Origin of the sequence: Paenibacillus cellulosilyticus (assembly GCF_003182255.1) — a bacterium.
GTDB lineage: Bacteria > Bacillota > Bacilli > Paenibacillales > Paenibacillaceae > Paenibacillus_T > Paenibacillus_T cellulosilyticus.
In genome coordinates, this window is record NZ_QGTQ01000002.1 from 412,110 (window position 1) to 469,780 (window position 57,671).

General features: G+C 52.5%; 40 protein-coding genes (2 of these 40 cut by a window edge). 5 read left to right on the plus strand and 35 right to left on the minus strand.

Annotated features, from left to right (window positions below; translation table 11 throughout):
* The 4 genes from DFQ01_RS04400 to DFQ01_RS04415 all read right to left on the minus strand — a co-directional run.
* Positions 1-581: the start of an MFS transporter gene (locus DFQ01_RS04400; RefSeq protein ID WP_245946522.1), read on the minus strand. 793 nt of this gene lie to the left of the window's left edge; 581 of the gene's 1,374 nt are visible here — the first part of the coding sequence; the start codon lies at positions 579-581; its stop codon lies off the left edge, out of view.
* Between the two features lie 91 nt (positions 582-672).
* A complete protein-coding gene (locus tag DFQ01_RS04405) occupies positions 673-1,245 on the minus strand; it encodes a hypothetical protein (RefSeq protein ID WP_110042657.1) in 573 nt (190 codons plus the stop codon).
* Positions 1,246-1,358: 113 nt separating this feature from the next.
* Positions 1,359-1,778 (minus strand): DUF350 domain-containing protein, encoded by a 420-nt coding sequence (locus DFQ01_RS04410; protein ID WP_110042658.1) that lies wholly within the window; start codon positions 1,776-1,778, stop codon positions 1,359-1,361.
* A gap of 13 nt (positions 1,779-1,791) precedes the next feature.
* Positions 1,792-4,161, minus strand: coding sequence for an endonuclease MutS2 (locus DFQ01_RS04415; protein ID WP_110042659.1), 2,370 nt, complete (start codon positions 4,159-4,161; stop codon positions 1,792-1,794).
* Between the two features lie 164 nt (positions 4,162-4,325).
* Between DFQ01_RS04415 and DFQ01_RS04420 the strand changes: the two genes are divergently transcribed.
* Together DFQ01_RS04420 and DFQ01_RS04425 are read left to right on the plus strand one after the other, a co-directional pair.
* On the plus strand, positions 4,326-4,691 hold the full coding sequence (locus DFQ01_RS04420; RefSeq protein WP_110042660.1) for a phage holin family protein: 366 nt from the start codon (positions 4,326-4,328) through the stop codon (positions 4,689-4,691).
* A 223-nt stretch (positions 4,692-4,914) separates the two neighbouring features.
* Positions 4,915-5,295, plus strand: a complete 381-nt coding sequence (locus DFQ01_RS04425) for a cupredoxin domain-containing protein (protein WP_110042661.1) — start codon at positions 4,915-4,917, stop codon at positions 5,293-5,295.
* Positions 5,296-5,663: 368 nt separating this feature from the next.
* Here DFQ01_RS04425 and DFQ01_RS04435 read toward each other — a convergent pair whose 3' ends face one another.
* The 12 genes from DFQ01_RS04435 to DFQ01_RS04490 form a co-directional block, all read right to left on the minus strand.
* On the minus strand, positions 5,664-8,483 hold the full coding sequence (locus tag DFQ01_RS04435; RefSeq protein WP_146216834.1) for a cell division protein ZapA: 2,820 nt from the start codon (positions 8,481-8,483) through the stop codon (positions 5,664-5,666).
* Between the two features lie 247 nt (positions 8,484-8,730).
* Positions 8,731-11,172, minus strand: a complete 2,442-nt coding sequence (gene pheT, locus DFQ01_RS04440) for a phenylalanine--tRNA ligase subunit beta (protein WP_110042664.1) — start codon at positions 11,170-11,172, stop codon at positions 8,731-8,733.
* Between the two features lie 59 nt (positions 11,173-11,231).
* Positions 11,232-12,266 (minus strand): phenylalanine--tRNA ligase subunit alpha, encoded by a 1,035-nt coding sequence (gene pheS, locus DFQ01_RS04445; RefSeq protein ID WP_110042665.1) that lies wholly within the window; start codon positions 12,264-12,266, stop codon positions 11,232-11,234.
* Between the two features lie 581 nt (positions 12,267-12,847).
* On the minus strand, positions 12,848-13,495 hold the full coding sequence (locus tag DFQ01_RS04450; protein WP_342769979.1) for a YcnI family copper-binding membrane protein: 648 nt from the start codon (positions 13,493-13,495) through the stop codon (positions 12,848-12,850).
* A 921-nt stretch (positions 13,496-14,416) separates the two neighbouring features.
* Positions 14,417-15,145, minus strand: coding sequence for a response regulator (locus DFQ01_RS04455; RefSeq protein WP_110042666.1), 729 nt, complete (start codon positions 15,143-15,145; stop codon positions 14,417-14,419).
* Positions 15,135-15,983: a sensor histidine kinase gene (locus tag DFQ01_RS04460; RefSeq protein ID WP_110042667.1), complete on the minus strand. Its 849-nt coding sequence runs from the start codon at positions 15,981-15,983 to the stop codon at positions 15,135-15,137. Before DFQ01_RS04460 ends, DFQ01_RS04455 begins: the two co-directional genes overlap by 11 nt.
* Positions 15,984-16,033: 50 nt before the next feature.
* Positions 16,034-17,695, minus strand: a complete 1,662-nt coding sequence (locus DFQ01_RS04465) for a copper resistance CopC/CopD family protein (RefSeq protein WP_245946523.1) — start codon at positions 17,693-17,695, stop codon at positions 16,034-16,036.
* Between the two features lie 654 nt (positions 17,696-18,349).
* On the minus strand, positions 18,350-18,766 hold the full coding sequence (locus DFQ01_RS04470) for a gamma-glutamylcyclotransferase family protein (protein WP_110042668.1): 417 nt from the start codon (positions 18,764-18,766) through the stop codon (positions 18,350-18,352).
* Between the two features lie 91 nt (positions 18,767-18,857).
* Positions 18,858-19,625, minus strand: coding sequence for a LamB/YcsF family protein (locus tag DFQ01_RS04475; RefSeq protein ID WP_110042669.1), 768 nt, complete (start codon positions 19,623-19,625; stop codon positions 18,858-18,860).
* Between the two features lie 608 nt (positions 19,626-20,233).
* Complete coding sequence (locus tag DFQ01_RS04480; RefSeq protein WP_110042670.1) at positions 20,234-21,295, minus strand: 5-oxoprolinase subunit C family protein; 1,062 nt, start codon at positions 21,293-21,295, stop codon at positions 20,234-20,236.
* Between the two features lie 138 nt (positions 21,296-21,433).
* Positions 21,434-22,171: a 5-oxoprolinase subunit PxpB gene (gene pxpB, locus DFQ01_RS04485; RefSeq protein WP_110042671.1), complete on the minus strand. Its 738-nt coding sequence runs from the start codon at positions 22,169-22,171 to the stop codon at positions 21,434-21,436.
* Between the two features lie 332 nt (positions 22,172-22,503).
* Complete coding sequence (locus DFQ01_RS04490) at positions 22,504-23,829, minus strand: VWA domain-containing protein (RefSeq protein WP_174812555.1); 1,326 nt, start codon at positions 23,827-23,829, stop codon at positions 22,504-22,506.
* Between the two features lie 116 nt (positions 23,830-23,945).
* Here DFQ01_RS04490 and DFQ01_RS04495 point away from each other — a divergent pair, with 116 nt between their 5' ends.
* On the plus strand, positions 23,946-24,254 hold the full coding sequence (locus tag DFQ01_RS04495) for a hypothetical protein (RefSeq protein ID WP_110042673.1): 309 nt from the start codon (positions 23,946-23,948) through the stop codon (positions 24,252-24,254).
* Positions 24,255-24,323: 69 nt separating this feature from the next.
* Here DFQ01_RS04495 and DFQ01_RS04500 read toward each other — a convergent pair whose 3' ends face one another.
* A complete protein-coding gene (locus tag DFQ01_RS04500; RefSeq protein ID WP_110042674.1) occupies positions 24,324-24,686 on the minus strand; it encodes a winged helix-turn-helix transcriptional regulator in 363 nt (120 codons plus the stop codon).
* Positions 24,687-24,932: 246 nt separating this feature from the next.
* Between DFQ01_RS04500 and DFQ01_RS04505 the strand changes: the two genes are divergently transcribed.
* Positions 24,933-26,381, plus strand: coding sequence for a hypothetical protein (locus tag DFQ01_RS04505; protein WP_110042675.1), 1,449 nt, complete (start codon positions 24,933-24,935; stop codon positions 26,379-26,381).
* 52 nt (positions 26,382-26,433) lie between these two features.
* Here DFQ01_RS04505 and DFQ01_RS04510 read toward each other — a convergent pair whose 3' ends face one another.
* Together DFQ01_RS04510 and DFQ01_RS04515 are read right to left on the minus strand one after the other, a co-directional pair.
* Positions 26,434-28,548, minus strand: coding sequence for an ABC transporter ATP-binding protein (locus DFQ01_RS04510; RefSeq protein WP_245946524.1), 2,115 nt, complete (start codon positions 28,546-28,548; stop codon positions 26,434-26,436).
* Positions 28,549-28,585: 37 nt separating this feature from the next.
* A complete protein-coding gene (locus DFQ01_RS04515) occupies positions 28,586-30,331 on the minus strand; it encodes an ABC transporter ATP-binding protein (RefSeq protein WP_110042676.1) in 1,746 nt (581 codons plus the stop codon).
* 597 nt (positions 30,332-30,928) lie between these two features.
* On the opposite strand from DFQ01_RS04515, the gene DFQ01_RS04520 reads away from it, so the two are divergent.
* Positions 30,929-32,779, plus strand: a complete 1,851-nt coding sequence (locus tag DFQ01_RS04520) for an ABC transporter ATP-binding protein (RefSeq protein ID WP_110042677.1) — start codon at positions 30,929-30,931, stop codon at positions 32,777-32,779.
* A 404-nt stretch (positions 32,780-33,183) separates the two neighbouring features.
* On the opposite strand, the gene DFQ01_RS04525 is transcribed toward DFQ01_RS04520, so the two are convergent.
* The 16 genes from DFQ01_RS04525 to DFQ01_RS04600 all read right to left on the minus strand — a co-directional run.
* On the minus strand, positions 33,184-34,149 hold the full coding sequence (locus DFQ01_RS04525) for an aldolase catalytic domain-containing protein (RefSeq protein ID WP_110042678.1): 966 nt from the start codon (positions 34,147-34,149) through the stop codon (positions 33,184-33,186).
* A gap of 390 nt (positions 34,150-34,539) precedes the next feature.
* Positions 34,540-36,978: a beta-mannosidase gene (locus tag DFQ01_RS04530; RefSeq protein ID WP_174812554.1), complete on the minus strand. Its 2,439-nt coding sequence runs from the start codon at positions 36,976-36,978 to the stop codon at positions 34,540-34,542.
* A gap of 86 nt (positions 36,979-37,064) precedes the next feature.
* Complete coding sequence (locus DFQ01_RS04535; protein ID WP_110042680.1) at positions 37,065-38,162, minus strand: SGNH/GDSL hydrolase family protein; 1,098 nt, start codon at positions 38,160-38,162, stop codon at positions 37,065-37,067.
* A 53-nt stretch (positions 38,163-38,215) separates the two neighbouring features.
* On the minus strand, positions 38,216-40,477 hold the full coding sequence (locus tag DFQ01_RS04540; RefSeq protein ID WP_110042681.1) for a DUF5060 domain-containing protein: 2,262 nt from the start codon (positions 40,475-40,477) through the stop codon (positions 38,216-38,218).
* A 39-nt stretch (positions 40,478-40,516) separates the two neighbouring features.
* Positions 40,517-41,545 (minus strand): carbohydrate ABC transporter permease, encoded by a 1,029-nt coding sequence (locus DFQ01_RS04545; RefSeq protein WP_110042682.1) that lies wholly within the window; start codon positions 41,543-41,545, stop codon positions 40,517-40,519.
* A 29-nt stretch (positions 41,546-41,574) separates the two neighbouring features.
* The gene (locus tag DFQ01_RS04550) at positions 41,575-42,477 is read right to left on the minus strand and encodes a carbohydrate ABC transporter permease (RefSeq protein ID WP_110042683.1); all 903 of its coding nucleotides are present in this window, start codon (positions 42,475-42,477) and stop codon (positions 41,575-41,577) included.
* Positions 42,474-45,047 (minus strand): DUF5696 domain-containing protein, encoded by a 2,574-nt coding sequence (locus DFQ01_RS04555; RefSeq protein WP_110042684.1) that lies wholly within the window; start codon positions 45,045-45,047, stop codon positions 42,474-42,476. Before DFQ01_RS04555 ends, DFQ01_RS04550 begins: the two co-directional genes overlap by 4 nt.
* Before the next feature lie 21 nt (positions 45,048-45,068).
* Positions 45,069-45,689, minus strand: coding sequence for a Yip1 family protein (locus DFQ01_RS04560; RefSeq protein ID WP_110042685.1), 621 nt, complete (start codon positions 45,687-45,689; stop codon positions 45,069-45,071).
* On the minus strand, positions 45,679-47,139 hold the full coding sequence (locus tag DFQ01_RS04565; protein WP_110042686.1) for an NHL repeat-containing protein: 1,461 nt from the start codon (positions 47,137-47,139) through the stop codon (positions 45,679-45,681). Before DFQ01_RS04565 ends, DFQ01_RS04560 begins: the two co-directional genes overlap by 11 nt.
* Before the next feature lie 17 nt (positions 47,140-47,156).
* A complete protein-coding gene (locus DFQ01_RS04570; protein ID WP_110042687.1) occupies positions 47,157-48,029 on the minus strand; it encodes a carbohydrate ABC transporter permease in 873 nt (290 codons plus the stop codon).
* Between the two features lie 4 nt (positions 48,030-48,033).
* Positions 48,034-48,906, minus strand: a complete 873-nt coding sequence (locus DFQ01_RS04575) for a carbohydrate ABC transporter permease (protein WP_245946541.1) — start codon at positions 48,904-48,906, stop codon at positions 48,034-48,036.
* Positions 48,907-49,023: 117 nt separating this feature from the next.
* On the minus strand, positions 49,024-51,960 hold the full coding sequence (locus DFQ01_RS04580) for an extracellular solute-binding protein (RefSeq protein ID WP_110042689.1): 2,937 nt from the start codon (positions 51,958-51,960) through the stop codon (positions 49,024-49,026).
* Positions 51,961-52,054: 94 nt separating this feature from the next.
* Positions 52,055-53,449, minus strand: coding sequence for an extracellular solute-binding protein (locus DFQ01_RS04585; protein WP_110042690.1), 1,395 nt, complete (start codon positions 53,447-53,449; stop codon positions 52,055-52,057).
* A gap of 506 nt (positions 53,450-53,955) precedes the next feature.
* The gene (locus DFQ01_RS04590) at positions 53,956-54,957 is read right to left on the minus strand and encodes a LacI family DNA-binding transcriptional regulator (protein ID WP_110042691.1); all 1,002 of its coding nucleotides are present in this window, start codon (positions 54,955-54,957) and stop codon (positions 53,956-53,958) included.
* 99 nt (positions 54,958-55,056) lie between these two features.
* Entirely contained in the window at positions 55,057-56,385 is a 1,329-nt protein-coding gene (locus DFQ01_RS04595; protein WP_110042692.1) for an MFS transporter, read from the minus strand.
* 132 nt (positions 56,386-56,517) lie between these two features.
* Positions 56,518-57,671 carry the 3' portion of a leucyl aminopeptidase gene (locus DFQ01_RS04600; protein ID WP_110042693.1) on the minus strand. The gene runs 358 nt beyond the window's last position, so only the last 1,154 of its 1,512 coding nucleotides appear in the window; its start codon lies beyond the right edge, outside the window; it ends in the stop codon at positions 56,518-56,520.

Sequence of the window (57,671 nt, forward strand, 5' to 3'; positions counted from 1 at the left end):
AGAGAAACGATGACCGCCCCAGCAAGTACGATCAGCGACGCCGTAAAAATAATTCGATAACCAATCTGATTTCGAGATGTCGTAATAATGAAACCAGACAGCCACGGCGCCACAATTCCGGCAGCCGCTCCAAGCAGACCAGCAATCCCGTTATAGCGGTCGCGGTTGTCCGCCTCCGTCACTTCGAAGTAAATAATATTGTACGAGAGCCAGAATAGCCCTAGAGCTAGTCCATCCAATATGCCGATCGGCACAACCCAGCGGTAGGCAGAAGGACCAAGCAATAACACCGTAAAATAAAAGCAGCCCGACAGCGCAATGCCGAGCCGAAATACGATCATTTTGTTATGTTCCTTCACCCATTTACCGGCGATCCAGAACAACAGTCCGCTCACGATATATTGGCTCATGCAGAACCAGCCGATGCTTGCGAAAGACTCTTGGGCCTTCCACAAATATACCGGTATGAACGTACCTGATAACGCACTGGCAGCCGCGTACATGCCGTGAACGGCCATCAATCGGCGGGATTGTCCATCCAACCGCCCTGACATACGCTTCCCCGCAGCTTCTTCAGCCATTTGCATAACCTCCCGATTCGAGACAACCGAACTTTTTTGAACACGCAATTTAAGGTGTCCCAAACCGGATAGGAGCATGCTGTTTAGGGTGTTATTTGGATGACTTCTCCAGCAGCTCAGTCAATTGCTGACGTGCGGCAAATGAAAGCTTCGTTGACGTCTCGAAGCAGGAAGGACATACATACAGTACCGTCTCGAATGGTGCGGCCAACAACGGTTGTCCAAGTGCTGGCGGAACAGCAGGCTTAAAGTTATCGCGCGTTACTTGATTGGCGCCAAGCTCCAGCATGTACCCTCTGCACGAAGGGCATTCAGGTACTTCAAGCTGATCGTCCAACACACGCTCGATTTTCTCTTCGATTGCAAAACCCGAACGGCGTGCCTGACGGAAGCCGTCCCCTGCCTTAGCCGATTCCATCCATTCGCTCGAATCGTTATCTGACCATTCATCTTCTTCATTGTCATGATTGTGGTTGTGTTCAAGTTCTTCCTCATCGGAATCATCCGACGACTGATCAATGCCGATCTGCATGGTCCGATAGCCTGACAACTCGTTGTCGCAATGTGGACAGAATTCCTCTGGACCGATCTCTTCGTCCCATACGATTTCGGAATGGCACCATGGACAAATCGTACCATTGTGCTGATGTTCGCTGCCGCTCATCTTACTTCACCTCTAGTTATTGGATAAATAATATACGCCCAGCGCTACAAAAACGAACGCGAGGGCAAACAGCGTTCCCCACAAATACTTCACGTTATAATCGTCTCCCGTGATTAGTTGATGGTCGCGCCAATGACATAAGACAGCGCTACAGAAATAACCATAGCAATAAGGCCGACAGCGCGATTGTCCTGCTCAATCTCGTGGTCAATTCGGAATACAGGCGTAACGAATTCGAACAGGATGTAAGCGGCAAGCAGAATGGCGCAGCCAAATGCCGCCCAGCCGATACATTCGTAGATCGATTGATCTGCCGCAATGGCGAAGCGGAAAATGTTGCAGATGCCAAGCATTTTACCGCCGGTCGCCATTGCAACGGACAAGTTGCCCTTCTTGATTTCTTCCCAGCATGAATAAGAGGTAACCAGCTCAAACAAGTATAACACGACTATGAGCGCGAGCACGGCAACCGATACATAAGCCATCGAGGCGACAAGCGAGTTGTCAAGAAATCGATCGAGTTCGCGTTCCATCTGCTTCCTCCCGTCAGTTGAGCTCGGCTACCGTCACCCCGGCTCCGCCTTCCCCATACTGTCCAAGCCGATAAGACTTCACATGCTTATGCCGACGCAGAAAATCTTGAATGCCCGTACGCAGAACGCCGGTCCCTTTGCCGTGAATCAGGTGTACACGTCCGAAGCCCGCCAGGAATGCTTCGTCGAGGAATCGGTCCGCTTCGATCAATGCTTCATCAAGCGATGCACCACGCAGATCCAGCTCCATCGTTGCACTCTCATCGCGCGTACGCTTCAAGCTGGCAGCTTGCTTCGGCTGCTGCTGCTTCGCTGCAGCTTCGCTCGATTTCAATAGCTCCAGATCGTCGAGGGCAACCTTCATCTTCATAATGCCAAGCTGAACCAACGCTTCTGAACCAGCAAGCTCAATGACGCTGCCCTTCTGATTCAGGCTGTAAACGCGAACTTCATCGCCTGGGCCGATACGAGCTGATTTCGATCCGCGTTTACCGCCTGCTGGCTTCGGCCGATGCAGCTCCGGCGTCGCTTCATCCAGCTTGCGTCGCGCTTCGATCAACTTGTGCTCCTTGACGGACGCACCTTCCTCCATCGCCAGCTTGCGCAGATCGGCAATGATCTGCTCAGCTTCTGCCTTCGCCTTCCGAACCGCTTCGCGCGCGTCATCCTGCGCTTTGCGCAGCAGCTTGTCGCGTTGTTCTTCAAACCGCTCACGTTCCGCTTCATGCTTCGCACGCAGCTCTTCAAGCTCGCGGCGCAGCGCCTCCGCAGTGTTGCGCTCATTCTCGGCGCTAAGACGATCCTCTTCGAGCGAAGCGATCATGTTCTCGACGCGCGCATCTTCTTCGCTTACTTCACCGCGCGCATGGTCAATAATCGCCTTCGGCAGTCCAAGCCGCTCTGCAATTGCGAATGCATTGCTTCGGCCCGGTACGCCAACGAGCAGTCGGTAGGTCGGGCTGAGCGTTGCGACATCGAACTCCATGCTGGCGTTAATGACGCCTTTGCGATTGTAAGCATAAGCCTTCAGCTCGCTGTAGTGCGTCGTTGCAATAATACGCGAATCAAGCTTATGAATGTGCTCCAGTATCGCAATGGCGAGCGCCGAGCCTTCCGCCGGGTCCGTACCGGCACCAAGCTCATCAAGCAGCACAAGGCTCTTAGGCGTCATTGCTTTCAAGATGCGAATAATATTCGTCAAATGGCTGGAGAATGTACTCAGGTTCTGTTCGATGCTCTGCTCATCACCAATATCGGCATAGATTGCATCGAATACACACATCTGACTGCCTTCTTCGGCTGGGATGAACAAGCCTGACATCGCCATTAGACTAAGCAGACCAACCGTCTTCAGTGATACCGTCTTACCGCCCGTATTCGGACCGGTGACGATGATGGCCGAGAACGAGTTGCCGAGCTCTACATCAGTCGGCACAACCGCTTCCGCAGCAAGCAGCGGATGACGTCCGCGCTTCAGCTTCAAGAAGCCGCGATCATTCATCCGTGGCAGTGACGCACGCATCTCATGCGCGAGGCGTGCCTTCGCGAAAGCAAAGTCAAGCGCACCCAGTCCTTCAGCATCCGCCAGCAGATCTTCGCTAACATCAGCTGTCAGTGCCGTCAGCTTCTGAAGCACTTTCTCAACCTCACGCTCTTCATTCGCACGAAGCTCGCGCAGCTTGTTATTCATGGAGACAATTACTTCCGGCTCGATGAACATGGTCGCACCCGAGCTTGACTGGTCATGCACGATGCCACCGAAATTAGAACGGTATTCCGACTTAACCGGAATAACATAGCGATCATTGCGCAACGTAATAATTGCGTCCTGGAGCATTTTCTGAACCGAACTCGAACGTATCATCTGCTCCAGCTTCTCACGAATGCGGGACTCGCCGTTGCGAAGCTCTCGTCTTACGGCTGCCAGCTCCGGACTCGCTTGATCCATAACTTCCGCATTCTCGTCAATGCACGCCAGAATCGCGTCCTCTGTCGGCTTATGTTCCGACAGCGGCTCCGCGATCTCGGCCAGCAATGGAATCGGATCAGCATCATGCAGCTGAAGCACATGCTTCTTCACTCTGCGGCCCGCGCGAATGGTCTCTGCAATTTCAAGCAGCTCCGCCGGATTCAGCGTTCCGCCGATACGAGCGCGCTTGAGCGACATCGACAAATCTGCGATTCCGCGAAAAGGCGGCGAACCCTTCAATCGGTCCGCCTTGTATCCCTCATCCGTCGCCTGCAGCGAGTGCTTGACGATCGAAAGATCGGGGCTCGGCTTCAATTGTTCAATAACTGCTTTGCCAAGCGGCGTTGCAGCATGAGCCGAAAGTTTATGAATGATTTTATAATAATCCATTGTATGCAATATTTTGTGATCCAAGGCTTCAAACAGCTCCTCTCAACGTTCATTATAGCCGATGCGTGAACTGGATGCTATGACGTAACCTTCCATACATGCGGCAGTAGCTTGTGGGAACTATATTAAGTATCATGCCCGACACTTTGACGCTCGGATATGAGACATCTTAATGAGGAGGACCCACCATGCATTTTCTAGGCCATGTCGTTCGATTCATTGTCGCAGCGCTTGTGCTCATGCTTGTTGGTTTTATCGTTCCCCAATTCAGCGTAGGCGGATTCTGGAGCGCCTTGTTCCTCGCGCTGGTCATCGCCGCATTGGGATGGATAGTTGAAGGTATTTTCGGTACAAGGGTGACCCCATTCGGGCGAGGCATCGTTGGTTTCATCGCCAGTGCCGTCGTCATATGGGTCGCGCAGTTCATTGTTGGAGGCGTCAGCGTTACGTGGCTCGGTGCTATCCTCGCTGCACTGGTCATCGGGATCGTCGACCTGTTCATTCCGGTCAGCACACCGTTCGAAGCAGGCCGCAGCGAACGCAGCCGCAATTAGCGGTTTAGCCTCAAGCGCAACCTGAGCTTTTGCCGAGATCCCCTTACTCTGCGGAGCAAGGGGTCTTGGCTTGTTCCCTTATTCTTTACGGCGAACAGCACATAAAGCTTCACGATTTTGTAACTGCGGCAATCGCCGCTTTCGTATACAATAGGAAGGACATGTCACCGCAGCGTACGACTGGGGTACGCGATAGAAGATGATGAGGGGAGTCTAGTCGGTTATGAATATGAAGAAAGCAATTGCAGGCTGCACGCTGGCCATCATGCTTACGTTGGCACTGAGTGCCTGCGGCTCCAGCTCCACAACGATGAACGCTAACATTTCGGAGCCTTCGGAAGCGACTGCACAGCTTGTAATTCACGCAAAGAACTGGGAATTCGATCAAGCCGAATACCATGTGAAAGCGGGCGAAGCTGTCAAAATTGCTGTTGAATCCGAATCCGGTTTCCACGGTGTAAAGATCAAAGACACGAGCTTCTCCATCAAATCAAACGAATCAAAGATTCTGTCGTTCGATAAAGCAGGAACGTATGAAATCTTCTGTAACATTGCCTGCGGCACAGGCCATACGCGCATGAAAGCAGAGATCATTGTGGAGTAAGGGGCTTCGCCCCTTGAACCCCATTAGATCTTACTTACCTAAATCAACATTTCTACCCAGCTAAAGAGTTTCTACCTGCTTAAAGAGTTTCTACCCACCTAAATCCTCCCTGCTAGGGAGGACCCCATGGGACTCCCGTCCCCTGGACCCCGGAAGGGGAAACGTGGGATCGGTAGAGGCGTGGTTAAGATACTGCGTCGTGGGACTCGCGTGACCCTTTGGGTCAAGCTTACTGTAGAGCGTTTTAGAAATGCACATAAAGAGCAGTGCTTAGGGCAAATGATTAAAAGAAAAAAAGGACAGACACATCACGATGCGGTATTATACCGCTGCCGTGAGTGTCTGTCCTTTTTTGTCAGCTATGCTGGTTAGCTGGATTCGATTAGTTCGATCCATTCATTGTACTCGGTCTGCAGCTTCGTGTATTCCTGTTGAAGCTTGCTCAGCTCTGTGCGCAGCATATTCGTCTCACGTTCATATTCGAGGCGTGCCTCTTCCAGCGATTGCAGCTTAGCGCCAAGCTCCGATGACTGTTCTGCATCAGCTGCGGCTGCTTGTCGATATTGTTCAAGCTCGGATTGCAGCGCTTCGAGATGCTCGCTATATTTCTTAACCTGTCTCTCGAGCTCCGCTTCACGCGCCTGCGCTTGCACCTGCTTCTTCGACGTCTGCTCACTCGATTGTGCGACTGCATGCTCCAGCTCTGCAATTCGCGTCGTCAAGCGGCTGTGCTCCTCCTGCTGAATGGCCAGCAGTCGGGACGCTGCGGCTGCTTGCTCGATCTGCTGCTCGAGATGATCGCCGACAAGCTGCAGTTCCTGCTCAAGCGCACCTGCTTTATCCGCCAACCGCTCGCCGGATTGTACCGCACGTTCGTAACGTTCACGCTCGTTCTCAAGCTCCGCCTGCTTCGCTTCAAGATCAGCTTGCATGGCTGTAAGCTCACTGTGCTTCAATGCGAGTTCGTCATGCTTCGCATGAAGCTGCTTCTCCATCCATTGCTGCTTCTGCACCAGCTCCGAGAGATCGGCGGCGATCGTGCGCTCCTGCTCCTCTCGCTCTTGAAGCAGCTCTTTCAGGCGGGCAACTTCTCCGCGCAGCGTCTCTTCCTGCTCCATTACAGTCATGAGCTGCTCATCCGATTCCGTCGCTTGGCGTTCCCACTGTTTGCGCGCTTGATCCATCTGCGCTTGGAACGTCTCGGCTTGTTCTTCCAGCTGCTTGCGCAGGCTGCGCTGCTCTTCAGAAGCTCCGGCAAGCAGCTCCTGATGCTCTACGGCTTGCTGCTCAAGCTGACGCGATTGCTCCTCTGCAATCGCCCCATATTGCTCGCGAAGCTCTTCCATTGCATCTCGATGCTGCGCTTCCAAACGATCTACATGCTCAATGCATTGCTGCTCTAACGAGTTCAGCTGCTCTTGGCAGCGTTGTTCGACAGCTTCCAGCTGTTCATCATTCGCACGATGCGCTGCTCCAAGACGTTCTTCGCAGCGGCTGTTCTCAGCGGCAAGCTGCTCTTCATGCTCACGCTTCAATGCTTCCAACCGTTCCTCGAACTCACGGTAGGAAGCTGCAAGCCGTTGTTCATGCTCATGACCAGCTGCTGCGTACTGCTCCTCGTAGCGACGTGCGGCTTCGTCCAGCTGTACTTGATGCTCCTTCGCCATACGATCGATCAACTCTTGATGCTGGCTTTCCAGCTCTGCAACGTACTCCGTCAGCTCATCCTCGAATGCAGCCGTCTTCGCTTTCAATTGCTCGGCAGCCGCCGCTTGCTGCTGCGCAGCGACGCGTTCCAGTTCAGCTTGGTGCTCCGCAGCGACGCGATCTTGCTCTGCTTGATGTGCAGCGACGACTTGCTCCAGTTCAGTCCGATGTTCTGCCGCTAGCCGTTCCAGCTCAGACGCATGCTCTGCAATCGCAAGCCCCAATACTTCGATGTGCTCAGCATTCGCAAGTTCCACAATCGTTCGATGCTCCGCGTTCATACGCGTCAGCTCAGCGGTGCGATCCGCTTCAATGCGTGCAAGCTCCGACTCATGTTGTGCCGCTAGACGAACAAGCTCCTGCCTCGTCTGTTCCAGCAGTTCGCTGCGTTCTTCATTCGCAAGCTCCATGACAGCAGCATGCTCAGACCTAACCTGCTCCAAAACAGCTGCGTGTTCCGTCTTGATGCGTTCAAGTGATGCTCCGTATTCTACAGCATGCTGCTCTACCTCAACCTGTGCTGCCGCAAGCTCTTCAAGCAGCTGCTCCTCGTCTGAACGGGCCTGCACAAGCTGTGCATTCAACCGCTCCTCATTCTGACGAACGGCCTCAAGCTCAGCAGCCACTTTCTCTCCGCTTGCACGCAGCATCTCAAGCTCCGTGCGCAGCTGCTCTTCTCTCTTGCGAAGCGTCTCTAGCTCTGCGCTCAACTTCTCGCGCTCACGATCCGACGTTTCACCGCGTTGAGCGAGCTTGCGGTCATACTCATTACGCATTTCCTGCAGTTTCTTCTCTGCGCTGTTGCGCTGCTCAGCAAGCAACCGGTCTGCCGCTGCACGCTGCTCCTGCAGCTTGCGCTCTGCTTCCGCACGAGCTGTGCTCGATTGGCGGACAAGCTCTTCCCGCTGCGCAGCCAGCGCCTTCGCATGCTCTTCAGCAGCTTGCTCCAGCTTCTGCTGAGCTGCTGCTTCAAGCTCTATGCCGCGCTGCTCATACGTTTGCATAGCTTCCTCGAGCCGCTTGTTCGCAACCGACTCTGCTTGCTCCAATTGCAAGCGCAATTCTGCTATCTGCGCTTCAGCCTTCTCCGCTTGCTCACGTTCGACACGTGCGCAAGCTTCTGCACCAGCCTGCTCCGCAGCTGCAACGCGCTGATCAGCTTCAGCCAGCATGTCCTGCCACTGCGCCGCCTCAGTCCGGATACGCTCCAGTTCTTCCGCAAGGACGCCATTGCGGGCTTCCTCTACGAGCAGACGGTCCGTTTCCCGCTGCAGACGCATTACATCTTCCGCCATATGTACCGCTGCGAGCACAGCGATCTTTGGCACATCAAGCCTCGGGTAACCCTTGGCCAGCTTATGCATATTCTCGTCGACTAGCGCCGCTACCCGCTTGATATAATCGGAGCTGGACCGGCCTGTCAGCTTATACTGATATCCGTATATGTCAACCGTTACGCGTGTCCGATCGGCATCCATCAAAGCAATATCCTCCTAGTTGTAATTAAAGTCGCGTTTCATGCTGCTAGCTTGCCTGTGACATTTTCACCAGACTTATGAGGGAGCGACTCAATAGAATAAGGCTTATAGGCAGCATTTGGCAATAAAATCCACTTCCGACCTTACAATCGATCGTGGATGGATCATTAACCATTACCCCAAATGCGAAAAAAAGCCACATCGCTGTTCCTTTCGGAACTATTTCGATGTGGCTTAGAGTGTTTCCTGCCTACTTCCGCAATTCTGCACCAAAAGTTTGCTCAATTGCCGTAACGACTGCGCCGTGCAGTTCCGTTACTTCCTCATCTGTCAGCGTACGCTCTGCGTGGCGGTACACAAGCGACAAAGCAACGCTCTTCTTGCCAGCACCAAGCTTCTCACCGGTAAAGACGTCAAACACGCGAATCGACTCCAGCAGACCCGCTGCTGTCTCAAGTGCCTTCTCCAGCAAGCGGCCAGCTTCGACTGCAGAATCAACGACAACCGCGATGTCACGCTCCATAGCAGGGTAGCGCGGCAGCGTCTGATAGACGATAGCTGCATTCGCGTATTCGTACAGCGGAGCAAGCTCCAGCTCTGCTGCATACGTGTCCGACAGATCCATCTGCTGCTGCAGCTGTGGATGCAGCTGACCCACATAACCAAGCGTAATCTCACCCGCTTCCGTCTGCAGCTTCACCGCTGCCGTACGGCCAGGGTGGAACCCTTCTGGAGCAGCAGCTTCATAACGTACGCGGCCGCTAACACCAAGCGTCTGCATGATCGTTTCGACAATGCCTTTTGCATGATAGAAATCATAAGCAACAGCTTTCTGATTCCATGCTGCTTGCACTGCATTGCCCGTCAGCAGCAAGCCGAAGCGATGCTTCTCATGCGGAAGCTGCGTCAACGTCTCTTCTTCTGTATGGTAAACGCTGCCGAGCTCGAACACTGCAATATTGTCGTTCTTCCGATTGCGGTTATAAACTGCCATATCGAGCAGTTGCGCCAGCAGCGACGTACGAAGCACGCTGCGCTCCTCGCTCATCGGCATCGCCAGACGAATCGGACGTACATCGCCCGTCAGCGCTGGGAACAGCGCTGTACGCTCTGGGCCTGTGAACGAGTAGCTAATGACTTCGTTCAGACCGGAGTCCGTCAGACGCTTGCGCAGCTCGCGGCGAATCGCCTGCGGCTTCGTGAGCGCACCTGGCGTTGTGCTGCCTTCGATTGGCGTCGTTGGAATGTTATCGTAGCCGTACAGACGAGCAACTTCTTCAATAAGATCCACATCGCGCGTAATATCGCCGCGGCGTGTAGGCACCGTAATCGTAAACGTGCCATTGTGATCGAGATCGCCTTGGAAACCGAGTCGCGTGAAGATCGCTTCTACTTCAAGCTTCGACAGCGACGTGCCGAGGTACGAATTGATTTTGCTCAGCGTGACTTGGACAACTGCTGGCTCCTGCGTTGCAGCGACGGCTTCAACGATGCCTTCTGCCACATGTCCGCCTGCAATTTGCTCAAGCAGCGATGCTGCACGATCAAGAGCAGGAATGACACGGCCCGGATCGACTTCTTTCTCGAAGCGTGCGCTCGATTCCGAACGAAGACCCAGTTGACGCGACGTACGGCGAACCGTACTGCCGTCGAAACGAGCCGATTCCAAAATAATGTCCGTCGTATCTGCTGTCACTTCGCTGTTCGCACCACCCATTACGCCAGCCAGCGCGACTGCTTTATCGCTGTCGGCGATAACGAGCATTTGCGGCTCCAGCTTGCGCTCTTGGTCATCCAGCGTCGTCAGCGTTTCGCCTTCTTGAGCAAGACGAACCACGATGCGGCCGCCGGCTACCTTGGAAGCGTCAAACGCGTGAAGCGGTTGACCGTACTCGAGCATGACGTAGTTCGTCACGTCAACCACGTTGTTGATCGGACGAATGCCAGCCGCCATCAGTCGGTTAGCCAGCCAGAGCGGCGACGGCGCGATGGTAACACCACGAATATAACGTGCTGTATAGTGCGAGCACAGATCCTTCGCTTCGATCGATACTTTCAGGTAGGAGGATGCCAGCTCCGGCGAATCCATAATTGCCGTGCTTGGCAGCTTCACTTCACGGCCCGTAAGTGCTGCGACTTCATAAGCTGTACCAAGCATGCTCAGGCAGTCCGAACGGTTCGGCGTCAGGTCGAGCTCCAGTACTTCATCGTCGATCGCGAGCGTTTTGCCGATCGGCTGGCCGATAGGTGTGTCTGCAGGCAGAACAAGAATCCCTTCCTGCTGCTCCTTCGGCAGCAGCTTCTCGTTGAGACCAAGCTCCTTCGCCGAGCAGATCATGCCTTGCGATTCAACGCCGCGCAGCTTCGCGCGCTTGATGTTCAGATCGCCAGGCAGCTTCGCGCCAACCGTTGCGACTGGCACCTTCTGGCCAGCATCTACGTTGCGAGCGCCGCAGACGATTTGCAGATTTTCACCCGTTCCTACGTCCACTTGGCACACGTTCAGCTTATCGGCGTCAGGGTGCTTTTCTTTCGATACGACATAACCGACTACAACGCCGGATACGCCTTTGTTACGCGATTCTACGACGTCGATCTCGATGCCGCCGCGCGTCATTTGCTCCGCGATTTCCTTCGCTGTGAGATCCGAAACATCGATATATTCATTCAACCATTGATAGGATACATTCATTTCGTTTAACGTTCCCTTCTATCCCGTATATTGCAGCTGACCTTTGGACTGCCGCCTTATCACATTCGTGCGAACTGATTCAAGAACCGCTGGTCGTTCGTGTAGAAGTGGCGGATGTCATCGATGCCGTATTTCAGCAGCGCGATACGCTCAACTCCCATACCGAATGCGAAGCCGCTAACTTCGTTCGGATCATAACCGCCCATCTCGAGAACGCGCGGATGCACCATGCCGCAGCCGAGAATTTCGAGCCAGCCCGTATGCTTGCACATCCGGCAGCCATGACCGCCGCACTGCGAGCACGTTACGTCAACTTCAGCGCTTGGCTCTGTGAATGGGAAGAAGCTTGGACGAAGGCGAATTTGCGCTTGGCTGCCGAACATCAATTGTACGAATTGCAGCAGCGTGCCCTTCAAGTCGCTCATCCGAATGTTCGGACCAACGACCAGACCTTCGATCTGATTGAATTGGAACGAGTGCGTTGCGTCGTCGTCATCGCGGCGATAAACTTTGCCTGGGCAAATGACTTTAATTGGCGATTTGCCGTTCGCTGCTTTCATCGTACGGATCTGAACCGGCGATGTCTGCGTACGCATCAGAATTTCATCCGTAATGTAGAACGAATCCTGCATGTCGCGCGCAGGGTGGTTTTTCGGCAGATTGAGCGCTTCAAAGTTGAAGTAATCCGTCTCTACCTCCGGACCTTCTGCAACCGAATAGCCGAGGCCGATGAAAATATCTTCAATCTCCGTAACGACCTTGTTCAGCGGATGCACTGCGCCAGTTGGCAGCGCACGGCCTGGCAGCGAGACGTCAATCGTCTCTTCGCGAAGGCGTGCAGCCGTCTCTTCTTGACGGTACGCTTCTTGCTTTTCTTCGATAACCGCTTCAATCGCAGCGCGAACCTCGTTACCGACTTGACCGATAATCGGACGCTCTTCTGCGCTCAGGCTGCCCATGCCGCGGAGAATTTCCGTCAGCGCGCCCTTCTTGCCCAAATACTTAACACGCAAATCGTTCAATTGCTGCTGTCCTGCAACTTGCTGAAGCTCTTGCAGCGCTTCAACGCGCAGCGCCTCCAACCGTTCTTTCATGCTTGTATCCCTCCATCAAATGTCCAGCTATTCATCCATTCTGCTTGAAGTGCGTGTTCAAAAAGTTCGGTTTTCGTCCGCCGAGAAGATTGCGAGAACCTGAAGGAGGAGGAACGGAGTGTAGGCAGTACCTACATGAGTACCGGACTCCGAAGGTGAACGCAAGCTTCGACGTCGAATAGCTTCCTGACTTACTTCGTGATCAAAAGCGGACTTTTTGAACTACCTCTTGAATGGACGCAAAAAAGGCCCTTCCTCCCCGTTAGGGACGAAAGGACCGTGGTACCACCCTATTTCAAGCCGCGCTGCATGATGCTGCAAACGACTGATCCGACTTCTGAGAGTCAAGACCATTCGGCTTCTCTTACCGGATAACGGCCGGTGCCGGACTTCCTACATACGTACATGAGGTACGCGTTCAAAAGTCTGCTCGGGAGCGAACTTCAGCAGACTGTCACCGCAAAGACGCTCTCAATCCATGGCGTCTTCTCCCTGTCCGAACAGATCCGCTTACTCTTCTCCGTCATTGCAATCCATCTATTACCCATTATTATAACCAACTCGTGCCGCGCTAAGCAAGCCTAACGTTTCTTGCGCGTCAGTGATACGAGCAGTGATGCTGCGCCAAGCACTACGGCTACGATGGACAAAATGAGCGGCGTCTTGCTGTCGCTGCTGTCGTCCGACTCCGCTGCTGTTGTCGATGCGGCGTCATGGCTGTCACCATGCGCGTCGCCGCCTTCTGCTGCAGGCGTTACTGTCGTTACGGATGCAGGCTTATCTGCGCCATCGCCGCCAACCCATTCCACCACTTGGCCGTCGCTGTATGTTTGGTAAGCTTTCCAGACGAGCTGCGTTGCATCGTCTGCAACTTTGCCGCTTACGCGGAATTCTGTGAATTCGGTTGCCGACAAACCGCTGCCTTCTGCCGTCCACGTAATGGACGTGATAACGTCATCAGCGCTGCGCTCCACTTCATATTTCCAGCCCGGCTTCGGTTCAACGCGGCTAACGTTGATTTCCGCTGGGACGTTTACTTTAATCTTAACCGTGTTAATGTCCTTCTCTTCACTTGGTACACGTACGGCCAATACTTGGTATGTACCAGCTTGCACCTGCGTTGGTTGAACTGTAACATGGGCGCTTGCAATACCCGAGAATGCCAGCATGCTTACCGCCATCGTTGCTGCTACTGCGAATTTCTTCATGGACTGTTTCTTCATCATCATCGCCATCCTTCTCTCCGTCTCGAATTGCTCCTATGCCGCTAGTATACCGTTCAGCTGCCATAGTTGACATGACTCGAAAGAGCTATGGGATGTGGCAAGTTGGTGAAAAAAGGGGGATGGCCCCTTTTGAACCCCTATTTTAATAAATGAAATTTAAAAATTTCTACCCACCTAAATCCTCCCTGCTAGGGAGGACCCCATGGGACTCCCGTCCCCTGGACCCCGGAAGGGGATGTGGGAGTGACTGAGGCGAGTGTTAGATACTGCGTGCTTTGGGGTCGCGTGCCCCTGCGGGCACAAGCTTTTGTTCGAGCGTAGAATGCAAACCCAATCCCTCCCTGCGGGGCCTCGAAAAGGATGGTGGCAGGGCGGAGGCGCGTGGGAGATACTGCGTGCTGGGCGCGTGCCCCTGCGGGCACAAGCTTTTGTTCGAGCGTAGAATACAAACCCAATCCCTCCCTGCGGGGCCTCGAAAAGGATGGTGGCAGGGCGGAGGCGCGGGAGATATACTGTGTGCTGGGCGCGTGCCCCTGTGGGGCATCGCATTACAGATGTGCGTTTTAGTGTGTTGTTTTGGGGGCGTGAAAGTTGATTGCGTATAGGCGTTATGTTGGTATCTGGATTAAGTAGGGTAGAACCACACCTAATCTTGTAAAGTAACCGCTTTGAACCCGATAGGTGTGGGATAACCACACTTATTAATGTTCTGACGTATGATTAGCGAACATTCTGATGGGTTAAGCGTGGTAAAGGTACGCTTAAACGTGTTTGAAGCTCGCTCAGCTTGCATTAGGTGTGATTTTACCGCACTTAGCTCATTGCCGAGCATGGGATGGCTTCAATACAAACACAAACGAGAAGGCTTATGCGAATTCGCATAAGCCTTCTCGTTCGTGGCTCTATTACTTTTTTGTGTGGAGGTTAGGTTTGGTCGTTCATTCCCTGCTGGATGGCGTAGCGGGCGAGTTGGACGCGGTTGTCGAGGTGGAGCTTTTGCAAAATGTTCTTGAGGTGGTTTTTGACCGTATGTTCAGAGATGCCTAGCGTGGCGGCAATCTCTCGGTTGGAGTCGCCGTAGGCGACTCGTTCGAGTATTTCTTTTTCCCGCTCCGTGAGCGGAGTCGCGGAGGAAGCGTTCGTTCGGGGCTCCGGTTTTGGGGAGCCGCCGAGTGTACTTGCAGGCGTGCGGCCGGATTGGCCGAGCGCGCCGGTGAATTCGAGCAGCAGCCTTGCTGCTAGCTCCTTCGACATTGGCGCTTCGTCGTATGCGACTGCACGCAAGTATTCGAGCCATTGGGAGGGCGTAATATTTTTGAGAAGATAACCTTGGGCTCCGCGCTTGATCGCTTCGAACAAATCGGAGATGTCATCAGACACGGTCACCATGACGATCTTAACGGCTGGCCAACGCGACTTAATGCGCTGCGTAGCCTCAAGCCCGCCCATGCCCGGCATCCGGATGTCCATCAGCACCAAATCTGGCTGCTGTAGCTCGATCAGCTCGAGCGCCTCTTCTCCGCTCTTCGCCTCGGCAATGATCTCGAATGATCGATCACCGGACAAAATCTCGCGCATGCCCTCGCGGCCATGCGGATGATCATCGACGAGCATGACACGAGCAACGGATTGTGACGGTGTGTTATCGCTCATGGCGGCCTCCTCTAGCTTTCTCAATCGTAATGGTGGTGCCCTGTCCCGCCGTTCCACTAGCTGTAAACGTCCAGCCCATCGATTGCGCACGATCGCGCATCATCCGTATGCCGAAACGGCCTTTGGCCCACATTGCATCCGTATCCGCTCCAATCCCATTGTCGCGAACCGTCACATGAAATCCGCCTTCGAGCGGCTCGCTTGTGACGGTAAGCTCCGAAGCATGCGCATGCTTGCGTACATTCATGACGGACTCACGAAGAATGGCAAGCAGCTCGACCTGCTCCTTGCCGTTAAGCAGACCATCGGAAAGGCGCCAGTCCAGCTTCACCTGCAGCCGCCCGTTCGTTCTCGTATCCTCCGCGAGTTCGCGGATAGCATTCATCCATGGTACATCGGTCGTCACCGGCGCGGCCTGCAAATTCGCAATCGACTGCCGAATGTCCGCGTAGACATGCCGAACTGTCCCACGAATCTGTTCTGTCGCTGCGGCGCGATCGCTGCTTTCCTCTGCCTGTTCCAGCTTATCCAGCTTGACCGACAGCAGGAACAGCGACTGCGATATCCCGTCATGCAGCTCGCGTGCGAGCTGTTCCCGCTCCTCGAATACCGCCTTCATCGCTTTTTCGCGCTGGAGCATGCTCTGCGTATCCTCCATCATGCGAAACAGCTTCGTGAGCAGCGTCAGCGTGACGAGCAGCACGATAATCGGTGCGAGGAAATTGCCGAGCTCCATCGACAGATACGGCAGCAAAAATTGGTGCCGAACATATTCCCATAGACCAAGCGTGATCGTTGGGATGAGCAGGATCGCCCATTTGATTTTGTTATAGGACATCAGCTTAACAACCTCTCGTCGGGCCGAATCTATCGCTTGGCAGCTTCGCCTTAGTAGTTGCGGAAGGTCGTAGTCTCGACCAGCTCATTATCGTTCTTGTCCATGACCCGGATTTCCGCCGTCCATTGTCCCGGGTAAGGGATGTAAGGACCGTTCGCCTGATAAGCGTACTTGCCGTAGCCGTCGAACGCATCAATCTCTTGATCATCGTACGCCTCAAGCGGAATATCAATCGGGGCATCCTCATGCTGTTCCGAACGGAAGCGCAGCACGACGGATTTAGGTGCGCCGGTCACATCAGGCAGCCAGATTTTGAGCGTAATCTTGTTGTCGCCTGGTACGTTCGGCGTTACGCGCAGCGATACGTGCATCTCGGCACCCATTTTATGATAGGATACAGGCTCATTCGCAGGCAGCGGGCTAACGTACGTAAATAAGGATGTAATGACGATGATGAGTGCCATGAGCGCGCCATCGATTCGAAGAATCGTAGCAGATGGCAGGTCACCTCGTCTTACTCGAATGCGGAGCAACGCGCCGACAATGATGACAAGCAGCGTCAGTCCGGCCTTGATCGTCAGCATGACGCCCCACGATGTGAGCCACAAATAGGACAGCTTCGGCAGGAACAGCAGCGTCATGCCGACGCCTGTCAGCACGAGCGCAGCGAGCGACAGAACAGCCCCGCCTGAGAATCGGACTGCGAAGCGTCCTGCTTCCTTGCGGTCTTTGAACCAGAACACCAACAGCAGTGCGAGTCCACCTGCCCATAGCGCAGCAGCTGTAAGGTGGACAAAGTCGAGACCAACCGTGAGAACCTTCGGATTGTTGGCCTCAGCATGGCCGCTCCAGCTTTCAACCGCGATTAAGAGAATCGCCCAAATAACGCTGACGGTCCGGCCGCCACGAAGCACGAGGAAACCAATGAGCGACAGAACGACCGTTGCCAGCCACGCCATGCCAACCGATGTGCGCGACAGCAGCTTAAGCCATTCGCTAAGCGGCTCGTCCTCCATCACTTCGCGAGCATGGAAAAATACATATAGAATCGAGCCAAATAGGAAAGCACGGACTGTACCAAGGGACCAGGCCTTAGCAAGCTGAAGCGACGCGCCCTCAAAGCGCATCATGGACTTCCAGAGCATCACCCCTACCGCTAGAAGCAGCGTAGCGTAGTAGAAGAACCGAACGGCATATAGAATAAGCTCGGACGATGTGAGTGCAGACGCAGTCGAACCATGTCCGGTATGACCCAGCTGGGTGTGGAGGTCAAAGGTTGCTGCATCTTTGGCCGCCGGTGGATTTCCGACAACAAATACATAAGAGCCGTTAACAGGATGTCCATCCTCCGAAATAATCCGGTATGTAACGGTATAAACGCCTTCGTCAAGGTTAGACGGCTTCACAGCGATCGAGGTACGATCGCGATTGGCCTCGATGGCTGACACATTCATTTTGCGAGATAACGAGTCCAGCAGCTCGATGCCGCCAACCTTCGTCTCGACCGCCTCGTTAAAGGTAAGCCGAATTTCTTCCGGGCTCTGCGTCAAACGTGCGCCAGCCTCCGGCGAAGTTTCAAGCAGCTGCGAATGGGCACTGACCGTCGATGCAGGCCATACAAGCCAACAGGCTAACAGAAGCACGCCAAGCGTGAAAATTTTCATATAGCGACTATAACGATGATGGTGATGATAAAATGCGATGTTGTTCACGAGCAGGCACTTCCTTTCTCTGAGAAATAGGGGCTCTGCCCCTTGAACCCCTATTGATTTCTATCCTAATGAATTCCCCGCCTAATGAGCTCTACCCGCCTAAGGGATTCTACCCGCCTAAATCAGGAGCTCCACCCACCTAAATCCTCCCTGCAAGGGAGGACCCCAGCGGAACTCCCGTCCCCTGGACCCCGGAAGGGGGAACGTGGGAGAAGCAGAGGCGCAAACGCGTACTGGGGTGGTGGGAATCGCGTGCCCCTGTGGGGCAGAGCTTAATTTTTATGCGCACCTAAACCCTGGCATGCGGTACGTAGGATAGAGTGCGATTTGCGTACTTGGGTGGTGGGAGTCGTGTGCCCTTTGGGCGCTTGCGCAAGCATTCGAGAAATTAAAGTAATGCTTGGTGAAATCCCAGTTCCACAGGTGCTGACGTATAGATTTTGAGTTTCGACCAGAGGATTCACAACCATTGTACAGAAGATCGAAGCCAGAATACTCGTCTCATTTTGAACATTATCAAAATGTTATGAAACAGGTCAAGCGAATACATCCCATATAATGTAAACGAAAAAGCCGATTTTCCTGTTTGGGAAGACCGGCTTGTGTGGAGTTAAATGGTGGATGCGGTGGGGAAACACTTGGTGACGATGCTTGCTAGGGTCGACTTCGTCTTTGTTTTGCAGCGTAGTAATCGGGCCAATAAGAAGTGGTGACTGGCGGGCAGCCTCGGTCGGTGTCCCACACGTAGACCCAGCCTTCGAGATCGCTCCGCTCCAAATCCCGCACCCAAATCCGTTCGTAGTCGTTCGTCTCTTCCCAGCCGAAAAATTCCTCCAGCTCGTCCAGCGAGGCGAGTGCGGATATCGGGACTGTGATCCACTGGCCTCGAGTAGCAGCACAACGCTGTATAGCAGTCGCATCACGTACTAAAGCTGGATAGGAGCCTGCGTCAACGAGACGACCTGCAATCCGGCCGAACTCGGACTGGTGAACGTATCGCTCCACTACATGATGGTTATGCTCGCCTGGCAGCAGCGAGCCGTATATAAAAACACGAATCATCGTTTCCATGGCAGCAGCCGAGACTCCTTTTGTATGAGCAAACCTCTAAGAATAGCCAAGCATTTCAAGGATGAGCGACCACGTTTAAGAGGCAGATATTTCAGTTGCTTGGCGGTTGAATACGAACGTTGGCTGTTTCGAGCGCTTCGCGAATCGCTTTCGCCCACTGTGCGGCGTGTAGACCATCGCCATGCAAGCAGATCGTATCTGCCACTACAGGCGCTTCTCCTCCATCCGCTGTCATTGCTTTGGAACGGCACACCATGCTGATCGCCTGCGCAATCGCAGATTCAGTCTGGTCTAGCATCGCATTGGGTTGGGATCGAGGCGTCAGCTTTCCGTTCGGCTGATACGTCCGATCCGCGAACGTTTCGGATACGACACGCAGTCCCTCTGCATGTCCAGCTTCAAGAAGCAGGCTGCCCGATTGGCCATAAAGCAGCAGCTTGCTGTCAAGCGTATGGATAGCTCGCGAGATAGCAGCAGCGATTTCCCTGCTGCTGTTTGCCATATGATAGAGCGCACCGTGCGGCTTTACATGTGCAAGCTGACCGCCTGCTGCATGGACGAAAGCTTGAAGGGCGCCAACTTGATACAGCGTGTAATCGTACGCCGCTTGCGGCGAGATTGCCATCTCGCGTCGGCCGAAACCTAATCGGTCCGGCAGGCCGGGATGCGCTCCGATTTGCACGCCAGCGGCGATGCTGCGAGCCACCGCTTCCCGCATCGTATGCGGATCGCCAGCATGCCAGCCGCAAGCAATATTCACGCTCGTTACGTAAGGCAGAAGCGCTTCGTCCTGTCCGAAGGAATAAGCACCGAAACCTTCGCCGAAGTCAGCGTTTAAGTCAACGGTAAAGCTAGTCATTGCGTCACCTCAACGTGTAGGTAATGGTTTGCTAGAATCGTTTGATTTAAAAAATGGTGCGAACGCAGCGAACTCCGCCATTGATGTTGTTAATTCGGTCGATGCGAATGAATCGATGTGCAACACATATGCAATTGATAGTGAGTGATGAATTCAGGCTCATTCATAGTGAAGCGAATGATATATCACATTTAATCCGCTTGCGTGCCACGTGGAATTGGCGATGGTCAAACGCATATGGCTGCGTCGGAAGAGCTAGTTCGGATTTCTAACGGTTGTCCCAGCGGTTATTACAGGGAAATCAATGCCTTTGCAACACTAACGGTTGCCAGCGAGGCTATTGAGATCAACTATGGCAAAAATCGCGAATACAGCGTAAATAAGCTTCGTTGCAACCGTTACAGCTTCAGATCGCACATTTAGGCTCGATTAAGCGCCATTGCAACCGTTAGCGCCGATAGTGTCGTAGCTCGCAGCCACAGCAGGCATAGATTGGAGGAATGACTATATGTGCTTAATGAAAACATTGTGACCAACGCAATATCTTGCTCAACTGATAGCATCAAACTAACCTCATGTCATCGTACGTTATAGAAACTAACTAGATGCTAGGAAGCATCGCGTGGCAAGCGGCAGCGGATTGCCCATTCCAGCGCGCGGATCGACCTCTCCGTCGCGAGATACAACCCGTGCGCCTCATCGAGTCCGATCGGGCGGAAGGTAATCCAATCGCCCGGCTTCGCCTGAGCGAGCAGCGGCATATCGACGGCGGCGACATGCGCCAGCTTCGGGTAGCCGCCGGTCGTTTGACAGTCGGCGGCGAGAATGATCGGCTGGCCGCCGTCGGGCACTTGAATGACGCCAGGGACGATGCCATGCGAAAGCAGCTCGTTCCTGGCGATGCGTTCAAGCGGCGGCGAGCCATCGAGCCGCACGCCCATTCGGTCGGAAGCGGCCTGCACGCGATAGCGGCCGCTGTAGAACGCTGCACGGGCAGCTTCGCTGTACTGCCCGTGCTCGCTGCCTGGCATCACGCGCAGCTCGATGCCAGCTTCGCTTGCGCCGCCGTAAGCCTGCGGCGGCGCGTACCAGGCCGCCCATCCATGCGGGCGGCCTTCGCCTTCGGCGACGGCGGCGCTGCTGCGCTTAGCCAGCGCCGCGAGCCAAGCGGTCGCCCACGGGGACGGGGCGACCGCCCCTGCGGCCATGCCGCAGGGAACGGCATCGCCGGCGCGAAGCGGCCGGCCGTCGATGCCGCCAAGACGCGCACGCGCGTCGGTGCTGCGGCTGCCAAGCGCCGCAGCCGTGCCAATGCCGCCGGCGACCGCCACGTACGCGCGGCAGCCAAGGCGGGCCGCTCCGAAGCGAATCGTCGCGCCCGCCGGCACAAAAACCGGCCGCCACGTCGCAAGCTCGTGGCCGTCGATGTGCGGCGCCATATCGGCGCCGGTGATCGCGATCAGAAGGTCTTCCTCCGCTCGAAGAACAGGACCTGTCAGCGTAAGCTCCAGTCCTGCTTCCCCCTCCTCATTGCCGACCAACAGGTTCGCGACGCGAAGCGCATAATCATCCATAGCCCCGCCGCCTGTAAGGCCTGCCGCACGATGTCCGTTTCGCCCGCGATCTTGAACCGTCGTATACAAGCCAGGCTTTTGTACGATCAAGCTCATGCGCTGGCACCTCCTTTTGCAATGTGTTCAACCGACCTTATCTCTTTCATGTTTCTTTGTTTACCGTGTTCCCTGCTCCTTCAACCGTCACGAGGCTTGAACGCCGACTTTGACCGCTAGGTTATCAACCGCCAACAATCAGCGCTCTCTAGCTGCCGCTTCCTCTGCTTCCAGCGCAAGAAACCGCTCTTCATCTATCGGAACGAATCGAACGATATCCCCGGCCCGCAGCAGCGCCGGTTCCGTCTTGTCCGCATCGAACAGCCGAAGCGGTGTCCGACCGATCAACTGCCAACCACCAGGCACGTCAAGCGGGTAAATGCCCGTCTGCCCGCCGCCGATTGCGACCGAACCGGCAGGGACGCGAGCGCGAGGATTGTCTCGTCTAGGCTGTGCAAGCTGAGCTGGTAAGCCAGCTAGATACGGAAACCCAGGTACAAAACCAACCAACGCAACGGTGTATGCCCCCGCTGCATGCGCCTGTACAAACTGCTCTACACGCATCCCGCTCCGTTCGGCAGATTGCTCCAGATCAGGGCCAAATTCACCGCCATAACAGACCGGAACATCCATCCATCGAGCGGTCTGCTCAGAACGATTGCCCACCGATTCCAGCAGCCCTTGCACAGTACGCACCGCCATCTCATAGACCGTCAAACCGTTCCTCTGCGCTGCTAGCTTCCATACATGGATAGGATCATACATAATCGTCAAAGTTGTATAAGCTGGGATGAGATCTATAATCCACGGCACGTTCGCCTGCCGGAGCCAATCCGCCGCCGCCCCGACCTGTACCCAGCTGTCGCCGGCCGCTTCCACGGACAACTCTGCAACAAGCGCCCGATCGCCGAGCGGCGATATCGTCCAGTTCATCATGCTTCCTCCGTTCTCTCTCCCTACTTCTTCTAGAGGTCGTTCAAAAACTTCCGGTTCTCACGTAGCACTTCACTACGCTCCGATCCTCACTCCTTGCTTCATCCAACCTTCTCGGTGCTGACAACCGGACTTTGTAAACACGCACTTCTATTATGGTGATGCCGAAAGCGTATTTTCAACTATAAAAACAAAACGCCTGCGCACAGCCCCCCCTTCTAGAAGGTCGCTATACACAAGCGTTATGTTGTGAACCAGCCTAATACTGCATTAGCCTTCTGCCTTCTGCCTTATGCCTTATGCCTTCTGCTTCTTGCTTTATTCTTGCTTCATTCCTACTGCCCCTGCACATAACGATTAATGACATCGACCATCAGATCATTCAACGCCCGCACCTCATACTCGCCAACAGCAGGCTTCAGATGCTCATTCCCAACACCGCTGTGATCCGTTAGGAAAATGTACGTTCCGCCCGTTGCGACCGCCATATACCGGAGCAAATGCTCCGTTGGAATGTCGACGCCGCTTGATGCGATCGGAATTATTCGTATACCTTTGTCAGCGGCGAGCGCCGTCAGCTCCTGCATTTTCTTTATAATCGATATCTCATGATGCGGCGGTGCATCCAAGACGAGGAACAGCAGCCTAGTCAATGCCTGCTTGCTCCAGTCATGCTCTTCGATCGCATCTTCCAGCGCTTCCTCTACTGCCTCCGGCGTATCGCCGCCGCCGAACGCTTCCTGCTTCGCAATTTGCCCGACTGCCTTATCGATATCTTCTGTGAACGGGAACGAACGAACCGTATAATCATCATGCACATCACGGTAAAAATTCGGGCTGACCCGAATGTTCAACTGGCCCTTGTTCGATTCGCCAACCCGTCTGACGACATCCTTCAGCTCAGTCTCCAGAAACTCCAATTCATCCGCCATCGAACCCGTCGTATCGACGACAAGCATGAGGTCAACGAGAGAAGAGACATCACTCGCTTCGCTGAGCTCGACTTCCAACACACGACCAGATTGTAGATCCACATTCTCGAACTGTTTCTTCTGCTTGCCAGCCGTTACCGTTACCCCATATTTCGCATTGCCGCCTTGCTCCTCGAACAAAATCGGGAACAAATACGCCACGCCTGCTGCATTGGTGCGCGCAGTCCAGCCATCCTGCCCATTGCTGCGAGTCAGCGCAACCTGCGCATCGACTGCCGGCCGCCCGTTCGCGGTTACCTTCACTTCCAGCCGCTGAAAATTATAAAATTGCCAATACGGCCGATAGCGATCGCCTTCGTATGAAGCCATCAATTCCTTCCACTGGCTCCAGAGCACATTATCGTCCCATTCGCCAGCTGTCAGCGTTCCAGCCGGAATAGCATCATCATTATTGTTGTTTGTCGCGGAGTCCTCATCGCTTCGAGAATCTTGTGGTTTATCCGTCTTAGATTCGGTTGTTGCCTTGTCCTCAGAAGTGTGTGATCCTCCTGAAGCAGGTTCACCTAAATCTGCAGCCGCTGTACTATCCGTTGCAGTTGTATCGGTTGTCTTGCTTTCGCTCTCATAGTTTGCGGCCGTATCGTCTCTATCTGATGACCCGCAAGCTTGAAGCATCAATACGGCAACGAACATAAGCACAATACCTAATCGCTTTCCGATTGCCATCATATCCAACATCCCCCTATATATGGTCTGCACTAACAGACGCTTCCAGCCAGCAGGATGTTGCATGAAATAGCCCGTACTTATACAATCGATACATCTAGAGAGGAGCTTGAACCATAATGATGGAAACAATCGATCTCGTACAAATAACGATCTCCGGCGATGACATCGAAGTAGCCGAGCTGACGTTCAGCGCCGCTCAGCTTGTTATCGTTCAAGAATTTGGTTCCAAGCAATGGTATGTCGACACAACTGATGCCGGACCATCCGAGCTGCTCGATCATTATTACGTCAGTGATAATATTGCCGTCCAGATGACGGCACGAACGAACGATGGCCGCACCTATAGCGGAACAGCCTATGTCCATGCCAATGTCCCTTGCCAAGCCTGCGTCCTTCGCGGTGATGGAGAACTCACTGAGGCTTAAACATTGCTCGAAACCATTTATACCAACAGCAAGCAAACAGCCGCATCCTTATAAGGACGCGGCTGTTTGCTATGATTTGCTTGGCTGTACGAACTGCTGATCTTGATTTTGAATATGAGTCAAATAATGAGTACCGAAATCACACAGCTGCAGAAGCGCCGGCATTAGCTGAAGTCCCAGCTCTGTCAGCATATACTCCACCTTAGGCGGTACTACTGCATATACCTTCCGATGAATAAGCCCGCTCGCTTCAAGCTCCCTAAGCTGGATCGTCAATACCTTCGGTGTTATTTCAGGGATAAGCTTCTGCATTTCATTATACCGCCGTGTATGGGATGCCAATAAGCTTAGAACCGGAATTTTCCACTTGCCGCTGATTAGTTCGAGCGTTACTTCCGATGTGCAGCTGTAGCCTGAAGTCTTCAGCTTCATTGTATACAACACCCCCATATCGTAGGAACCAAGTATTATACTGTTATTTACTACGAATTATACTTCTCTAACGCCTCTTCCTCAAGACGCTCCCACTTCCTAATTCCACTAGCACAGGGCGTACAGCTTCAGTTTCTTTCGACATAGTCACTTTCCTAAAGGATACTCCCATTCCTTAAAGTGCGTACTATTCATGAATCTCCCCGATTGCTATTCTAGAAAAAACTGAAAGCGAGGTACCTTACAATGACACCATATCGCGCAGCAATAGGCGAGCAGCACATCGTGTGGGGAAATCAAATCAATGTTGATCAGCTTGCAGCCGACAATCCTCCTGCAGACAGCTTACAACTATCGCATCAAGGAGAATGTGACTGGGATTTGCAGCCCGGTATCTATTATGCAAAAGATATCGTTCGTGAACTAGACACGCTTCTTGAGGTCATCTCGATCCGACTCGGCGATGCCGCGGACCCGGAAGCGCTGCACCGCAATATTGAAGCAAGTCTAGCCATATCCGGTCGTGAATCAGTCCTCTCCCTCGCTTCAGCCGACAGTGAAGTTACATCTCGGACTGAACTCTCGAAGCAAGCGGACTTAATCGGCAGACGATTAGCCGACTGGGCGCGTGAGTTCAGCTCTCAGCAATGGGCGCGCAGCCGCTGCAGCGCTGAGGCGTTGAGCAGTCTATTGATCAGAAGCCGCTGTGACCATCATTTGTGGACGCCGCGAGTGACCGATCTTCTGATGGGTCCATTAGGCGGGCCTATTGTCATGCAGCTATTCAACGAATATTTGCATCAAATCGTCCTGCTGCGCGATGCTCTTCTTCCATTCGACAATTGGGAGGAGGTGCCGATTGAGCTGCGCGCCGATAGCAGCGGCAAAGGACTGCGCTATACCGAGCAAGCACGTGCCCAATTTCTTACCGAGCTTCTTGTGAAGCAGGTATCGCATCAATCCATCGTCCGCTATGCACAAGCCGTGCTCGCCCCTTCGCTCGCCCCTGTCGGATACGGCTTCCAATACCGTCTAGGCACGATCCTGCCGGCCAGCTTAACCAGTAATCTTGCAACAACAACTAAATACTTGCTTCGCTGGTACCCTGTCTACACAACAGCTTCCAATCGTATCTCGGATCCCATTGAGCAGTTAGCATCTGTCGCATTCGTCTATGCTTATGACGACTACTATACTGCTCCGAGAAGCCAGATCGGACAAGGAGAACCTACCGTACTCAACGAGCATCAAGCATCTCAGCAAGAGGATGCTTCATCTGAGGCGCGCCTTCACGCCTTCCATACGGATGGTCAGACGGATCGCGTTCAGCTTCAATACCAGCTGCAGCTTCGCGACACAAACATTGCTGTTGATCTAGGTCAACTGCTGAGAGGCCATCGATTCGTTTATCATACGGAGCCAAATTCGCAGCATGCTCCATCCCTTGCTGCCATTCAAGAACCTGCCCAGCCCGTCATCTATTCGGCACAAGAATTATTACAGCAGCCTGGACTTGTCACCTCCGATGCGGGAATTCATCTGATTGAAACAGGCGGCGACCCTCTCATCCAGCGAGCCGTACTAGGCAAGCTCTATCCGGAAAATGTAATCCTGCTCGATCGGTCGAGCGACGAGCAATTGCATGCTGCTCGTCAATCGGGCAAAGGGTTCGGCGCCAAATTCCTTCTCCATTAACCCAACAACAAACAAGCCACCGCAGCTTCCTGCAGTGGCTTGTTTGTTGTTATTAGGAATGCGAATGAGCCGCTGCCGCTTGCTCATTATGCGGCTCCGACACACTTGCATTTGCATTGGCACTCCCGCCAGCACCTGCCTGCAGCTGGTACATGTCGTAGTACTTGCCGCCATGCGCCATCAGCGCATCATGGTCGCCGCGTTCGACGATGCGACCGCGGTCGAGTACGAGAATCTGATCGGCTTGGCGGATCGTGGACAGACGGTGAGCGATGACGAACGTCGTACGTCCTTTTTTGAGCACATCCAACGCCGCCTGAATGATCGACTCGGTCTCCGTATCGATGCTCGCTGTCGCCTCATCCAAGATGAGAATGGCCGGATCGTACGCTAGTGCACGTGCGAAGGAGATCAACTGGCGTTGACCGGCTGATAATGTCGCACCCTTCTCAACAACCGGCTCGTCGATACCGCCAGGCAGCTGCATGAACATGTCGTACGCGCCGACATCCTTCAATGCCTGAATGACGCGCTCGCGGCTGATCGTCGGATTGTCCAGACTGACGTTCGATGCAATCGTTCCAGTGAACAGGAACGGATCCTGCAGGACGATGCCCATATGCTGGCGAAGCAGCTGCTTCGGTACGTCGCGCACATCTTCACCGTCAACGAGAATTTGTCCATTTCCTTGTTCGATATCATAGAAACGGAACAGCAGGTTTAGAATCGAGCTCTTGCCCGAACCCGTGTGACCAACAAGTGCCACCGTCTCGCCTTGACGTGCTTCCAGCGATATGTTCCGAAGGACGTATTCGTCTTCTTTGTAAGCGAAGGAGACGTTGTCGAACTTCACGTCGCCTTTGCTCCGCGGAAGACTGCCTGCCGTTACATCTGTACCTGGCTCATCGAGCAGCTGGAATACTCGGCCTGCCGATACGCGTGCCGTCTCGAGGTTCGAGAGCTGATTGACGATGCCAACAATCGGCGTAAACATCCGGTTGATATAGTCGATGAAGGCGTACAGAACGCCAACGGTTACGAAAGTGCTCAATGACCCGCCCCAGAAAGTCCACAATACGGTGATGAATACGATATTCCGCAGCACACCCGTTAGGTTGTGGGAGGTGAGCGAGTTCAGGCTCAGCAGCTTGTTGGCATTGCTGAACAAGTCCTTATTGTGCTCGTCGAATTCCTCGATCGTCTTCTTCTGACGACGGAACGCTTGAATGATTGGCATCCCTTGGATCGATTCATTGATCATGCCGTTAATGTCGCTCAGCTTGCTCCGAATCGCCTCATTGATACGTCCTGCACGTCTGCGATATAGAATGATCCACACCACGAGAATCGGAATGATCGGAACCGCAATCAATGCGAGATGCGGGTCGAGCAAGAACAACGCGCCGATAATGGCAACCATGTACACGATACCGGAGAAGAAGTTCGCCAATACCGCTACGAACAGCTCGCGAACCGCTTCCGTATCGTTTGTAATCCGCGAGACAACCTTACCTGCTGGCAAATTGTCAAAATAATAAACCGGCAGTCGCTGAATATGTGCGAACACATCCTCGCGCATACGCTGCACGATGCGATTCGCTGTCGTAAGCAGCAAGAGCCGCTGCCCGTATGTGAAGAACGCTGCTATTACGAGCAAGCCCAAGTACATGCCTGCCGTCTTCAGAAGACGCGGCAGCTCTGGCTTGTAGAAATGATACAGCTCGCTCTTCGTCAGCTTCACAGCCAGGTATGATGCGCTTTCTCCTTCCTTGGAGACAATCGCCAGCTTTCCGTCAGCTGTAATGTCACGAGCCCCATCGAACGGCATATCGCCTTCGACGAAGTAATAATCACGTTGTACTTGAATGATGTGAATAATAGCACCGCTGGATTCATCCGTATTTAGACGGTCCTCCCGCTTATAGCTCTTGCCCGCATATTCAGCCGAGTCGGTCGTACCCGCAGCTACCTCATGCCACGGCTTCTCGATGCTGAGAATGTTCTGGTCGATCATCCGCTGCGCGATGAACGGACCGACGAGCTCAGCGCACACCGCGAGCGCAAGCAGAACGAGCGCGATAATGATTTTGCTCCTGAAGAGCATCGCATATTGAAAGAGCCGTTTGCCCGTTCCCGGACGCCGCTGCATTTGCTTTTCGTCATGCATGATTGGTTACACCTTCATTTCTTTATCTGCTAATTGCTTACGCTTCCGCCAACGCTTCGAGCTGCTGACGATCATATTGCTCCTTGTACCAGCCGTTCAGCTCAAGCAGCTCTTCGTGCTTGCCAGCTTCGGTTATGCGGCCATTGTCCAGCACGATAATCCAATCTGCATGCTGTACAGCTGACAATCGATGCGTCGTGATGATCGTCGTCTTGCCGGCGCGCTCGGTACGGATGCCTTCAATAATTTCAGCTTCCGTCCGTGCATCAACCGCAGACAGCGCATCGTCGAGCATCAGAATAGATGGGTTCGCAATAAGCGCACGCGCAATGCTGACCCGCTGCTTCTGACCGCCGGAGAGCGCTACGCCCTTCTCGCCCACGAGCGTCTCAAGACCGCTTGGCAGGAACGTTATATCCTTGGCAAACGATGCGCGATCAAGTGCACGCTGCAGGTCCGCCTCTGTCGCTTCCTCCGCGCCGAACAAAATATTTTCGCGAATCGTACGAGAGAACAAGATAGGCTGCTGCGGCACATAGCCGACCCAGCCGAGCATTTGATCAACCGCAATCCGCTCCATCGGCGTGCCTGCGATCTCAATCGCACCCTCGCCAAGTGGATACTCCCGCAGCAGCTGGCGAAGCAATGTCGTCTTGCCGCTGCCGGTACGCCCGACGACACCAAGCGTCTGACCCTGCTGCAGCATGAAGGACACGTCCTCCAAATTGTTCACGGTCGAAGACGGATAACGGAACGTAACCTCTCGGAATGCAATCGACTCCGGATTGTCCATCGTCTCCAAATCCGTTCCATCCGTGACGTCCGGCTTATAGTTCAACGTCTCCGCTACACGGTCGAGCGAGGCGTTGCCGCGCTGCATGACGTTGATAAGCTCACCAATCGCGAACATCGGCCAGATAAGCATACCGAGGAAGAAATTGAACGATACGAGCTCGCCGAGCGTAATTTCGCTGTGAAATACAAGATAAGCGCCGTAGCACAGGCCAATCAGATAGCTGAGGCCGATAAGAATTTTGTTCGTTGGCTCGAACAATGCATCAATCCGAGACACTTCGATGTTCCGCGCCAGCACTTCCTCCGTTTTTGCTTGGAAACGCGCACGGTCTGCTTCCTCTTGCACATAGGCGCGAACAACACGGACGCCTGCAACCGATTCGAGCACTTGGTCGTTCAGCTCGCCGAATGCGTCCTGCGCCTTCATGAACCGATCATGGATTCTGCCGCCAAAATATTTCAGCGCCAAAGCAAGCAGCGGCAGCGGCAGCAGCGCCGCAAGTGTCAGCTTCCAACTGATGAGTACAACCATCATGAACAAAATCGTCAACATGAACACGGTTGAGTCGATCAGGGTGAGAATACCGAATCCGGCTGTCGTAGAGATAGCGCCAAGATCGTTTGTTGCACGAGCCATCAGGTCGCCTGTCCGGTTGCGTTCATAGAACGTTGGCGTCATCCGCAGAAAATGCCGCATAAGCCGCGAACGAAGCAGCCTCTCCAGCACGATAGCTCCGCCAAACAGCTGGTACATCCATATGTACGTGATGACGTAGCAGATAGCCGTTAGGCCAATCCATCCCCCGATAATCCAATAAAACGTCGTGTCTCCCAGCCGTCCCTGCGTAATGCCGTCAATGGCATAACCAAGCACCTTTGGTGGGATAACCTCAAAAATACCGACGATAATGAGCAGCACAACGGCTACTGTATACCGCCTCCAATATTGTTTAAAAAACCAGCTTAGCTTGCGTAATACTGAGAACATAAACAGCTGTTCATCCTTTCCTTGCCAAAGATCCTATGCGTCCATCCGCCACAACCTTCGCACAACAAGAAAGGCGCATCGCAGTTTAAGTGTGCGATACGCCTCTCCGACCCCGTTCAGAACATACGTTCTGGACGAAGCCTGCAAAAAAGGCGCATGATTACATGATCGTAACCAATGCGCCTTATACGAACATTAGTCGTGTTAAGCGGATGGATTACGGTCCTGATTGTTATGATGTTGCACGTGAGTGTTAATGTTGCGTTTCATGGGACGTAATCCTCCTTTCGTTTGGGAAAATCTATTGGTCAATGTAACATGCCCAGGAATGGGGTGTCAACCCGTTTTAAGCGTATTCATGAATAAAAAAATGCCAGACACACTCTGACGCACTCTTCCCCATTTCACCAACAGCCGTAGTATACAAAGAAAATGTTCATTGCTTTCAATCGTTGTCAATCATTAATAGAAATATTATACTTAACAATATACCAAACGATTCCTTTCCCTTCTCCTCTGTCGAAACATACCTATTCCTGCGCTTGCTGATCAAATTAATAGGATTATCCATCCATATGAGATGTAAAGGGGTATGCTATGTCGATTCCGATGCCTGATCAAAGTCTCAGCCGCCGTGAACAATGGAAACGGACAACCCAGCTGCTGTCCACTCTGCTCCGTATCTACACCTTATCCTGGAAGCAGGCCCGATGGGGACTGATAGGGACTGCATTATGCCGGCTGCTGCTCGCCATTATCCCGCTCATCCATATGTATCTGGTCAGTCGACTCGTCAATGCCGTTACAGAAGTCATCACCGCTGGTGCCGGACTTAAGAACGTTCTCGTCATCCTCGCGATTCAGACCGGTTTATCCATCGGCTCAGCGGCGATACGTTCACTAGAGCAAATGATTATGGCAGCGCTTAAATTACGTATACAGGCTCATATCGAAGAACAAATGGCTGCCAAGTCGACGCGTCTGCCACTCGTTTATTTTGACCGACCGGATTATTACGACTCGTTTCATCGTGCGATGGGCAGCCAGCACAGCCTCATTTTGTTCGACAACTCCTTCATCGTCATTCAGAGCGCTCTGACGGTTATTGGTTACTTCGCTGTTGTAATTAGCTTCCACTGGCTGCTCGCAGTCGGACTGCTCCTATTCGTCATCCCATCGTTGCTTGTAAACATGCGGCTCGGCGAGCAGCGCTTCATCCAAATGCTCAATCAGACGGCGATTGCACGCAGAGTCAACTATCTCTACAACCTGTTGATTGGGCGCGAAGCGGCAAAAGAAATCCGTTTGTTCGGACTCTCCTCCCACCTGATCGACCAATGGCGTTCATCCTTCATGCTCAATGCCAAGCAGAAGCTGAAGCTTGAACGGAAAGGCATCACCATGAACTGGGGCGTTGATTCGTTCAACAGTATCTTAAGCGGAGCTCTTATTGTCGGTCTGGCATGGCTCGGAACGAAAGGCCGTCTGTCGATCGGTCAGTATGTCGCGCTGACTGAGGCTTTCAACGCGGTGAATGGACAACTGATGAGCATCTCCAGCAATCTAACGTTTATGTATCAAAATGTGCTGTACGCACAGGGGCTGTTCACGTTCTTGGATACGCCTGAGGAAGGCGCAAAACATCCTTCTGATGCGCTGCCGCTCTCCAAGCCGCTGCATAAGGGAATCGATATTCGCAATTTATCGTTCCAATATCCAAACCAGCCATTCCCGACACTGCATCAAGTGAATTTGCATATCCCGCCAGGGTACAAAATCGCCATCGTTGGCGACAACGGCGCAGGCAAGTCCACGCTGGCCAAATGCATTCTCGGCCTCTACTCGGCCTCCGAGGGTGCCGTGGAATATGATGGCGTCAACATTCTTGACTTGGAACCAGCTGATCTGCGCAAACGTGTCACCGCCGTCTTCCAAGACTTCGTCCGCTACCAATCGACCGTTCGGGACAATATCGGCTTCGGCGCGCTCGACCGTCTGCAGGATAACAGCTGGCTGGAGGTCGCCGCCTCCAAATCGGGCGCGAACGAGATTATTGAATCACTGCCGGAGCAGTTCGATACGATGCTTGGCCCTATGTTCGAAGGCGGCCGCGAGCTGTCGCAAGGCCAATGGCAAAAAATCGCCATCAGCCGCGCCTACTTCCGCGACGCTGAGCTGGTCGTGCTGGACGAGCCTACCGCTTCGATGGACCCGATGACCGAAGCAGCAGTATTCGAGAATTTCCTCCAGATTGCGGAGGGCAAGACGACGCTGCTCATCTCGCATCGACTCGGTATTTGCAAAGCGGTCGATCACATTATCGTCATGAAGCATGGCCGAATCGTGGAGCAAGGCACACACGAGGAGCTGCTGCGACTTGGCGGCGAATACGAGCAAATGTATCAAGTACAGTCGAAGTGGTATGACTCCGAGATTGTCACGGTATAGCGCGCTTGTGAGAAAGGGCTGTCGGATTTGTCATCCTTGGTGATGACGCACTCGACAGCCCTTTTTTGTTTGGATTGAAGCTTCGGTCTGACTACTCATAGAGGCTATTTCTCGCCTCTATCCTGCTCATGTTTCCGCCCGCGAACCTTTAGAGGCGGTTTATCGCCTCTAATCAACTCACACATCGGCGGCCCCGCCATTAGAGGTGATATTTCGCCTCTATCCAGCCTGCACGTCAGTTCGACTTCCATTAGAGGCGATTATCCACCTCTATCCGGCCCACCCGGCACCTCGACCTCCGTTAGAGGCGATATCTCGCCTCTATCCCGATAGCTTGGCAGCCCTGCCTTTTATGCAAATTATATATACAAAAAAGAGGCCCCCACAGGGACCTCTTGCATTCATTATTTACTATGTGCGATTTCTGGAGTCGTGAGACGATCGTAGAATTCTACGACGCGGTCGCGCATCTCCACGTTGTCACGTTGTGCCATACCCGAGCGTGGGTGCTCGTCCAGCATACCCGTAACCATGTATTCCATGATGTAGCCCCACTCTTCTTTCTCACGAAGCGGAAGCATGTATTTCTCGATCATGTCGAGGACTGGGCGAACGTTGTACTTCGCGTTCGGCAGATGTGCAACGAGCAGTTCCGTGTTGCAGTTACCTGCTGCGCGGCCCATGCCGTATACGGAAGCGTCAAGCAGCTCTACGCCACTCTCTGCTGCAATGATCGTGTTAGCGAATGCAAGCTGCATATTGTTGTGCGTATGAGCGCCGAGACGTTTGTTCGGCAGATGCTCTTTGAACTTGTTCACGAGGTACACGTAATCGTTAGGCTTCAGGCTGCCGTACGAGTCAACGATGTAAACAACGTCAACAACGCTCTCGCGAATGAGTTGGAATGCTTCGATAAGTTGGTTCTCCATAACGTTCGAGAGCGCCATAATATTCAGCGTCGTCTCATAACCGCGTTCATGGAAAATTTTAACCAGATCAAGCGCTTTGTCCACATCTTGGATGTAGCAAGCAACGCGGATCAGGTCGAGCATGCTTTCGCTGCGTGGCAAAATATCGTTCTCATCGACGCGGCCGATGTCTACGAGTGCCGACAGCTTCGTGTTGCCCTTGTTTGGAATAACTTTGCGGAGGAAGTCATCATCTAGGAAGCGCCAAGGGCCAGCAGAATCTGCGCCTTTGAGCAGCTTCGGCGAGTTTTTATAACCAATCTCCATATAATCGACACCAGCTTCGTTCAAGCTGTTGTACAGATGCTGAACGAACTCAACGCTGAAATCCCAATTGTTTACAAGTCCGCCATCGCGGATCGTGCAGTCGACGATTTTGCAATTGTTGTTTTTTGCACTCATACGTTTGATGCTCCTTATCGCTTAGCATTAGTTCTTTTTTTCCATCATACTTGAAATAGGACTCGAACGCAAAACATAAATCGACTTCCGACGCGCATTCCGACAGCATTACCGCGGATATCATGACAAAAGCAGCCGTGTGAGCATTCATGCTCGCACAGCTGCTTCATCACTTTTTCTACTTATATATGCGTGTTCAAAAAGTGAACCGGAAGTCTCTGCTTCATGCGAGATTCGCTGCCGAATACACTTCTTGTGTTGCTTCGTGATCGAAAGCGGACTTTTTGAACGACCTCATAAATTGCATGTTCAAAAAGTTCGGTTTTCAGCACCAGCCGAATACACTTCTTGTGTTGCTTCGTGATCGAAAGCGGCCTTTTTGAACGACCTCTATATATATTCCGCTGTTCGCACCGCATCATTCAAACAAGTTGGCACTAGCACTTCATCTGCCTGCAGACCTTCAATTCGAATCGTCCTCGCCTCTCCGGCACGGAGGTCGAAATAATTATCCGACAGCTTCGCTGCAAGATTCGGCAAGCATACATCCTTCGCGAATACATCGCTTGAGATCGTTACGATGATCGCACCGTTCTCTTCACGCTGCTCCATTCGCAGGTTAGCAGGCTTCAGCTCGAGCTGATAAGGCTTGCCGATCAAATACGAGTTGTCCGCCAGCACCTGACCATCCTGCAGCAATCGAACGAAGACAACTATACGTGCAGGATCATGATCACCTAGCTGCACGGTACCGATGCGAGTAGACCGATACCCGGAACCATTCGCTTCCAGCTTATCAGTACGGACGGTCTGCTGGTCCACAATATCATAGAAAGAGACTTCGATTTCACCTCGGAAGTCCCCCTTCTCATGAACGAGGAACAAGCCCGCTTGCTCTTCGCCTTGAACAACACGCAGCAGCGCGTTTGGCGTCTGGAACGTCCGCTTCATATAATAGTAGGACGGCTTCTTCACCTTATCATAGTCGACGATGGACCAGCTGATCGACGGCCACAGATCGCTCCACTGCCAGATCAGCGCCCCAGACGTATCCGGCATGCGCGCAATCCAATGCTCAACGCCAAGACGCAGTGCATTCGCCTGCATAAGCTGATTGACGTAGACAAAATCCCGCTTGTTCGCTGGAAGCCTGTAATCGCCAACCGTGTAATAAAGCAAGCGCTGCGTGCCGTTCGGCGCTTTCTGAATCGCTTGGAACTTCGCATGGCGCAGATCGGCTTCTCGATCTACTTGATCAAGCACCCGAACGGACGGATAAGACTGCATGCCGAACTCAGACAAGAACCGACCGTTAATGGTCTGATAGTTCTCATAAGGGGCGACATGACCCCATACCTGCCAGTAATGCTGATCGCCATAATCGTTGTCATTGTGGCCTTCGTCTACCGAATAGGAGAATGGACTCGTCGGCCAATATGGACGCATTTTGTCACGCGCACATTCCTCGTCCAGCACCTCGAAGTACAGCTTCTCGCCGTAACCGTTCTTGCGCTTCTTGCGGCTGTTCTCGACGAAATGCTGATTCTCGTTATTCCCGCACCAAAGCACGATACTCGGATGTTGGTTGTACGTATCGATGACGTAACGTGCTTCCTTGCGAACAAGCTCGCAGAACGCATCGTCGTCTGGGTAGTCGCCGCAGGCGAACATGAAGTCCTGCCATACCATCACGCCACGGCGGTCACACTCCGCATAGAAATCTGGATTCTCGTAATAACCGCCGCCCCAGATGCGGATCATGTTCATGTTCGCTTCCACGATCCCGTCAATCTCAGCAGCGTAATCCGCCCGTGTATCGAGACCTGGATAGAGCGTCAGCGGAATCCAGTTTACGCCTTTACACAACATTGGAATGCCATTTACTTCAATAATAAACTTGCGGCCCTGCTTATCGTACGGCTGCTTCAGCTCGACCTCACGCAAACCGATCTCACGCGACAATGCAGCCGTCTTGCAATCCGCCGTGACCGCTGCCATCAGCGTGTACATCGCCTGATCGCCGTATCCGATTGGGTACCATCGCTTCGGCTTATTCATGATGAGCGACAACGTTGTCTCTGTACCGTCTTTCGAGATCTCGACAGCGTTCTCGCAAGTCTCTGCCACCAGCGCATCACCGTCGTACAGCTGACAGAGGATATTCGCGATACGGCTGTCGGCACCAATAGCTGAAGCCGCGACCGTTACGTTCAGAATCGCCCGCTCGTCGCTAATATGCGTCAAATTGTACGTCAGCTTATCCGCACTGCAGCGCTCCAACACTTCGATATACACCGGTTTATGAATGCCAACCGTTACGAGGCGCGGCCCCCAATCCCAGCCATAACCATATTGCGCTTTGCGCCCAAACAATCTCGCAGGAATACCATTCCACAGCAGCAGCGGATCTCCGAATTCACGTTCCTTCTCTTGGAGAAACCGTGTAGGCGATGCAATGCGTATAACCATCTCATTATGCAGCCGAGCAGCACCGCTTATATCAAATCGATGAGCGATGAACATATTATCGGTCTGCCCAATCGTTTGACCGTTGAGGAGAATTTCCGCATATGTATCGACGCCTTCCAATACAAGCGCCAGCCCATCCGCTCTAAGCTGATCTTCAGACAGTTCGAATGATCGGCTATACGTCCAATCATCGTGCTCGACCCATTCCACAACAGGCTCAAACAGCGTTTGCTGCTCGTTCGGAAGCAGTCCTGCATTCATCAAATCTTTCTGCACAAATCCGGGAACCTGGGCAGCATATTGCTCGCCTGTTCGTTCATTGTTCAGCTGCCACTCGCCGTTAAGTGCTATCTTATCCATGGTCATCCTCACCCTCGTTACATGTATGGTTCTCTATGAACCTCTATTTATGATCATCTGCTGCATAGATGTGAAGCCATCTGCCATTACGGGATGATCCCGATAATCGCGAGACGCAGATTTGTGCCTTTGTTATTCGTGCCGCTTCCTAGAAACGTCTCCAACTCAAGCTGATGTTCGCCTACGGTCAACTCATCGCTGATCGTTAGGAGACGGAGCCAACCATCATTGCCATTCCAATCTGGCCGTTCCAGCTCGTACACGCGCCATTCGCCGCCATCGAGCCGATAACGGATTTCAGCCGTTGCCTTGCCGAAATCGATAGCGAGCGCAATACCGCGGCCTTCGAACGGAATCGTCAGCCGCGCACCCGGCGCTGTCGTGTCGAGTACGCGATCGACCCACTCATAATACGGCCAGCGGCGAATCGTCCACGGACCTTCCGTTAGCGCAGCGGTCAGCGGCATGGTTACCGCATTCCCCCAATGCAGCGAGTTTATCGGTTCGATGAGTGTACGCGCTGCTCTCGATTCCGTTAACACCTTATCAGCCGCTAGCTCTTGTTTCAAGTAGCGGATAACACTTTCTCCGTAGGCTAGACTTCCTCGATTGGTAGGATGCAGATTATCCGGCAGCCACTCTTCCCAGCGCATAAGCCCCCGCTGTACTTGTCGCATCGCGTACAATCCCATCCACACCGAGCCGATCGAATAATGCTCAGCCAGTGCCTCCAGCTCGGCAACCGATGATGGCTGCTCGCCAGCCATCATCGGTTCGTACATATCTTGGGAGAAGGTATGCGCAAGCACTACGTCGCGCTCTCCATCCGCCAGCAATTGGCGCAGCAGCCCTTCGCGCGTCCGCGTTCTTCGCTCCGTCGGAACGTCATTATCGTTAACGGCATAATCGACGAATACGATATGACAGCCTCGGTCGATCAAATCCCGCTTCGCACGAAACACGGCGAGATCACTGCCCGTCGCCCCAATCGCAGCATTCTCGACAACAATCCGTACACCTGGATAGGTGTCGACGAACCATGCAATGACCGGCTCCGGCCAATTATGTCTAGGACGAGCATCCGTAATCGAGCCCCCGATAAAGCCAAGCGTCAATTCACCTTCCGCGATCGCCCGCTTCGTATTGGCCAGATTGCCTCGATGATTCCATACTTGCAGCTCCATACCCGTCACCTCAATTACTTAAATCCGAATATGCTTCGCGAGTTACTTCGTGATCATTGGTCGAATATCCGGAACGCAACGTCGCTTCGCTCCGTTGCCGGCGCAGTCAGCGGCAAGCTGCCTGTTGCGTCAGGCTGTACCTGCTCTTCCTTCAGCACATCCCCGGTCCATGCGTCGATCCACTGCACATTGGCAGCCTTTGATCCCCATTCCGGAATCGACACTGTATGGCCGCCAACACTGCCTTCGGCAGCAATCTGCCAGCCATATGACAGCTGTTCGCCCTTCATGAGCCACGCGCTGCTTTCTGCCTTCATGATCGTCTTCGGCTGCTTCGTCGTCAACTTCGGATGGCGCACACTAATCGTGACTGGTTCTGCTTCCTTCGGCGTCTGCTGGGCGTATACTTTGACTCCCCAACGGACAATCGTATCCAGCGCATCCTCTGGAATCGTCGCGTCCCGCCAGTAGTGCTCTGGCACATCCTTCAACGGGACTGTAATCGTCGTCCATTCGCCGGCTTTCAGCTTCACGGACTGGGCATCATCTGCTTCCGTCCATTGGCCCGTCGGATGAAGCACCGCCTTCGCCAGCAGGCCGTCCGCACCTGCACCTTCCGCCTTCACCTCGAAGACAAAAGCATCGTAGCCTCTCCAATCCGACAACCCGCCGGAATTGTCATAATAGCCTTGCGAGAACTCGCCCGTTGCGAACCGCATCGGTACGCTTACGACTCTATCATCGCCGGTACCTGTTACTTCAGCTGCGTATACAACACCTTGCGCATCCTTGTTAGCAGGCGCCCAGTCCGGCACGGACCAACTGCTCTTGTCCTCGCCTTCACCGATCAGCGGAATGCTCGATGGCAGCGGCACCTCAACGCTAGGCGCATTCGCCTTCACAGGCTTCCGCTGTTCATTGAAGTCAATCGGATGAACGAATTGCGACAACACCTTCATTTGTCCGAACATCGGCTCGTCAACCTTCTCGATGTCCCACCAGACCGGCGATGAAGCAAGCCCGTTCGCCAATGCCACCCAGATCGCATTGTGATAAGCATTCACATCCGCTACGTTACCTGTTTCGCCAATGATAAGCGGCTTCTCATAGGAAGCCCAACGCTTCTGAATATCTTCGGCAAAAGCATCATGTCCGATATCATAATAGTTCTCACGGTCCGATACATCAACGGTCTGATACGCGTGATCCCAGTAATCCTCTTTATTACCCGCCATCGACGCGCTCGTCGGCCTGTGATAAGGGTCGTTCTTAGCAAAATAATCGTGAATCTTCGTCAGCCATTCATTCGCCTTCGCCTGATCCCCCAGCTGCCAGCCGTCCGTCCCGTTCACCTCGACGACGAGATCCCATACGCCCAGCGAGCGGCTGTAGCCCCAGCGTGCAATCATATAGCGGTACAGCTTCTCTTGATACGCCCATGCAGCATCGCTGGCATAGAAGTCCTTGGCTTCGCCAAGCGCCGAATAAGCGTTTTTCGTCCAAGTCGCTGGCCAGTTAATCTTATCCGCGAGCGAATCATGCGGCCATACGACGAAATTCATGATCAGATCGCGCTTCTCGAAGCTGTCGAGCAGCTCGTCGACCCGCTTTCCTTTGGCCACATCATATCGTCCAATTCCACTCGTAACCGACTCCAGCTGTTCATTGCCGCCGCCGCTGCCCGAATTGTCATAGTTGCCATTCCAATAGGTGATATAGTTAACGCCGTTGTTCACGAGAACATCCAGCATCGTTTCATTAATCCCCCACGGATAAGCAACCCCTACACCAAAAAACGACGTGCCGTCGTTGTACTGCAGAAATCGTTTGTTCGTCTTCGACACTTCAATCCAGCCATGATGATCAGACGCTGTAACAGCGAACTTACCGCCATCTAAAGTGGACGATCCAGCGCTGTCCTTCAATGAAATATTGTAGCTCCAGTCTCCCGTCTCGCTTGGCGAGAAACGAATGCGCCAGTCGCTTCCATCATAAAAGCCGTTAATCGGCCATTCAGCTCCCGTAGGCGATTGGAATGTCGCGCTCAAATCAACCTCGGCTGGATCATATGGATTGCTATACGTCTCGCTCAAGTGAACGAGCAGCTCGAATTTGTCATATCGGCCTACCTGCTCAGTATTAGGAACTACGTCTACAATTCCGACTTTCTCTTCATTCGTCTGCTGCAAAGTCGCACTCTCCTCCTTGCCCTTGTCGCGATCGCGCAGCAGCATAATGCCTGTAACTGCGGCAATCACGACAACGACGGTTATGATGGTAACGGGAATAGCAGCAAGCTTAACGTTACGCTTCATCTCGAACTCTCGCTCCTCTTCTGCCCGGGGCCAATTCCATTAGCCAACTACACCTGTACGCTCTACGCTCTCTACGAAATACCGCTGGACGAACAGATACATGACAATGAGTGGAGAGATTGCAACAAGCAAACCAGTATCAACAATCATGGCAACATAGTTCGGATCCGGCTTCGCGTTAGGGTCAGCGCCACCATAGATGACAGTCGAAATATATACCCCTGCGTTGCCCGGGAGCGAAGCAATCTGCGACGGCATCAAATGCATGTCGCTCATGAACATCGAGTTGTAGAACGTATCGTTATACTGCCAGACGAAGGCGAACAACATAACCGTAATCAGCGGCGGAACCGCATTCGGCAGCATGATACGGAAAAACGTCGCAATGCCTCCCGCCCCATCGATCAGTGCAGCCTCTTCGATCTCCGCCGGCATGCCACGGAAAAACTGACGGAAAATATAAATATACAGCCCCGCCTTAAGCCCGTTAGCCGTCACTGACAGAATCGTAGACGGCCAGTACGAGTTCATCAGGTTGATGCCATCCTTACCGGTAAATAGCGTCACCAGGTTCAGAAAATCAAAGCTCCGAAAGTGGAGATACGTCGGTACCATAAGCGTCTCTGCCGGAACAAGAATCGTCAGTACGACGAGTCCGAACAATAGGTTGCGCCCTGGGAACGAGAACCTCGCGAAGCCATATCCTGCCAGAGCACAGGATGCGGTAGACAGAATCATCATCGCAACGACGAACAGCAGCGTTTGCCCGAGTGTCGGGAAGAACTTCAATACTTTAACCGCAATTTCAACATTACTGAACGTAAAGTGCTTCGGAACGATAAAGATCGTCGGGTCAAATATATCGTCTCTCGACTTAAACGCTACTGATAATTTCAACAAAAGCGGATAGACGATAATGAACGAAATACCGATGATGAGCACATACCGGAATATCGACCACACCAGCTCCCCGGCCCTCGTCCGAACCCGATGGGCTTGACTGCTGTGCAGCAATGTGTCGGAACTTAACCCATCCTTGAGCTGAGTAATTCGCTTAGCCAGCTGCATAAATCACGCCTCCTTCGAAGCTGATCGCGTTAATTGTAATAGAACACTTTCTTGGAAATGAGGTAGCCGATAACAAAGAGCAGCAATGCCGCTACGAGCGTATACAGCCAAGACATCGCGGCGCTCAGGCCGAAGTTCTGCGATGTGAAAGCCGTCTTGACGATCGTCCTCGTCACCGTACTGTCAGTGAACGAATCGATAATGGTATAGATGACGTTCGTTAAGATGAGCGGGCTGACCATCGGGAACGTAATTTTCCAGAACGTCTCGTAGGAAGTCGCCCCTTCGATCTTCGCAACCTCATACATCGAACCTGGTATCGACTGCAGCGCTGCTAGGAAAATCAATATTTGTACGCCGCTCGCCGTAATAATCTCGTAAATCCGGTCAACTGCGTTGATTAGATAGTCAACAGCCCACATGGGTGCGCCACCTTCAAGCAGAGTATCGACGAGCGGCAGTGTATTGAACATTGCCGATGCGCCTTCCATCTGCTCCGCCGTCGTCGAATCGCCGATCAGACTAATAAGTCCTTGCGCTTCCGCTGCCGCTACTGCGCCGGATGCCAGAATAACCGGCAGAAAGAACATCGCACGTGCCAGTGCACGGCCTCTGAATTTCTGATTCAGCAGCGTTGCGCAGAACAAGCTGAAGAACAGAATAAGCGGTACGTTGACAAGCATATTAATGACCGATTCCGTCAATTGACGATTGAAATTCGCATCCACAAACAGCGCGTTGTTGAAATTGCCCCAGCCGACGCTTTTCAGCGTGAACCCGCCAGGTACAAGCTCAAGCTTCGTGAAGCTGAATTTGATCGATTGAATTAACGGAACTGCAAACAAGAATATAAATCCGATCAGCCAAGGCGACACGAAGGCGAAGCCGAGGATTGATCTTCGCCTCTTCAACGTCATTGGAGGCATCTTCATGCGCCTTCACCGCCTATTACATATTGGTTGGAGTCGATCGAAACACCGTCTACCGTTACGGCAGTATCATTATAGTTCACCGTAATCGTCGTACCGTTTCCGAATGTCGACCGATAGACACCTTCCTGGAGCTTCTCATGGTTCGTCATCGGCACGGAACGCAGTGGAGCAAGCACCTGATCCGCCTTCTTGTACAGGTCAGCGGCTTGATCCAGCCAGTCGGTATACTGCGTCGCGTACCAATAATCAAACTTCGTAAATTTGAATTCCGTCGAAGACTCATAGGTCCATACGAATCTTGGCGATGCGCCATATTCTAACAGCTTGAGCAGCTGTTTCGATGGATCCTGCTCCGTCGATTGATTGATTGGCTCCCCCGTATAATCCGCATAACCGTGCATAACGAGCTCATAGAATGGTACGCTCTCATCCGTGATGTTGAAGCCGCTGGATGACATTGGCGCATCAATGATATGAGAGGCATACGGCAAGGAGTAGCTGTTGCCGCCATCCACCATTAGATCGGCATATTCCGAATGCAGCGAGTTGAAACCGTCTGCAGCGATCGACTTGGCCGTCTGGCGATTCACCACTCGACTGGCGCGATAATCGCCGTTCAGTTCTTCGCCCAAATCGCGCAGCGACAGGGAGCTCAGTCCCAGCTTGCTATAACGCGACGAGAAACGATCGATAAAGGCCGGAAGCTTCGATGGTGACAGCAGGTAGAACAGTCCTAAATCGCTATCCATCCGATTCAAAGCGCGATTAATCGGCGCCTGCAGCGCAACTTCCCTTGTCGTAAACCGAGCTGCGTCTGAGGATGGCGCAAAGCCTAATGTATCCTCGTACACGTGCAGGAATGCCGTATCCGGATACAGCGCACCTCCGCTGTTCTTCAGCTTATCGGCAAGCTTCTTGAAGCCAGACGTTCCTCCCAGCTTGCCAAGCGGCTTCGCAGCTGAAGGCTCATGATAAACACCGCCTGCCGACCATCCGAGCATTCGCATTCGGATATTATCGATTCCTTGCTCGTTCATTTCATCCGCCATCATGCCAGCCTGCTTGAACGTCGTTACGGCGTTTAATGCTTCATATGGAACGCCCAACACCGATTTTGTTTTTGTCGTTGCGCCAATAACGTCAACATAGAACGGCAGCTTATTCTCGCTTGCTGCGAGCGGCTGTAAGCCCGCTCCATCTGCCAGCGTGCTGCGATATTCGGCGGCGATACCCGCGTAATTCGCCTTTGCTCCATTCAGAAATCCGTAAGACACTTCGATATCACCGGCATACAACGATTTTGTCAGAATCGGAATTTCACTCTCTTTGCCGCCGGAGTACATGAAGAGACTGTCTTCGGCTCTTACTTGGAAGCTTGCATAAGCATGATTGTACGAATTCGTCTTGCCAGAAATATCAGCGTTAATGCTCGCAAGAGCCTCGCCCTTATCGATAACGCCATACCAAGCCGTATCACCCGATTTCATACCGAATACCGGCATTCTGGCACTCTCGCTCACCTGTGACCGCCGCGTCGAATTGTCCGTATGGTCTTGACCATAGACGACCTGCGAGTAATGATCATCATTGATCTTGCCGTTATTGAAATAAATGAGGCTTCCCGAGCCATCTGGTACAAGGATATATCCTTGCTCCGATGTGCCGGCTGCGCCGAAGAAATTCATCAGTTCGATCGTACGTAAAGTGAAGCCCTTCGTCTCTTCAATCGAACCAACCGGAATGCGGACGGATAACTTGCCATCGTTCAGACGATATTCGAGCGGTATGACGAATTTCGCCTTTGCACTGCCTGCATTGCCGCCGTCTGCACCGTTCTCGGCATTATCAGCAGCCAGATCTTCTTCCGTGTAGCCGGCCTTTGCGAACGCATCGACCATTTTCTTAAGGACGAGATCCTTCTTCACTTGCTCCTCGATTAACTCCATCACATCCGGGTTCGACTTCGAAGAATAATAGCGCAGCGATACATATTTCGCAGTCGCTTCATCTAGTTTATCGAGCACCTTCTCCTGCAGACGGGTTTTACTGATCAGCTTAGGCAGAGCAGCAACCCCTTTGGAGCTGTCGCCCAGTGTGTAGACGACACGAACGCCATTCTTGATCGACTCTACCGTAAACTGCTTCTTCTCCACGCTGTCCACGTAGCTGCCGAACGTTACTTCATTCATTACCTTATCGCGGAACGTCAGCATGAACTGTGAATTCATCGTTCCTTTCTCGAACGGCTGAGCGATGCTGTCATCATTGGCCCCAGTAGGATTGGAGTACCACACTTGCCCGCTCTTCAGCTGCTTGATTGCAATTTGGGCATTGTCTGGATTGAAATATAAGCCAAGCTCATCATCCTGTGCGGCCAGCGACATGCCAGGCACGCCGCCTGTCGAATCCTTCAATGGCTTATATTCGCTGCCTGCCTCAGTTGCTGCAGCATCTACAGTAGCTATAGCCGCAGTTACAGGCGCTCCTCGGTTAAGCAGCTTGTAGCCTCCCCAACACAGCCCGATTAGTACGAGGACAACAAGCAGTGAATAGATCGTTTTTTTACGCATAACTGACTGTGCCGCCTCCTTCTAGTTACGGAATATAAGCTCGTAGTAGATGTTGTAAATGAACTCGATAATTTGTTGAATGAGACTGAACACCAGCATGCCAAGGAATACGATGATCGCCATGACTACAATCGTCAGCAGCATCGTCACGATCGTTTTCGTCACTGTATATTGATGAACCGTCATCATCCCGACAAACAGCAGCCATATGAACCATAAGCCTGCAAACGAATTCAGCAAGTAAAAGAAGGACGACTCTTCATTCGTGATGAAGTTACTCATCAGCGTTGTCGGATAATAAATAAGAACAAGCGGCGTCAATGCATAAGCCGTCGTAATCATAATTTCTTTCAATCTGCCTTCTCCGTCGAGCAGCGTCGTAACGGACCAATTGCTTAGACACCATAGGATGAAAGGCAGCAGTATGTATTTGAACTCGTCGATACTGTTCAAATACCGTGGATCGTTAAAATTCACGAGAAAGCCGGAAAATTGCTTCTGAATAATGACCGCGATGATGAGAAGCAGCAGGATGAGCAGTGCGACAAGCCCTTTGCCCTTCTTCTCATATTTCATATCCCAGAAGCCGTCGAATGGACGCACGATGACATGGAGCGGAAATCGAAGCCACTCATACTTCATGTGAAATCAACCTCCTTCTTCTGCGAAAGCGAACCATCATCCATGCAGCCAATGACGCTAGCGCTATTACCATGATCACGGTCATTGCCTGGCCGAAATGCTCTTTGATCACTTCACGACGGTACCGTTTGTAAGCGACCGAATAGTCCTTGCGATCCAATCCCAGCTTGAAGTATGTCATCGCTTCCTTATTGCGCTTCTCCATCAGGTACGACTTGCCGATACCGATATACGCGATATCATAGTTGCTGTTCAGCTTCAGAACCTGCTGCCAGACCTCTACGGCCGCTTGGTCCTGACCATCATTATGGAGTGCTACGGCTTGATTCACTGAACTGCCGAATGCAGTCGGTTTGAATTCTACAATTCTACCGCGGCCCTGATCCAATACAGCCATTCGATCTCCCATCGCTTCAATCGCAACTGGAAGCTTGAAGGTACCTAATTGATTGCCTTTGCCGCCAAATACATAGAGCAGATTGCCTTCCTCGTCATAGGTGAAGATCCGGGAGCGAAGCGAGTCCAGCACGCTGTACATGCCGTTATCACGAACCTTGACGTCAACGAGTTGTGACGGTCCTCCATCGTTGCCCATCTGCCGATAACGAATATCGCCTTTGACCGGGAAATATCCATATCGCTTCAATACATCGTCGCCCGAGGGGCTAATTCGCTTCACTGGCGTATCCGAGCCTGGGTCAATGTTCGTTGCGTATACGAAACCCTTCTTATCGATATCCACATTCGAGAACTCCGTTGGAATGAACAGGACCATCTTCGCCCGCTGCGCTTTGGTCGCGTACAGCCGCCAAGCATAATCCGCAGCATTCGGCTGCACCTTGTTCGTGCCGACGAAGCCGATGAAGGAGCCATCCGAATCGAATTGGACAATACCTTCAAACACGCCGCGCGTGACGACATATACACGCTTCGCACGGTCGACAGTCAGCTTGAGCGGTACAAAATCGAAATTCGATGCCAGAATATCCGATTTCGGATTCGCAATAATGCCAGCGAGCTGACCGTCCGAGTGCAGCATGACGACACGTTTATTCTCGGTGTCAGCGATGTAGAGCGTACCGTCATCTGCTACGAACATGCCCTCCGGCTTGTTGAATCCATCCTGCTTGCCATTATTATCGAAGCTCTTAATGACAGTCTTGAGCTTCCAATTGCTGTCCATGACGACGATTCGATTGTTGCCTCTGTCCAGCACGTAGACACTACCATTGGCCGCATACATATCCGACGGCTCGAGGAAGTTGCCAATGCCCAAACCTTCTCCGGTAATCGAGCGCGATGGCAGATAGGCTTCAGGTGAAGGAACCGCATCTTCCCAATAATTGTAGTTGTAGCTCTCGTACGGGGCGGACGCCGCAGCAGTCGGCGCAGCGCCCGATACGAGCATGACAATCGCCGCAAGGACGATCAGCATCCGTCTTGAACGCATGAACATTCCTCCGCTCTTTAGTCTTTCATACCCGAAGTAGCCATCGTCTCGATAATCCGGCTCTGTGAGAAAATGAATAATGTAATCGGAACGCTCATCAGCAGCAGTGCAACAGCAGCACCCACGCCGGCGCGGGCAATACCGCCTTGAATAATTTGCGAAGAAGCATAGTGCAGTGACTTGAGCTGCTCGCTGTAGATAAAGCCGTTGCCATCCGATCCCCACAAGAGCTGGAATAACAAAATAACAAGCGTCAGCCATGCCGGCTTCACGTTCGGCATAATGATGGACCACCAGATGCGATATTCAGTTGCGCCGTCTATCTTTGCAGCCTCAAGCAGCGCGTCTGGAATTTGCTCAATAAATTGCTTCATTAGGTACAGTCCAAGCGGGAAAGCGAACGCAGGCACAATGACCGCCCAGTAGCTGTTAATCATGCCGAGCCACGACATGATCATGTAGTTCGGAATTGCCGTAACAGCAGGCGTGAACATGAGCGACAGGACAACGATCGTGAACAAGATGCCTTTGCCCGGGAAGCGATGCTTAGCCAGCGGATACGCAGCGGCCGAAGCCAGCAGCACGTGCCCGACGATCCCCATTCCTGTAATGAATACGGTGTTGAAAATATAGCGCGTGAACGGCACCCAGGAGTTGCCGAGCAAATTCATTAAGTCCGTAAAGTTGCTCATCGTCGGATTTCGAACGAACAACCTTGGCGGGAATAAGAAAATTTCATCAAGCGGCTTGAACGCATTGTTGATCGCGTAGATGAGCGGCAGCACCATGAAGGCGCCGAATCCAGCCAACAGAACAAACAACGATACGGTTCCTGCGAATGAACGGTTTACCCTTTTCTTCCGAGGAAGCAGTCTTAACGTCATATTCATCCGTTCATTCACCTACCTTCCGCAGCAGTTTTTGCACAATCAGGTTCGTGCCGACCATCAGCATAAACAGGACGGTCGCGATTGCCGATGCGTAGCCCATCTCGAAACGAATCGTACCGTAGTCGATCAAGTGGGTAACGATTGTTTCACCGGCGTAGTTCACGCTCGGGAAGCCGGCCAAGTAAATCGAAACGTCAGCTACGGCGAATGAAGTCGTCAACTGAATAACGGCGCCGAACATTAACTGCGGACGCATCGACGGCAGCGTGACATACCACAGCTCCTGCCAGCGATTGCGAACACCGTCGACGGCAGCTGCCTCGTAGAGTGTCTTATCTACAGTCTGCAAGCCAGCTATGAAAGCGAGGAAGCCGGTACCAAGACTTAGCCACAACTGAACGAGAATTAAAATCGGCAGTATATACTCTTCTTTCTTCAGCCATTGAATCGGTTCATAGATGAAGCCGAATTTCATCAGCAGGCCGTTCATAATGCCGTAACGGTCTCCGGAGAAAATGATCTGCCAAATAAAAAATATATTGCCTGATATGGATGGCGCATAAAACACAAGGGTCATGAGCGCGCGCACTTTAGGCGACATTTCGTTAATAATCCAAGCAAATACGAAGCAGGCAATATAGCTGACAGGTCCTGTGATCGCTGCGAAGAGCAGGGTGTTCTTGATCGCAATTAAGAACACGTCATCATCCAAGAACAGCCGTGAATAGTTCTGCCACCCGATAAAACGCGGAAACTCCAGCATGTTGAAATACGTAAAGCTGATCAGTACCGACATCACGACCGGGAGTACTGTGAACAAGCCGAAGAGCAGCATGTAAGGCGCAAGCAAAATGTACGAATGCTTGCTCACCTTCATTTGCCGTCTAAGCTCTGCCAGTTTCGCCCGTTTGACGCGCTGCGTCTCGGAAGAGGATCGTTCCGTCTGCAAGCCCGTCTCAGCTTTAGACAAAGAAGTCATTCCGGCATCCTCCTTCTAATTCGGCAGTCCGAATTCGGTCCGCTTCGTGCGGATTTCATCTTGAATGTACTGCACGTAATCCATTAGCGATTCTCTCGCTTCTGTCTTGCCATTCACGACTTTATAGAATGCATTGACCAGATGCCGTCCTGTGAAATAACCGCCTGGTACTTCTGGCACGCCTTTCACCGTATTGAATTGCTCCGACAGATTGCGATAGTCGGTAATCGGCCAAGGCAGTTCATCAAGCGCCTCAATATTCGCGGTCGGATAACGTGCCGCAGCCCCCATCAGACCTTCCATTTCACGGCCGAACTTCGTCTGCGCCTCGCTGCTGGTCCACCATTGCATGAACTCCCACGCCGCTTCCTTATCCTTCGCCTGCTGCATCATGACAACACCGCTGCCGCCGCTAGGCACCGTACGGTCGATCGTTCCATCCTCCTGAACCGTACCCGGAACAGGGACGAACTGCCACAATCCGTTAATCTCTGGCGCGAATACAGAAAGCGTGTTGTACATCGTATAATCCGCTATGCCAATCGGCATCTCGCCTGTACGGAAACGGTTCGCGAAGTCGAATTCCTTCGGCAGCTTGTAGTCGGTGTAAAACTCGGTCCACTGCTTGAACGCCTCAATGGCAGTTCTGGAATCGAGGTCCGATTGCTTGCTGTCGTTCCGATAAAATTGTCCGCCATGCTGATAGAGCAGCAGCGTATAGATCGAGTTCGGCGGAATGTTCTCACCCGGATAAGCTGGCGTCAGGGTAAGCGGAAGGCCAAAATCCATATGCTTCTTATTCAATACCGCAAGCAGGCTGTACACATCGTCCCAAGTTTCCGGCACTTTCAATCCGAGCTCCTTCAAGACGTCCGTCCGATAGAACAGCATGTTGAACGTCTGTGTCTCCGGCAATGCGAAAGTACCGCCTTCATATCGATACGGCGTGATAGCACTATCGCGGAATCGCTTCATGACATCATCAAAGCCCTCATACTTACTTAGGTCCTCAACCGCGTTACGCATCGCATAGTTCACCGGAATATCGCTGCCCACCTGCATCGCAACATCCGGCCCCTGCCCGGCTAATGTTGCTGGAAGCAGCGTCGACATATTGACCAGTTCGACATTGACGCTGATGCCCGTTTTCGGGGTAAAGCTGTCGTCGATCATCGATTTCAATGTCTGCGCCTGATCGCGTCCGCTGCCAATCCATACGGTGATGGTGCGATCCGTGCCTGCCGCAGCGACGCTGCCGATTTTGCTATAGTCGATGAAGAAAGAGTACATGAATGTCGTCAACTCATGCAGCAGCTTCCGCCACCAGGAGGAGCCGCCTTTGGGCAGCTTCTTATCAGGCGAAGCAACGTAGATCGCGTCGATCTCAAGCGGCATTTCTCTCGCCCGCTGGATCCAAGTGCCAAGACCGCCTGTATTCGTTTTGAATGAGGTTAATTGCTTCGGAATGTAGTCCGGACGCTTGATCATATAATCAAGCTGATCGGCCATCGTATTGAGCAGCGCTTCCGCATCGCTCCGTCCGCCTGACATTTCCTTCAATTGCTTCGAGATCGAGGAGAGCCGTTTGCTCTCATCTTGAAACAATTCGAGCAAGCCAGGAATTTTCTCTTCCACTTTATAGTCACGGAATGGGTCCGGCGAGCTGCTCGTAATCATCAGAATTTTACGGTACATCGCGTTCAGATTGAGCAGGCTGGTTTCAACTTCACGAATAAGCGGTGCGAATTGTCCCAGCCGATCTTCCAGACGGAGTTCATGCTTACCCTTCGTCAAATAAAATTCATACGGCTCATCGCCGCCAAGCACATCCATTCGATAGCCATTCTTATACTTGAATGGGATCTCTTCCATTTCCTCGAACGGCACCTTGCCATCGATACTCAGACGTCGTACAGCATAAGTGCCTCGCACGAAGTTTTGCTGCGTACGCATACCGATTTTATAAAGTCCTGTCTCCGGGACATCTATTTCCCAGGAAATCCATTGACCCGGCAGACGCCAGTTGTATCCGCCTATCGTATTGACCTTCACCTTCGATGCGCTATACGGATAAACGGATGCGCTTGCGCGTTCGCTTACTGGATATAAGGTAGGAGAAGACTTGTAGGTTGCTGCCTCGCCTTGTATTTCAATAAGCTGGCCTTCCGCAGCACGGTAGCCCTGCTTCTCATATTCCGCTTTGACATCCGCATACGTTTTTGGTTGTTCGATCGGCACAAACGACAGTTCTCGTATAACCATTGGCTCACGCTGCGAGACAAAGGAAAGGGTATGTTGACCCGCTGTCAAATGAAACGCAAACGGCTGGTCATACTTGCCGTCCATATCCTGCGCAAGCGTTGTCTGCCAGATCGGCGACTCTACTTGTTCTGGTCGGATGTCGTTGCCTTGATTATCCTGTCTAACCTCTTTCAGCTCATTGACCCAAGTACGATCGAATTTGATATAGGTGGCTTCGTAGAAAGGAAGTTTGCCATCAATTAGAACCGAGCGTTGAATCGCAGAGCTTTTGCCTTCAATCGGAAAATAACGTACAGACAAGTTATATTGGCCCGTCTCTGGAACATTGAATGTCCATTCGACCGTTCCTTCTTCAGCTGTGACGATCGAGATGCCGTCCACCCCTTCATAATTGTCCCGCTTTTCTACGGTCATCCCTTCCGTCCTCGAGTAGGACGAAGCCGGTATGACGATTGAGGCGGATGGATGCGCATCATTCGTATAGCTGTCTATGTATTCGTTATATGGCAGACGATCATCGATCGAAGCGAGCGTATCAAGCGAGTCAGCAGCAGCTGCGACCTCTGTTTGCTCCCCATTCGCTTCGGCCGATGCTGGCAAGGCCGCTGCCGACATGGCAACAGATCCAGCCAACAGAACAGCAATCGCACTTACCATCCATTTTCTAACCCGCCGTATGTCTTTGCCCATTCCGATCTGCCCCCCATTATGACTGAGACCCCCATCACGGATGGAGGTCCCAGTCATCCTCATGGAATTGTCTTAAATGCTTACCTCTCAAACGTTATTGCTTGCCCAAGGCATCCATCGCCGCCTGCGCTTCCTGCTTATGCTTCTCTACTGCAGCCGTTACCGAAACGTTGTTATTCAGAATATCTTCCATCACCGTGTAGTAAGGGTAGTTCGCGTATGCTTCATCAAGCTGCGTCATGCCCGTGCCAGCGATATGATTGACTACCATATCGATGTCTTCTTGCGTTTTGTATTTGCCTTCCAGATAGTTCTGGCTTGGATATTCTTCGAGTGCCGGGATGTTATACAGCTCTTCGAAGATTTGGTATACGATACCAGGGTCCTTAACGCCTTTAGGGATAACATAGCCGTTACCCGTATTTTCCGAGAACGTAGCATCTTTGGTGCCGTTTGGTCCAAGCGGGAACGGTACGATGCCGAAATCTAACGTCGTGTCGCCCATCATCCATTCAGCGCCTGCCCACATTGCGGAGTCGCCGTCTTTGTACGTATCGCGCTCTGTCCATTCCGTTTTCTTGCCGCTCTTCACTTTAACAACCTTGTCTACGTTCCACATCTTGTTGATGAGTTCAAGTGCAGCAATCGTGTTCGGATCCGTAAGTCCTTCTTTACCCGTCGTGTCGTTCGCGATTTTCGCGCCGTTCGCCGAAGCCAGGTGGCGTCCAAGCTCAGAAGACCAGCCTGCATAACCCCAACGATCGAGCTTGCCATCGTTGTTCGTATCTTTCGTTCCAAGCTTAGCGACCTCGAGGAATTTATCCCAGTTCCATTCGCCGTTGTTATACAACTGCTGCAAGTCTGGAAGGCCCAGCTCTTTGAAAATAGCACGGTTGTACATAATACCCCAGCCTACATTGCTTGGCGTATTGAACATGTACTCTTCGCCCGCAATCGGTTTCATTTTGGACATCAGCTTATGTTCATTGTTGATGTCACTGTCGCTCGTCGTAAACTCGCTCAATTTATAAAGTTGACCGGCCAGCGCACCGTTGAGAGCGTCCTTCGTTTCAACAATGCTTATGTCAGCCATAGGCGTACCTGCGATGACACCAGCCGTATACTGTTTCTGATAGTCGCCGTAAGGGACGTTCAAATAATTGATTTTTACGTTGTACTTCTTCTCTACTGCCGCTTGCTGTTCGATAAGCGCTTTGCCCGATGCCGAATCATCCTTCGGCGCCAAATCCCACCAAGCGGAGAGCGTAATCGTTCGTCCACCAAGATCGATTGGATCTGCAACAACCGGTTCAGGCTCATCCGTAACCGTCTCTTCTTTAGCCGGCTCCGTCGGTGTAGCTGTTTCTGTTTGTTTCGTGTCATCCTTGCTTGCCGTGCTGCCATCATCCTTGCTGCTGCTCGAGCAAGCAGCAAGCAGTACTAGCAACAAGCACATTACCGAGATTGAAAGCACTTTCATTTTTTTCATTACAACTTCCTCCCTCATAAGTATTGCGCAGCAATTACAACCATCCATCGCGACGCGGTTTAAACCGTTTCTGTTGACGCATGATGTGTGATGCTTGGCGAAACAACGCCGTTCTTGCCCCCTCACAGTGGTCGGCGCACAATCGCAGATGCTTTCCATCGTCTTGTTGTCCTAATTTTGTGATTGGAAATAAAAACATTTGCAAAACAATATTAGCATTCAATTCGTTTTATCGTCAATCGGTTTTTTAAAACTTGTTTGGTTCAGAAACACTTTGTTATTCCCTTGTCGACACTAGGTTTTAGGAGTATTGATAACGCTTTCGACATGATAGTTACAGGACTTTTGTCGATATAAGCCATTAATATTACGATTCTCAATTACAAAACTGAAAGCGTAAACAATTTGCAAGTTTGTTATTACGTTTATTATTTTGTTATTTCATGTTTGCATAAAAAAGAGGGACATTCTCCCTAAGAAGAATATCCCTCTATCGAACTACATCTCTAACCAATCGTCGTCTCACGCATGAGCACATCGCCTTCAATAAGCAGCCGCTCCGCATTCGAGTTGCGGTTGACACACCGCCACAGCAGCTTATCGACCGCACGCATGCCAAGAAGATCCTTGTCTACGTTTACTGTCGTCATCGCAGGCGACGTATTATCAAATCCCGTTACACCACATCGCTCTGGAACTTGAATACCTTTAGCTATAAGGCCAGCCTTCACATTATCTGCAATAAAATCGTTGGCGCAAACGAATACATCCGGCAGCTCCGACTCATCCATCTGCTCGACATAATCGCTCACCGTCGAATCCTCCTGTGCGATGAGCCCCTTAACCGGATCATACTCGATCTGATGTTGATCAAGCACGGAGCGGAACGCTACCCATCGCTCGTAGAAGCTATGCGCATACTCAACATCTCCTACGAATTTGAACCTACGATAGCCACGGCTCACCAGCTTTGTCGTCAGCTCTCTCATGCACATGAAGTTGTCCGTGAATATCGTGTCGCAATGAATTGCAGGATCGTAATGGTCGACCATAACGACCGGTATATCAAGCCGCTTAATCTCAAGCAAAATTTGCGTTGAGATGGTGCCTACCGTTACGATGCCCAGAATGGCATCTGGGTTCAACAATGTAAATACACGGTCGCTGGAAGGCTCTGTTAGTGTCAATATATCCATACTCTTCTGGTTCAGCCTTGCGCTAATGCCGTCAAACACAGGTCCCCAGTAGAAAGATTCCTTGTTCTGAAACCGTATATTCGGGAACAGCACGACGATCGTACCTGCAATAGGTGCTGATTCCGGATCGTGCAGTTCTTCCGAAACATTCGAAACTCGCGATCGAAAATAGCCAAGTTGGCCTGCCGCCTTCAATATCCGGTCCTTTGTGCTTTCGCTAACGCCAGACTTCCCTGCCAGTGCGCGGGACACTGCAAATTTGGAGACGCCCGCGAAATCGGCTATTTGCTGAATAGTCACTTTTTCCCGCATCTTCACTCGTCCTGTAAACAGTATAATAACTCAAATAACACTGTAGCATAACTTTTAGGTTTATTCAAAACAAAATTAAAAGATAAGTATTCAGCCCCATTAAGCTTTGCTGTATGCGTTCTCCGTCACGCGTTCACGGATAAACACCGAGCTCAGCAGGGCGAACAGACTGATGATCAAGCCGTAGATGAACATATCGCGGAATCCGATCAGACCAGCCTCCCGTGTTATGAACGCACCCATAATCGTTACCCCTGCAGCTGTACCAATATTGCGGGAGAACATTTGGAGCGATGCCGAGATTCCTTTCTCTGTAGCGGACACAAGCTGCTGAGAACCGATAACCGAAACCGTCGAAAGCATTCCGAAAGCCAATCCGAAAAGGATCGAGCCTAAGAACACGAACCAGAATCCTGTCGAATCCGACAAAAACATGAACCAAACGCCTGATACAACGAGCAAAACATCTCCAATTACAATCAGTTTTCGATATCCGTACTTTCCGATCCAGCGCCCAGCCGGCACGCTGCAAGCCATCCATCCGATCGACATACCGAGCATGGCTACCCCGCTCATGAACAACGAATAGCCATGCTGCTGCAGGAACATTGGCAAATAGCTCGAAGCTCCGAATAACCCACCGTATGCAAGCAGCGAGTTCACATTCATCCAAGCAACCTGCCGATTACGAAGCAGCGAAAGCGGTACAAGCTGCGACGTCTGACGTTTCTCGAACAGATAGAACAATACAATGAGCAGTGCACCGCCCAACGCATACCAAACCGCCCCGTTATCTACAACGGTCGGAATAAGCAGGAGGCTGATACCCGCTGTAAAAATAATCGCACCCGCATAGTCGACCTTCGCCCGTTTCGGCTCGTATTGTTCCTTATATGGCATCAGGAGAAGCAGCGACAATAGACAAATCGGTACGTTGACGTAGAAGACATAACGCCAGTTCCAATATTCAACGAATGCCGAACCTAACAGCGGCGCAATAATAGCCGACAGCCCCCACATCGCGGTGAACAACGCCTGGATTTTACCACGCTTCTCAACTGAAAATAAGTCGCCTGCAATAATGACTGGGAATGGATTCATCACGCCTGCGCCAATTCCTTGCACGGCTCGATACAACACAAGCATAATCATCGTATCCGCACTGCCGCACAGCACCGAACCAATCATGAATAAAATAATGCCTACCGCAAATACACGCTTGCGCCCAAACAAATCCGACAACCTGCCAGCTACCGGCGCCAGCACGGTCGAAAAAATCATATAGCTGGCGAACGTCCAGGCGTACAGCTCCAGCTTTCCTAACTCCTTCGCAATGACCGGCATCGTCGTATTGACGATTGTACTGTCCATCGAAGCAACCAGCATCGCCATGACGATGCTGGCCATAACGCTATATTTTCCTCTCAAATTGAATCTCTCCTTTAGAGGTCGTTCAAAAAGTCCCCTTTTGAACACATCCTTTAAGTTCATGCCAAGCAAAGCGAAGAGGCCGCTCGCGCGACCTCCCCTCCCGATCCGAGACGGATCAATGGTTTGTTCTTAGCCTCTCGAAGACAGAAGCTCGGCAAGCGTCCGAACCATAACGCCCGTTGCGCCTTTGGACTCCCAGTTGCGAGCCGAATTGAGCCACGACGTACCTGCGATATCCAAGTGCACCCACGGACGATCTTCAGCGAACGCGCCGACGAACAGGCCCCCTGTAATGGCACCGCCAAGTCGTCCACCACTGTTCTTCATGTCAGCTGCATCACTGTCCAGCTGCTTCTTATATTCCGGATATGATGGCAGCGGCCAGATCCGTTCGCCGGATTGGCGACCTGCGCGAATAACATCTTGAATGAGCAGTTCATCGTTGCCGACTGCGCCTGTCGCTAAGTTGCCAAGCGCTGTTTCCACGGCACCCGTCAACGTCGCTACATCAATCAGCCGCGTCGCGCCACGCTGCACCGCTGTAGTGACCGCATCTGCAAGCACAAGGCGGCCTTCCGCGTCCGTATTGACGACCTCGACCGTCTTGCCGCTCATCGTCACGATGACGTCGCCCGGCTTCAATGCACGATCCGATGGCATATTCTCTGCTGCTGCAATAACAGCAAGCACGTTCACCTTCGGCTTCAGCTCGCCGATAATGCGCATTGCACCAAGAACAGCAGCTGCGCCGCCCATATCACCGATCATCTCTTCCATGCCTTCAGCACGTTTAAGCGAAATACCACCCGTATCGAACGTGATGCCCTTGCCGATGATCGCCCATACCTCTTTGCTATCGGGTGCGCCTTCATAATGCAGCACGATCATGCGCGGCGGGTTCGAGCTGCCTTTACCGACGCCAATGAGACCGCCCATCCCATGCTCAACGATCGTATACTCATCCATGATCTCAACGTCGAAATCATACCGGTGGCCGATTTCTTCTGCATACTCAGCCAGCCCTTCCGGCACCAGCTCATTGCCTGGCATATTCGTCAGATCCCGTGCGAAGATCGCACCGTCCGCGAACAGCTCGCCTCTCTTCATGCCTGACGACCAGCGCGCAGCAGCTGAATCATCTTCCTGTACATCAGCTTCTGGCACAAACTGAATCGCAATTGCCTCTGTTTCCGTACTTGCATGCTTTGCTTTGCGCTTCGGACGTTCGTACCAGCCGAGCACAATCCCTTCAACGAGCGATTGCGCCGCACGCTCTGGTTGGC

Excerpts from the sequence above, each read along its gene's own strand:
- DFQ01_RS04405 (WP_110042657.1), bottom strand. The coding sequence starts at position 1,245 with ATGAGCGGCAGCGAACATCAGCACAATGGTACGATTTGTCCATGGTGC.
- DFQ01_RS04410 (WP_110042658.1), bottom strand. The coding sequence starts at position 1,778 with ATGGAACGCGAACTCGATCGATTTCTTGACAACTCGCTTGTCGCCTCG.
- DFQ01_RS04420 (WP_110042660.1), top strand. The coding sequence starts at position 4,326 with ATGCATTTTCTAGGCCATGTCGTTCGATTCATTGTCGCAGCGCTTGTG.
- DFQ01_RS04425 (WP_110042661.1), top strand. The coding sequence starts at position 4,915 with ATGAATATGAAGAAAGCAATTGCAGGCTGCACGCTGGCCATCATGCTT.
- pheT (WP_110042664.1), bottom strand. The coding sequence starts at position 11,172 with ATGAATGTATCCTATCAATGGTTGAATGAATATATCGATGTTTCGGAT.
- pheS (WP_110042665.1), bottom strand. The coding sequence starts at position 12,266 with ATGAAAGAACGGTTGGAGGCGCTGCGCGTTGAAGCGCTGCAAGAGCTT.
- DFQ01_RS04450 (WP_342769979.1), bottom strand. The coding sequence starts at position 13,495 with ATGATGATGAAGAAACAGTCCATGAAGAAATTCGCAGTAGCAGCAACG.
- DFQ01_RS04455 (WP_110042666.1), bottom strand. The coding sequence starts at position 15,145 with ATGAGCGATAACACACCGTCACAATCCGTTGCTCGTGTCATGCTCGTC.
- DFQ01_RS04460 (WP_110042667.1), bottom strand. The coding sequence starts at position 15,983 with ATGTCCTATAACAAAATCAAATGGGCGATCCTGCTCATCCCAACGATC.
- DFQ01_RS04470 (WP_110042668.1), bottom strand. The coding sequence starts at position 18,766 with ATGGAAACGATGATTCGTGTTTTTATATACGGCTCGCTGCTGCCAGGC.
- DFQ01_RS04475 (WP_110042669.1), bottom strand. The coding sequence starts at position 19,625 with ATGACTAGCTTTACCGTTGACTTAAACGCTGACTTCGGCGAAGGTTTC.
- DFQ01_RS04480 (WP_110042670.1), bottom strand. The coding sequence starts at position 21,295 with ATGAGCTTGATCGTACAAAAGCCTGGCTTGTATACGACGGTTCAAGAT.
- pxpB (WP_110042671.1), bottom strand. The coding sequence starts at position 22,171 with ATGATGAACTGGACGATATCGCCGCTCGGCGATCGGGCGCTTGTTGCA.
- DFQ01_RS04490 (WP_174812555.1), bottom strand. The coding sequence starts at position 23,829 with ATGATGGCAATCGGAAAGCGATTAGGTATTGTGCTTATGTTCGTTGCC.
- DFQ01_RS04495 (WP_110042673.1), top strand. The coding sequence starts at position 23,946 with ATGATGGAAACAATCGATCTCGTACAAATAACGATCTCCGGCGATGAC.
- DFQ01_RS04500 (WP_110042674.1), bottom strand. The coding sequence starts at position 24,686 with ATGAAGCTGAAGACTTCAGGCTACAGCTGCACATCGGAAGTAACGCTC.
- DFQ01_RS04505 (WP_110042675.1), top strand. The coding sequence starts at position 24,933 with ATGACACCATATCGCGCAGCAATAGGCGAGCAGCACATCGTGTGGGGA.
- DFQ01_RS04510 (WP_245946524.1), bottom strand. The coding sequence starts at position 28,548 with ATGCATGACGAAAAGCAAATGCAGCGGCGTCCGGGAACGGGCAAACGG.
- DFQ01_RS04515 (WP_110042676.1), bottom strand. The coding sequence starts at position 30,331 with ATGTTCTCAGTATTACGCAAGCTAAGCTGGTTTTTTAAACAATATTGG.
- DFQ01_RS04520 (WP_110042677.1), top strand. The coding sequence starts at position 30,929 with ATGTCGATTCCGATGCCTGATCAAAGTCTCAGCCGCCGTGAACAATGG.
- DFQ01_RS04525 (WP_110042678.1), bottom strand. The coding sequence starts at position 34,149 with ATGAGTGCAAAAAACAACAATTGCAAAATCGTCGACTGCACGATCCGC.
- DFQ01_RS04530 (WP_174812554.1), bottom strand. The coding sequence starts at position 36,978 with ATGGATAAGATAGCACTTAACGGCGAGTGGCAGCTGAACAATGAACGA.
- DFQ01_RS04535 (WP_110042680.1), bottom strand. The coding sequence starts at position 38,162 with ATGGAGCTGCAAGTATGGAATCATCGAGGCAATCTGGCCAATACGAAG.
- DFQ01_RS04540 (WP_110042681.1), bottom strand. The coding sequence starts at position 40,477 with ATGAAGCGTAACGTTAAGCTTGCTGCTATTCCCGTTACCATCATAACC.
- DFQ01_RS04545 (WP_110042682.1), bottom strand. The coding sequence starts at position 41,545 with ATGCAGCTGGCTAAGCGAATTACTCAGCTCAAGGATGGGTTAAGTTCC.
- DFQ01_RS04550 (WP_110042683.1), bottom strand. The coding sequence starts at position 42,477 with ATGAAGATGCCTCCAATGACGTTGAAGAGGCGAAGATCAATCCTCGGC.
- DFQ01_RS04555 (WP_110042684.1), bottom strand. The coding sequence starts at position 45,047 with ATGCGTAAAAAAACGATCTATTCACTGCTTGTTGTCCTCGTACTAATC.
- DFQ01_RS04560 (WP_110042685.1), bottom strand. The coding sequence starts at position 45,689 with ATGAAGTATGAGTGGCTTCGATTTCCGCTCCATGTCATCGTGCGTCCA.
- DFQ01_RS04565 (WP_110042686.1), bottom strand. The coding sequence starts at position 47,139 with ATGCGTTCAAGACGGATGCTGATCGTCCTTGCGGCGATTGTCATGCTC.
- DFQ01_RS04570 (WP_110042687.1), bottom strand. The coding sequence starts at position 48,029 with ATGAATATGACGTTAAGACTGCTTCCTCGGAAGAAAAGGGTAAACCGT.
- DFQ01_RS04575 (WP_245946541.1), bottom strand. The coding sequence starts at position 48,906 with ATGAAGGTGAGCAAGCATTCGTACATTTTGCTTGCGCCTTACATGCTG.
- DFQ01_RS04580 (WP_110042689.1), bottom strand. The coding sequence starts at position 51,960 with ATGGGCAAAGACATACGGCGGGTTAGAAAATGGATGGTAAGTGCGATT.
- DFQ01_RS04585 (WP_110042690.1), bottom strand. The coding sequence starts at position 53,449 with ATGAAAAAAATGAAAGTGCTTTCAATCTCGGTAATGTGCTTGTTGCTA.
- DFQ01_RS04590 (WP_110042691.1), bottom strand. The coding sequence starts at position 54,957 with ATGCGGGAAAAAGTGACTATTCAGCAAATAGCCGATTTCGCGGGCGTC.